The organism is Rhodococcus sp. BL-253-APC-6A1W (assembly GCF_012843405.1).
Taxonomy (GTDB): domain Bacteria; phylum Actinomycetota; class Actinomycetes; order Mycobacteriales; family Mycobacteriaceae; genus Rhodococcus.
In genome coordinates this window covers 511960-558473 of record NZ_JABAFB010000001.1, presented here as the reverse complement: position 1 = coordinate 558473, position 46514 = coordinate 511960, and the positions used below count along the sequence as shown (strand labels likewise).

At 66.9% G+C, this 46514-nt stretch carries 36 protein-coding genes (1 of these 36 running past the window's edge); 8 read left to right on the top strand and 28 right to left on the bottom strand.

Translation table 11 applies throughout. The annotated features are described in order from the left end of the window. From HF877_RS02550 to HF877_RS02520, 7 genes are all read right to left on the bottom strand, one after another. The coding region (locus tag HF877_RS02550; protein ID WP_169619564.1) for a non-ribosomal peptide synthetase at nucleotides 1-8288 on the bottom strand (8288 nt) is incomplete at its 3' end. A gap of 287 nt (nucleotides 8289-8575) precedes the next feature. Further along, entirely contained in the window at nucleotides 8576-8926 is a 351-nt protein-coding gene (locus HF877_RS02545; RefSeq protein WP_169619563.1) for a hypothetical protein, read from the bottom strand. A gap of 64 nt (nucleotides 8927-8990) precedes the next feature. Next, nucleotides 8991-10946, bottom strand: coding sequence for an acetoacetate--CoA ligase (locus HF877_RS02540; protein ID WP_169619562.1), 1956 nt, complete (start codon nucleotides 10944-10946; stop codon nucleotides 8991-8993). Nucleotides 10947-11022: 76 nt separating this feature from the next. Beyond that, nucleotides 11023-11292, bottom strand: coding sequence for a GlsB/YeaQ/YmgE family stress response membrane protein (locus HF877_RS02535; RefSeq protein ID WP_169619561.1), 270 nt, complete (start codon nucleotides 11290-11292; stop codon nucleotides 11023-11025). A 146-nt stretch (nucleotides 11293-11438) separates the two neighbouring features. Then, on the bottom strand, nucleotides 11439-13106 hold the full coding sequence (locus tag HF877_RS02530) for an AMP-binding protein (protein ID WP_169619560.1): 1668 nt from the start codon (nucleotides 13104-13106) through the stop codon (nucleotides 11439-11441). Nucleotides 13107-13224: 118 nt separating this feature from the next. Continuing rightward, nucleotides 13225-13773: a hypothetical protein gene (locus HF877_RS02525; protein WP_169619559.1), complete on the bottom strand. Its 549-nt coding sequence runs from the start codon at nucleotides 13771-13773 to the stop codon at nucleotides 13225-13227. Between the two features lie 156 nt (nucleotides 13774-13929). Further along, on the bottom strand, nucleotides 13930-14514 hold the full coding sequence (locus HF877_RS02520) for a TetR family transcriptional regulator C-terminal domain-containing protein (protein ID WP_169619558.1): 585 nt from the start codon (nucleotides 14512-14514) through the stop codon (nucleotides 13930-13932). A gap of 82 nt (nucleotides 14515-14596) precedes the next feature. Between HF877_RS02520 and HF877_RS02515 the strand changes: the two genes are divergently transcribed. Then, nucleotides 14597-15799, top strand: coding sequence for a DUF418 domain-containing protein (locus tag HF877_RS02515; protein ID WP_169619631.1), 1203 nt, complete (start codon nucleotides 14597-14599; stop codon nucleotides 15797-15799). On the opposite strand, the gene HF877_RS02510 is transcribed toward HF877_RS02515, so the two are convergent. From HF877_RS02510 to HF877_RS02475, 8 genes are all read right to left on the bottom strand, one after another. Continuing rightward, nucleotides 15718-16311, bottom strand: coding sequence for a DUF779 domain-containing protein (locus tag HF877_RS02510; RefSeq protein ID WP_169619557.1), 594 nt, complete (start codon nucleotides 16309-16311; stop codon nucleotides 15718-15720). The two genes, HF877_RS02515 and HF877_RS02510, sit on opposite strands and share 82 nt — an antisense overlap. Before the next feature lie 76 nt (nucleotides 16312-16387). Then, nucleotides 16388-17911, bottom strand: coding sequence for an aldehyde dehydrogenase (gene adh, locus HF877_RS02505; protein ID WP_169619556.1), 1524 nt, complete (start codon nucleotides 17909-17911; stop codon nucleotides 16388-16390). A 74-nt stretch (nucleotides 17912-17985) separates the two neighbouring features. Beyond that, a complete protein-coding gene (locus HF877_RS02500) occupies nucleotides 17986-19305 on the bottom strand; it encodes a helix-turn-helix domain-containing protein (RefSeq protein ID WP_169619555.1) in 1320 nt (439 codons plus the stop codon). A 102-nt stretch (nucleotides 19306-19407) separates the two neighbouring features. Continuing rightward, a complete protein-coding gene (gene mftG / locus HF877_RS02495; RefSeq protein ID WP_169619554.1) occupies nucleotides 19408-20868 on the bottom strand; it encodes a mycofactocin system GMC family oxidoreductase MftG in 1461 nt (486 codons plus the stop codon). 1 nt (nucleotide 20869) lies between these two features. Continuing rightward, complete coding sequence (mftF, locus tag HF877_RS02490) at nucleotides 20870-22288, bottom strand: mycofactocin biosynthesis glycosyltransferase MftF (protein ID WP_296550402.1); 1419 nt, start codon at nucleotides 22286-22288, stop codon at nucleotides 20870-20872. After that, nucleotides 22285-22971, bottom strand: coding sequence for a mycofactocin biosynthesis peptidyl-dipeptidase MftE (mftE, locus tag HF877_RS02485; RefSeq protein ID WP_296550401.1), 687 nt, complete (start codon nucleotides 22969-22971; stop codon nucleotides 22285-22287). Before mftE ends, mftF begins: the two co-directional genes overlap by 4 nt. Nucleotides 22972-23019: 48 nt before the next feature. Next, a complete protein-coding gene (locus HF877_RS02480; RefSeq protein WP_169619552.1) occupies nucleotides 23020-25065 on the bottom strand; it encodes a CocE/NonD family hydrolase in 2046 nt (681 codons plus the stop codon). A gap of 47 nt (nucleotides 25066-25112) precedes the next feature. Further along, nucleotides 25113-26402, bottom strand: a complete 1290-nt coding sequence (locus tag HF877_RS02475; protein WP_169619551.1) for an ATP-grasp domain-containing protein — start codon at nucleotides 26400-26402, stop codon at nucleotides 25113-25115. Between the two features lie 177 nt (nucleotides 26403-26579). On the opposite strand from HF877_RS02475, the gene HF877_RS02470 reads away from it, so the two are divergent. After that, on the top strand, nucleotides 26580-27563 hold the full coding sequence (locus tag HF877_RS02470) for a GNAT family N-acetyltransferase (RefSeq protein ID WP_169619550.1): 984 nt from the start codon (nucleotides 26580-26582) through the stop codon (nucleotides 27561-27563). 23 nt (nucleotides 27564-27586) lie between these two features. Here HF877_RS02470 and HF877_RS02465 read toward each other — a convergent pair whose 3' ends face one another. From HF877_RS02465 to mftA, 7 genes are read right to left on the bottom strand one after another with little or no spacing between them, the layout of a single operon-like run. Continuing rightward, complete coding sequence (locus tag HF877_RS02465; protein ID WP_169619549.1) at nucleotides 27587-29548, bottom strand: mycofactocin system FadH/OYE family oxidoreductase 2; 1962 nt, start codon at nucleotides 29546-29548, stop codon at nucleotides 27587-27589. Nucleotides 29549-29551: 3 nt separating this feature from the next. After that, nucleotides 29552-30364: a mycofactocin-coupled SDR family oxidoreductase gene (locus HF877_RS02460; protein ID WP_169619548.1), complete on the bottom strand. Its 813-nt coding sequence runs from the start codon at nucleotides 30362-30364 to the stop codon at nucleotides 29552-29554. 32 nt (nucleotides 30365-30396) lie between these two features. Further along, on the bottom strand, nucleotides 30397-32301 hold the full coding sequence (locus HF877_RS02455) for a mycofactocin system FadH/OYE family oxidoreductase 1 (RefSeq protein WP_169619547.1): 1905 nt from the start codon (nucleotides 32299-32301) through the stop codon (nucleotides 30397-30399). Nucleotides 32302-32312: 11 nt separating this feature from the next. Further along, on the bottom strand, nucleotides 32313-33524 hold the full coding sequence (gene mftD / locus HF877_RS02450; RefSeq protein ID WP_169619546.1) for a pre-mycofactocin synthase MftD: 1212 nt from the start codon (nucleotides 33522-33524) through the stop codon (nucleotides 32313-32315). Nucleotides 33525-33546: 22 nt separating this feature from the next. After that, a complete protein-coding gene (gene mftC, locus HF877_RS02445; protein ID WP_169619545.1) occupies nucleotides 33547-34815 on the bottom strand; it encodes a mycofactocin radical SAM maturase in 1269 nt (422 codons plus the stop codon). A gap of 25 nt (nucleotides 34816-34840) precedes the next feature. After that, complete coding sequence (mftB, locus tag HF877_RS02440; protein ID WP_169619544.1) at nucleotides 34841-35140, bottom strand: mycofactocin biosynthesis chaperone MftB; 300 nt, start codon at nucleotides 35138-35140, stop codon at nucleotides 34841-34843. A gap of 2 nt (nucleotides 35141-35142) precedes the next feature. Continuing rightward, nucleotides 35143-35238, bottom strand: a complete 96-nt coding sequence (gene mftA, locus HF877_RS02435; protein ID WP_068159438.1) for a mycofactocin precursor MftA — start codon at nucleotides 35236-35238, stop codon at nucleotides 35143-35145. A 122-nt stretch (nucleotides 35239-35360) separates the two neighbouring features. Here mftA and mftR point away from each other — a divergent pair, with 122 nt between their 5' ends. Both mftR and mftM read left to right on the top strand, forming a co-directional pair. After that, nucleotides 35361-35984, top strand: a complete 624-nt coding sequence (mftR, locus tag HF877_RS02430; protein WP_169619543.1) for a mycofactocin system transcriptional regulator — start codon at nucleotides 35361-35363, stop codon at nucleotides 35982-35984. Between the two features lie 6 nt (nucleotides 35985-35990). Beyond that, a complete protein-coding gene (gene mftM, locus HF877_RS02425; RefSeq protein WP_169619542.1) occupies nucleotides 35991-36800 on the top strand; it encodes a mycofactocin oligosaccharide methyltransferase MftM in 810 nt (269 codons plus the stop codon). Between the two features lie 18 nt (nucleotides 36801-36818). Here mftM and HF877_RS02420 read toward each other — a convergent pair whose 3' ends face one another. From HF877_RS02420 to ggt, 5 genes are all read right to left on the bottom strand, one after another. Further along, a complete protein-coding gene (locus HF877_RS02420; RefSeq protein WP_169619541.1) occupies nucleotides 36819-37658 on the bottom strand; it encodes an alpha/beta hydrolase in 840 nt (279 codons plus the stop codon). A 155-nt stretch (nucleotides 37659-37813) separates the two neighbouring features. After that, on the bottom strand, nucleotides 37814-37960 hold the full coding sequence (locus HF877_RS21245; RefSeq protein WP_240951863.1) for a hypothetical protein: 147 nt from the start codon (nucleotides 37958-37960) through the stop codon (nucleotides 37814-37816). A 144-nt stretch (nucleotides 37961-38104) separates the two neighbouring features. Next, nucleotides 38105-38575, bottom strand: coding sequence for a hypothetical protein (locus tag HF877_RS21240; RefSeq protein WP_240951862.1), 471 nt, complete (start codon nucleotides 38573-38575; stop codon nucleotides 38105-38107). Continuing rightward, nucleotides 38572-39498, bottom strand: coding sequence for an ABC transporter ATP-binding protein (locus HF877_RS02410; protein ID WP_169619540.1), 927 nt, complete (start codon nucleotides 39496-39498; stop codon nucleotides 38572-38574). Before HF877_RS02410 ends, HF877_RS21240 begins: the two co-directional genes overlap by 4 nt. Before the next feature lie 111 nt (nucleotides 39499-39609). Further along, the gene (ggt, locus tag HF877_RS02405; RefSeq protein WP_169619539.1) at nucleotides 39610-41583 is read right to left on the bottom strand and encodes a gamma-glutamyltransferase; all 1974 of its coding nucleotides are present in this window, start codon (nucleotides 41581-41583) and stop codon (nucleotides 39610-39612) included. Nucleotides 41584-41781: 198 nt separating this feature from the next. Between ggt and HF877_RS02400 the strand changes: the two genes are divergently transcribed. From HF877_RS02400 to HF877_RS02390, 3 genes are all read left to right on the top strand, one after another. After that, the gene (locus HF877_RS02400; protein WP_169619629.1) at nucleotides 41782-42099 is read left to right on the top strand and encodes a metalloregulator ArsR/SmtB family transcription factor; all 318 of its coding nucleotides are present in this window, start codon (nucleotides 41782-41784) and stop codon (nucleotides 42097-42099) included. 26 nt (nucleotides 42100-42125) lie between these two features. Next, nucleotides 42126-42605 carry an SRPBCC family protein gene (locus tag HF877_RS02395; protein ID WP_169619538.1) on the top strand — a complete coding sequence of 160 codons (480 nt, stop codon included), beginning with the start codon at nucleotides 42126-42128 and terminating at the stop codon, nucleotides 42603-42605. 315 nt (nucleotides 42606-42920) lie between these two features. Beyond that, entirely contained in the window at nucleotides 42921-43976 is a 1056-nt protein-coding gene (locus HF877_RS02390; protein ID WP_169619537.1) for a ferredoxin--NADP reductase, read from the top strand. Nucleotides 43977-44025: 49 nt separating this feature from the next. On the opposite strand, the gene HF877_RS02385 is transcribed toward HF877_RS02390, so the two are convergent. Then, on the bottom strand, nucleotides 44026-44751 hold the full coding sequence (locus tag HF877_RS02385; protein ID WP_169651241.1) for a DNA alkylation repair protein: 726 nt from the start codon (nucleotides 44749-44751) through the stop codon (nucleotides 44026-44028). Between the two features lie 381 nt (nucleotides 44752-45132). Here HF877_RS02385 and HF877_RS02380 point away from each other — a divergent pair, with 381 nt between their 5' ends. Continuing rightward, nucleotides 45133-46514, top strand: partial view of an ABC transporter substrate-binding protein gene (locus tag HF877_RS02380; RefSeq protein WP_346765039.1) — the 5' portion only. It continues 232 nt past the right edge of the window; the window shows 1382 of its 1614 coding nt (coding positions 1-1382); its start codon is at nucleotides 45133-45135; its stop codon lies beyond the right edge, outside the window.

Below are 46514 nucleotides of genomic sequence, written 5' to 3'. Positions count from 1 at the left end.
TTGACCACCGAACAATGCGACACCGCCACACCCTTCGGCCGCCCCGTCGACCCCGACGTGAAAATCACATACGCCGTGTTGTCCGCCCGCAGCGGCGCGGTCCGCTCCGCATCCGACACCGGACCAGCCGCAACGCCCGAAAGATCAACGGTGTCGATCGACACCACCGGCACCGACACCGGAACGTCGAACCCGTCCCGCGACGTCGACACCACCAACACCGGCGCCGCCGACTCCACAATGAAACCATTACGCTCTACCGGCTGATCCGGATCGAGCGGCACATACCCGCCGCCCGCCCGCACGATCGCATACATCCCCACCAACAGATCCAACGACCGGCGCACCGCCAACCCCACCGTCGTCTCCGGACCCACACCCCGCGAGATCAGATACCGCGCAAGCTGATTGACCCGCGCATCGAACTGCGCATACGTCAACGACTCGCCCTCGAATACCACCGCGACCGCGTCCGGCGACGCAGCGACCTGCGCATCGAACCGATCCAGCAACGTCGACTCCGGCACCGGATGCGACGTATCGTTCCACCGCTCGAGCACCCTCACCCGCTCATCGGCGCCCAGCAGATCGATATCGCCCACCCGCCGCGCCGGATCAGCCACCACCGCCTCGAGGATCCGCACGAACCGCTCCGCAAAGCCCTCGACCGTCGAAGCATCGAAGAGCTCGGTCGCATAGGTGAACTCCGCACGGAGACCGTCCGGCGAACCGTCCTCCGCGAAGCCCTCCGACAACGTCAATTGCAGATCGAACTTGGCGACCGCGGTGTTGATCTCGAGCAGGTCGAGGGTCAGACCGCGAAGTTCGACGTGCGCTGCACCTAGATTCTCGAACGAGAGCATGACCTGGAACAGCGGGTGCCGAGCCGTGGACCGAGTGGGGTTGAGAACCTCGACCAGACGCTCGAAGGGGACATCCGCGTGCCCGAAGGCACCCAGTGCTGCTTCGCGTGCCCGTGCGAGATGGTCGGTGAACTGCGCGTCCGGATCGACGTCGGTGCGGAGCACCAGAGTGTTGACGAACATACCGATAAGGTCGTCGAGCGACTGCTCGCCACGTCCGGCCACCGGCGTACCGATCGTGATGTCGCGCTGACCGGACAATCGTGCCAGCAATATGCTCAAGGCCGCGTGCACGACCATGAACAGGGAAGCGTTGCGCGTGCGAGCGAACGCCACGAGGTCTCGATGCAAGCTCGGATCGATCGAGAAATCCACGGTCGCGCCGGCGAACGACTGCGTCGCCGGGCGGGGACGATCAGCCGGAAGATCCAACTGGTCGGGAACGTCGGCGAGCGCGCGACGCCAGTAGTCGAGCTGACCGGAGATCAGCGACTGCGCATCGTCCTCGGAACCGAGGACTTCCCGCTGCCACAGGGTGTAGTCGGCGTACTGAACGGGAAGCGGTGCCCACGAGGGCTCTTCCCACTCGGTGCGTGCGGCGTACGCGACCATGATGTCGCGTGCCATCGGTCCGGTGGACCATCCGTCTGCGGCAATGTGGTGGACCACGAGCGCGAGAATGTGCTCGTTGCGGTCGAGTTCGTAGAGTTCGGCGTGGATCGGCACCTCGGAGGTGACGTCGAACCCGGTGGACGCGAGTCGGCGCATCGCACCGGCCAACCCGTCCCGGTCGATCCGGAGCGGGGTCAGATTGGGCACGACTTCCGCGGCCGCCCGTACGACCTGGTGGGGTCCCTCCGGCGAATCGGGGAAGACGGTGCGCAGCGACTCGTGACGGTCGATCACATCCATGATCGACACCTGAAGTGCCGCTACGTCGAGGGCTCCGGTCAGCCGCAACGCCATCGGGAGGTTGTACGTCGCCGAGCGGGAATCGAAGCGGTTGAGGAACCACATGCGCTGTTGCGCCAAGGACAGCGGAACACGCTCGGGCCGCGGCATTTTCGCCAGTGCCGCTCGGGCACCGCGCCCGGCCTCCTGCTCGACGCGAACTGCCAGGGCGGCGACGGTGCTCGATTCGAACAGCGCACGCACGGGAACCTGTGCGTCGAGTGCCACACCCAGCCGGGACACCACCTGGGTGGCGAGGAGCGAGTTTCCGCCCAGTTCGAAGAAGTCGTCGTCGAGTCCGACACGTTGCACGCCGAGCACCTCGGCGAAGACGGCAGCGACGGTTCCCTCGATGGGCGTCGTCGGCGCGCGGAATTCGCGGTAGCTGATCCCGAGTTCGGGCTCCGGCAGTGCTCGGCGGTCGAGCTTGCCGACGGGCGTCAGAGGGATCTCGTCGAGGACGACGATCTGCGAGGGCACCATGTACGACGGCAACGACCGCGCCACGTGGTCCGCCAGCGCCGACGGGTCGATACCGGGTGCGCCGTGCACGTACGAGACGAGTGCGGTCTGTCCCGACGGCATCTCGTGGCCGACGGTGGTTGCGAAGTCGACGAGCGAATGCGTCTGCAGGGCAGCGTCGATCTCGCCCAGTTCGATCCGGAATCCGCGGACCTTGACCTGGAAATCGGATCGGCCGGCGAACACAAGGCGGCGCTGGTCGTCCCAGCGAACGACGTCGCCGGTGCGGTACATGCGGGTACCCGGCGCTCCGAACGGGTTCGCGACGAACCGATCCGAGGTGAGCGCAGCACGTCGGTGGTAGCCCCGAGCGAGCATGTCACCGGCGAGATACAACTCGCCCGACACTCCGGCTGGGACCGGACGAAGACGGCCGTCGAGCACGAGTGCCTGGACGCCCGCGGTCGGGCCGCCGATGGTGACCGGCCCCGAGGCATCGAGCAGAGCGCGGGTCGACACGATCGTGGTCTCGGTCGGTCCGTACGCGTTGAAGAATCGGCGGCCGGGCGCCCACCGGGCCACGAGTTCCGTCGTGGAGACGTCTCCACCGACGTTGAGGCTCTGGAGCGAGTCGAGGCCCGCGGGATCCACGGAGCCCAGCACCGCAGGCGTGATGGTCGCGTGGGTGACACCGGTCTGCTGGATCAGCGCCCGCAGTTCGGCACCGCCGTAGATCGTCGGCGGAGTGATCACCAGTTCGGCACCGGTGTAGCCGGCCATAGCCCAGTCGAGAACCGAGGGGTCGAAACTCGGCGAACAGATCTGCAGAATCCGCGACTCGGAAGTCACCCCGTAGAGGTCGACACAGTCGCGGACGAGGCCGGCGAGACCACGGTGGGTTACCGCGACGCCCTTCGGGCGCCCGGTGGACCCGGAGGTGTAGATGACGTATGCGAGGTGATCGACCCGGAGCGGAGCGCACCGCTCCTCGTCGGTGACCGGAGCTCCCGAGTGGGCCAAGCACGCGGCCACGAACGCCGGGTCGTCGAAGCGAACCCATTCGACGGCGGGCGACAGACCGGCGGCGTGTTCCTCCGTCGTCAGGCCCAGCAGAGCCGACGAGTCCTCGAGCATGTGGGTGACTCGGTCGACCGGGTATTCCGGGTCGACCGGGACGTAGGCTGCTCCCGTCTTCGCAACGGACCACACACCGAGCACCATCTCCCACGAGCGAGGGAAGGCAAGCGCGACAATGCCGCCGGGCCCTACGCCACGCTCGATCAGGTAACGCGCGATCCAGCTCGACCACGCGTCGAGATCGCGATACGTCAGCACGATGTCACCGTCGCGAACGGCGGGCCGCTCGGGGTGGGCGGCGACACCCGCGGTGAGCAGGTCCACGAGCGTGGCCGGTTCACCCGCATCGGGACCCGTCGTGGTGAGTAGCAGCTCGGCTTCGCCGGGAGAAAGGATGGACAGGTCGCCCACACATGCCGACGTGTCCGCGACGATGCCGTCGAGGATCCGCACGAAACGTTCTGCGAAGACGGCGACCGTACCGGCGTCGAAGAGATCCGTCGCGTACTCGAAGGTGGCACCCAGGCCGGCGGGTTCATCGTCGCTGCCGGTCTTTTCGGTCAGCCACAGCTGGATGTCGAACTTCGAGATCGGCATCTCCAGTTCGGTGCCCACGGCGCGGACTCCGGCGAAGGACACCTCACGTGCTGAACCGGGCTCGAGCGACAGCGCTGCCTGGAAGAGGGGATGACGCGCTGTCGATCGAGCCGGGTTGAGCACCTCGACGAGACGCTCGAAAGGCACGTCCGCGTTCGAGAATGCGGTCAGGTCGACTTCACGGACCACGTCGAGGAATTCACCGAACGAGAGGCCGGGATCGACCCGCGTGCGCAGCACCAGCGTGTTCACGAACATGCCGATGAGATCGTCGAGTTCCTTTTCGCCGCGTCCCGCGACGGCGGTGCCGACGGCGATATCGTTCGATCCGCTCAGTCGTGACAGGAGGACCGCGTAGGCGGCGTGGACGACCATGAACAGCGAGGCGCTGTGTCCGCGAGCAAGTTCGACGAGTCCACGGTGTGTCTCGGCGCCGATCTCGAATCGGTGCTTGGCACCGTGGTAGCTTGCGACGGCAGGGCGCATCCGGTCCGCCGGCAGGTCCAGCTGATCCGGGAGGCCGTCGAGCTCCCGAACCCAGAAAGAGATTTGTTGCGCAGCAGCCGAACCCGGATCGGACTCACTTCCGAGAGCCTGTCGTTGCCACAGGGCGTAGTCGGCGTACTGGATCGGCAGGGGCGACCAGCGCGGTTCGTGTCCCTCGGCGCGCGCCGTGTAGGCGGTGACGACATCCTGCGCGAACGGTCCGAACGAGGATCCGTCGGCTGCGATGTGGTGCAGCACCATCGCGAGCACATAGGTGTCGGGAGCGAGCCGGAACAGCGCGACTCGGAACGGAACCTCGATCGCGACGTCGAAACCGCGTCCTGCTAGTTCGACGACCGCTGCCCGCAGACCGACCTCGTCCACATCGATCGGTTCGAGCGGGGAGACGGCCTGCTCGAGCGGCAGGATCACCTGATGGGGGTCGCCGTCCACTTCGGGATAGACGGTGCGCAAGCTCTCGTGCCGAGCCACCACGTCCGAGAACGCATCGGACACGACACGCGGATCCACCGCGCCTGTCATCCGCACGGTGAAGGGCAGGTTGTACGCCGCAGTGGTGACGTCGAACCGATTGAGGAACCAGATCCGTTGTTGCGCAGTGGAAAGCGGCAGCACATCGGGTCGGACGGTTGCGGTGAGCGGAGCTCGGGCACCGGAACCGACCTGCTTCGCGATGCGTGTGGCGAGTCCCCCTACGGTGGATGCCTCGAACAGCGCGCGTACAGGAACCTGGGTATCGAGGGCCGCGCCGATGCGTGAGACGACCTGGGTCGCGACCAGCGAATTGCCGCCGAGCTCGAAAAAGTCGTCGTCGAGACCGACCCGCTCCGCGCCGAGTACGTCGCCGAAGGCTGCGGCCACCACGCGTTCGGCAGGGCTGCAGGGCTCGCGAAAGGTACGGGTGCTGCTGAAGACAGGTTCCGGCAGGGCTTTCCGATCGAGCTTTCCGCTGGTGTTGAGCGGGAGCGCGTCGAGCACCATGAGCGATGCGGGCACCATGTACGACGGAAGCGAGCGACCCGCGTGATCTGCAAGGTCGGTGACGTCGATCGTCTGCGCGGGCGCGGCCACCAGGTAACCGACGAGCTGGTCGCCCGTGGGGGTGGAGACCACTAGAACGACTGCCTGCGAGACGGCGGGATGAGCGAGCAGCACCGCTTCGATTTCACCGAGTTCGATGCGCTGTCCGCGGAACTTGATCTGGAAGTCGGTTCGGCCGATGTACTCGAGGATTCCGGTGCCGTCGGGCCCGGCTTCCCAGCGCACGAGGTCGCCCGTGCGGTACATCCGTTCGCCGGGTGCACCGAACGGGTCCGCGAGGAAGCGATCGGAGGTCAGGTCAGGACGATCGAGGTAGCCACGTGCGAGTTGAACGCCCGCCAAGTAGAGCTCGCCCGGTCGCCCGACCGGCACCGGGCGAAGCCGCCGGTCGAGAACGTACGCGCGGCTGTTCCATTGGGGGACACCGATCGGGACGCTGTGCACGTCGGCAGGGCCCGCGCGGTGGTAGGTGATGGACACCGCCGCCTCGGTGGGTCCGTACAGGTTGTGCAAGCCCGCCGGACACAGCCGGGCAAACTCGGCTGCCGTCTCGGACGGCAGTGCCTCGCCGATGACGAAGACGTGCCGCAGGGAGTCGCAGCTCCCGTCGGCGGCGTTGGCCACGAAGACGGTGAGCATCGACGGCACGAAATCGGTGATCGTCACGCGGTGCTCGGCGATCTTGTTCGCCACGTACACCGGGTCACGGTGGCCGTCGGGCGTCGCGATCACGAGGGTCGCGCCGACACGCAGCGGCATGAAGAATCCCCACAGCGACACGTCGAACGTCGTTGCGGTCTTCTGCAGGTACACATCCTCGGACGACATGCCGTATTGGTCGTTCATCCACTGGATCTGGTTGTCGATGGCGACATGGCTGACGGCCACGCCCTTGGGCCGGCCCGTCGACCCCGAGGTGAAGATGACGTACGCGGTGGTGTCGGGCAGGACCGGACCGTGCCGGTCCGCGTCGGTGATCGGGCGTGCGTCGCCGCGCGAGTAGTCGAAGGTGTCGATCTCGAACGCGGTGACGCCGTCCGGCAGTTCCACGTCGTCGCGCGCGGTGGTCAGTACTGCTGCGGGCTTGGCCGTGTCGAGGATGTATGCCGTCCGGTCGGCCGGATGGTCGGGGTCGATGGGCACCCAGGCCCCACCCGCTTCGACGATCGCGTACATGCCGACCACGAGGTCGAGCGAACGCCGGATGCACAGTCCGACAAGCGATTCGGGTCCGACACCGAGATCGATCAGTGCGCGCGCGAGAGTGTTGACCCGGGAGCCGAATTCACCGTAGGTCAGTGACTCGCCTTCGAAGACGAGCGCTGTGGCATCAGGTGTGGCTGCGGCCTGCTCGCGGAACTGCGCGAGCAGATCACGTTGCCGGACCGGATGGTCGGTGCGGTTCCACTCGGTGACCGCGTTGTCGAGTTCGGCGTCTCCCGCAAGGGGGATGTCCCACACGGGCCGTTCCGGATCCGATCCGACGAACCGGTCGAAGAACTCCATGAAGCGGGTGTGGTCGGCCCGGGACTGCTCCGGACCGTAGAGATTGGGATTGGACTCGAAGTCGATGTGCGTGTGGGCGCCACCGCTGCGGTAGACGTTGACACCGAGATCCTCGATCAGTCCGGTGGACAGAATATTGATTCCGCCCACCATGTCCCCGAGACGGACCTCGTTGTCGAACAGCATGATGTTGACCCACGGGCCGAAGAACGTCGCCTGTCCCGCCGATCCGGCGTCGCGGTCGCGCACGATGTCCTCGTGCCGGTAACGCTGATGGCGCAGCGCACCCGAGACGGCCGCGCCCGACGCGGCGATCAGATCGCGGACGGTCGTCTCGTCGGTGACGCTCAGGCGCAGCGGCACCACATTCGAGACCATGCTGCCCGAGCGTCGGAGCACCGCAGTGGTGCGCGCCGCGACGGGCAAGCTCAGCACGACGTCGGTTCGGCCGGTCATCTGTGCGAGATACGCGGCGAAGGCAGCGACGACGGCGGTGGCCAGACTCGCACCCTCGCGCTCGGCGAGTTCGTCGACTCGCCGTTCGGTCTCCTCGGACAGCGCGGCGGTGTCGATGCGGCTGACCGGCGCGGGCGCGGCGGTCCGGCCGGAGAGGCTGGTGGGTTCCTCGATCCCGTCGATCTGCCGGGCCCAGTATTCACGGTCGTCGAGGAATCGCTTCGAACCGCGGTACTCCATCTCGACGTCGTAGACCTTGTGCAGATCCGACGCGCGGTTCGGGGACGGCTCGACGCCCTCGACCGCTGCCGTGTACAACTCGGCGATGCGGGTCATGAACGTGGCGGCGGCGAAACCGTCGAGTGCCAGATGGTGCACGCGGTTGTACCAGAAGTAGCGGTGTTCGCCGATCCGGAGCACGGTTGCGGCGATGAGACGGTCGCGCAGTACATCGACGGGACGGCTGCGGTCGTCGCGCATCCAGTCGAGCGCGGCCTGGCGGGGGTCGTCGACACCGCTCAGATCGACGAAACCGAGCGGCGCTTCGAGCGAGGGATCGACGAGTTGGTAGGGCTGTGCCCCGACCTCGATGAACCGGAGGAACCCGGATCCCATTTCGAGCGCAGCGCGGGCACTGGATTCGCGGAGGAGATCGACGTCGAGGTCACCCTCGAGCTCGACGTATTGAGCGATGTTGGCGGGCACTGTCGGGTCGACGTGCTGGGCGAACCACATGCCCAACTGCGCAGGCGAGAGCGGGAACGCTCCGGGCGGTACCGCGCCCCCCGCGTTCTGCGCCTGCGATCCGCCTTTCCCGAGCGAGTCCAAATCCCCCAACCTTCCTCTCAGCACCGGGCAGTTGCCCGCGCTCCCGACACGAACATGCACGCAACCTCTAGGGGTATCTGCGCATCAGGGGGAGATCGTTACGGCGTGGCCGGGCGGTGAGACATTCCGCAGGACCGGACGCAGTAGCGGACCCCCGCCTGACGGGCCGAGGCGCCCGAAGCAGCTTACTTACCGGTCGGTACCGGAGCCCATGTCGTACACACCCGGAACAATCTACAGGGTTCCGATACAGGCCCCGGCTCACCGAGGGAACGAGCCGTCGAAGGTCACCAGGACACGGCGATGATCACGTTCACGATGGCGAGGATGCCGGCCGTGTGCGCCAGAACTGCGGTCGAACCCGGGTTCTTCTTCTCCTTCTTCAGGCCGATGATCGCGACGACGAGAATGACCAGGGCGATCAGCAGCTTGATGCCGATCTTCATGTGGTTCACCTCGACGACGTCCTGAGCTTCGCGGAGACCCACGAGCGCGATACCGGTCACCACCTGAAGGATCGCGCCGTGCAGCATGCCGACGACGACGCGCGGCTGCTTGAGCACCGTGAGCCACGAGCCGATGATGCCGGCGAGACCGATGAAGTGCAGAATGAGAAAAATCTTGATGGCGATGTCCATACCGGCAATCCGACCATTCCGGACCTGCAGAGTCCAGTTAGGCCACGCTTATAAGTGGTGTGCATCACCGCTGGTCGTGGTACCAGTCGATCAGTTCCGGTGCGTCGATTGCGGTGCGATCCACGGCACGTGACGGGTCGGCTCCCTGCAGAATTCGTTTGAGCGGCACCTCGAGTTTCTTCCCGGTGCGGGTGTGCGGGACCCCCGGCGCGGCGACGATCTCGTCGGGCACGTGCCGCGGGGACAGTTGCGCGCGGATCGCCGAACGGATCCGTTCCGCCACGCGGTCGTCGAGTTCCGTGCCGTCTGCAAGCACGACGAACAGCGGCATCCGGTACGAGCCGTCGGGCTGTTCGATTCCCAGGACGAGCGATTCGGTGACCTCGGGCAGACTCTCCACGACCTGATAGATATCGGCGCTGCCCATCCGGACTCCCTGACGGTTCAGGGTGGAGTCGGAGCGTCCGTGCATGACGAACGTGCCGCGGTCGGTCACCGTGATCCAGTCCCCGTGTCGCCACACCCCTGGATAGACGGAGAAGTACGAATCGAGATATCGGGTGCCGTCCGGGTCGTCCCAGAAGTAGACCGGCATCGACGGCATCGGTGCGGTCACGACGAGTTCACCGACGTCGCCGCGCACCGGCCGGCCGTGTTCGTCGTACGCGTCGACCGCCACGCCGAGACACGGGACGGAGATTTCGCCCGGCCACACGGGCACTGTCGGCGCGGCTCCGACGAACGCCGACACCACGTCGGTGCCACCCGAGATCGACATGACCTGCACATCGGAGCCCACGTTCTCCGACAGCCACAGCGACCCCGACGCGGACAGCGTCGAGCCCGTGACACCCACGCCGCGCAGGGCGGACAGATCGTGGTCGAGGCGCGGCACCACCCCCGCCTTGGCGCAGGCTGCTATGTAGGCGGGACTGGTCCCGAGAACTGTGACGTGTTCGTCGGCGGCGGTCCGCCAGAGGCGGTCGATCTCGGGATGCGACGGCGCACCGTCGTAACAGACGATGGTCGCGCCCACAAGAAGTCCGGAGACGAGGAAGTTCCACATCATCCAACTCGGACTCGTGTACCAGAAGTAGCGGTCGGCCGGACCGAGGTCGAGGTGGAGTGACAGTGCTTTGAGATGCTCGAGCAGTACCCCGCCGTGGCCGTGGACGATGCCCTTGGGCGGTCCTGTCGTACCGGAGGAGAACACGACCCACAGTGGGTGGTCGAAGGGAACCGCGACGGTGTCGAGGGCTGCGCCCTCCTCGAGCGCTGCCACTTCCCAGTTCAGCACCGACGGGGACGTGGCGGTGGGTGGGGAAATCTCGCGGGCCGGCGCGCGGGGGACGACGACTGTCAGGTCGAGACCGGGTAGTCGGTCGCGCAGCCACGTCAGTTCGTTCGTCCGGTCGTGCCACGTGCCTGCGTAGGCGTATCCGGTCGCGGTGACGAGGACTTTCGGCTCGAGTCGGCCGAGCCGGTCGAGCGCAGCCGGAGCGGCGTAGTCCTGCCCGCACGCGGCCCAGACTGCCCCGATACTCGCGGTCGCGAGCAGGGCGACGACGGCCTCCGGGATGTTGGGAAGGTAGCCGACGACCCGGTCCCCCGGTCCGACTCCGTACTCCCGGAGCGTGGCGGCGAACGCGGCTGTCCGGCCGCGGAGTTCCGACCATGTCATCTCGCTGCGGTGCCCGGCCTCGTCGAGGTGGACGACGGCCGGCGCGAGCGGCGGCCGATCCCGGAAGAGGTGCTCGACGAGGTTCAGCCGCGCACCGGGAAACCACACGGCACCGGGCATGGCCGTGTCGGCGAGAGGCGGCCCGGGGGCGGTGTGCGACACCACCTCGAACCGGTCCCACACCGCTTTCCAGAAGTCCCCCGGGGCCTCGACCGACCATCGCCACAGCGACCCGTAATCGGGCAGGTTCAGCCCGTGACGCCGTTCGGCGAACCGCGCAAACTCCGTGATGTTCGCTCGCGCAACGGCGGCCTCATGGGGAATCCACTGCGGCTGCACGGCAACTCACTTTCGGGCCGAGGCGGAGAGACGTCTGGCCCCGTCCGGTGTGGCCGGGCGGGGCACATAGCACGGGTTACCGCCGCTCGCGGGTAGCGCCGGTGTAGATCAGGGTGAGGACCACGGCCACGATGATGCTGATGATCCACCGGATCCAGTCGATGCCGCTGGTGTCCTCGTTGCCCTCGGAGGAGATCAGGCCCCACAGCCAGTAGCCGATCAGCGCGCCGATGATGCCGATGACGATCGTGATGATCATGCCCATGGCCTGCTTGCCCGGGATCACCAATCTGGCCAGGATCCCGATGACCGCACCGAAAATGATCGTGCCGATGATTTGTCCCATGGTGAGCCCCTCTGCTGCGGCGCCGCCCGGTGGCTGCGCATCGTCGACGACTCTTTACCCCTTCAGTGTCTGCCTTGAAACCGACGAAAGTGACCGGTTCGGGGCGGGTACGGCCGAATTACTCGCCCATGCGTGCCGAAGGGCCGTCAGTTGTGCTCGGTCACGGTGGCCTCGATGATCGCCCGAGCCTGTTCACGCATCTCGACCTTTCGCACTTTGCCGGTGACCGTCATCGGGAACTCGTCGACCACGTGCACATAGCGCGGGATCTTGTAGTGGGCGAGCTTCCCGTCGCAGAACGCCCTGAGGCTCGCCGCGTCGAGGGGCCGCTCCGAGCCGTCGCGCATCCGGACCCAGGCCATGAGTTCTTCCCCGTATTTCACGTCGGGCACCCCCACCACCTGAGCGTCGAGAATGTCCGGGTGGGTGTAGAGGAACTCTTCGATCTCGCGGGGGTAGATGTTCTCTCCCCCGCGGATCACCATGTCCTTGATGCGGCCGGTGATGGACACGTAGCCGTCCTCGTCCATGACTCCGATGTCCCCGGTGTGCATCCACCGGGCCACGTCGATCGCCTCGGCCGTCTTCTCCGGCTGGTCCCAGTACCCCAGCATCACCGAATATCCGCGGGTGCACAGTTCGCCCGGCACGCCGCGCGGGACCGTCAGACCTGTTCCGGGATCGACGATCTTCACCTCGAGGTGAGGACCCACCCGGCCGACCGTGGCCACACGCCGCTCGATGCTGTCGTCGCTGCGGGTCTGCGTCGACACCGGCGAAGTTTCGGTCATGCCGTAGCAGATCGACACCTCGTTCATCCCCATCCGATCGATGACCTGTTTCATCACCTCGACGGGACACGGCGAGCCCGCCATGATTCCGGTGCGCAGGCTCGCCAGGTCGTACCGTGCGAAATCGGGCTCCGCCAACGCGGCGATGAACATGGTCGGCACCCCGTAGAGCGAGGTGCATTGCTCCTCCGCCACTGCGGTGAGCGTGGCCGCGGGATCGAACGCCGGGGACGGCAGCACAATTGTCGCGCCGTGACTCGTGCACGCGAGATTGCCCATCGTCATACCGAAACAGTGGTAGAGCGGAACGGGGATACATACCCGATCCAGTTCCGTGTAGTGGCAGAGTTCGCCGACGAAGAACCCGTTGTTGAGCACATTGTGGTGACTGAGCGTGGCGCCTTTGGGGAACCCAGTGGTCCCCGAGGTGTACTGGATGTTGATGGCATCGTCGGGAGAGAGCAGAGACTGCGCCTCGGTGAGCACCCGGCGGTCGTCGGCGAGTGCGGCCCGTCCCACCTCGACGAGGTCTTCCCACCGCGGGGAGCCGAGCAGAACGACATCCTCGAGGTCGGGGCAGTTCGCCCGTACGGTCGCGATCATCTGCGCATAGTCGGATGTTTTGAATGCGGACGCGGACACCAGCATCCGGACGCCCGCCTGCTCGAGGACGTACTGCAATTCGTGCGAGCGGTACGCGGGATTGATATTGACGAGAATCGCGCCGATCTTCGCGGTTGCATACTGGACGAGAACCCATTCCCAGCAGTTCGGGGCCCAGATCCCCACCCGGTCACCCTTCGCGATGCCCGACCGGAGCATGCCGACAGCGACTGCGTCGACATCCGCTACGAATTCGGTGTAGTTCCAACGTTTCCCCGCGGCGCGGTCGACGAGCGCCTCACGGTCACCGAAACGCGCGGCGGTGCGGTCGAGGTTGTCGCCGACGGTGTCGCCGAGAAGTGGAACGTTCCAGGCGCCCTGGGAGTAGCTCGGCAGAGGATCGACGTTGGTGCCGGACATCATGGTCTCCTTCGTGGCAGTGGATACGAAGGAAACGGTAGTGACACCGGTCACTCACGACCACCCCCGAAAAGGGGGAAATGATGACTGCGGTCACACCCTCACAACGAGTGCCAGGTCAGCGACCCGCGGCGCCCCTGAGTTCCTCCCGCATCTCGCCCCACACCGCGGAGTAGGAATCGATGTTGCCCGCGGTGGCCCATGCCAGCGCGCCCCCCTTGACCTTCTCGAGAGCTTCCGCGAAAAGGTCCTGGTATCGCGACAGGCGGGGAACGAACGCGGACACGTCGTCGAACAGCGCCTGCGCACGCCGGTCGAAATCGAGCAGTGCGTCGATGAACCCGTCCGCCTCCGGCTCGGCGAGTAGCTCCGCGAGTTCATCGTCCAGCGGCAGGAATTGATCGTGCAGGTCCGCGATCGAATCCTCGTCGATCGATACGCGTTCCGCCTCGAGTTGGCCGGTCAGCTCGTGAACCCCCTCGTCGGTGAGCTCGATGCCCTCGCCGGCCGCTCGGGCCTTGCCCTGCCGGACGAGCGCATCCACTGCGGCCTGGCCGGCCGACACCGTCACTCCCAGGTGCGCAGCAACCACTTCCGCGGTGACCTGGTTCTTCAGGCGCACCGTCTGCAGCAGGGCCAGCTCATCCACGTTGCCCGCGAAGGCCATCGTCCACTCCTCACCGCCCGACGGGCGCCGAACATGCGGGGGCCGATGCCCCGCGTACCGCGGAATCCGGACGGATCCCGGTCCGATTCTGGCGTACCGGGGACGCGCGTGGGTGCGCGGGCATCGGCGGGAGCCGGCACCGGAGTGGCCGGGGCTTCAGGCGAGCGAATCGATATGCGCCGCGAGTGCCGTCTCGGCGGACCTCGGGGTGTCACCGGCACCGACGAGCAGGTGCATTGCAAGACCGTCGACGACGGCATGCAGACGCTCGGCTTCCAACCCGAGATCACGGTCCGGCGCGACGAGCCCCTCCGCGGCCAGACCTGCCAGTACGAGCTCACACCCTTCCCGCAGTGCGCGCTGCGCGCCGACCGCGATCTGCCGCAGTTCGTCATGTCCGGGAGATTCCGCGATCAGCGCGAGATTGACCAGCATTTCGCAACGTCGGACCTCGTCGAGCGGAAGGAGTTCACCGAGCACGGCCCGCGCGCGTTCCTTGACATCGGCAATGCCGAGTTGGGCGGACACGCGCTCTGCGGCGCGGTCGTGAACCAAACGCATCGAATAGCCGAGCAGTTCCGACTTGCTGCCGAAGACGTGCCGCACGGAACCCGTAGACAGGCCCGCCTCGGCCGCGACCTCCCGTATCGAGACAGCGCCGACCCCTTCGCGCAGGATCAGCCGCCAGACGGCCTCTGCTATTTCCTGCTGTCTCGCATCGTGATCGATCAGTTTCGGCACTGGACCATGCTAACACGGTCGTGCTAGCATCACTTTTTGTAAGCACGACCGTGCTACTTACGCTCTGCGTCCCCCGGAAGGGATCACCGTGAGCACCACACCTCGATACGCCGCACTCGACGTACTACGAGGGGTCGCGATTCTCGGCACCCTCGGTACCAACATCTGGATCTTCACCAACGTGGAAGGATTGGTCGGCTATATCAACGGCACCGGACGAGCGACCGGAAGCTGGTCTTTCGTCCAAGACGTGCTCCAACAGGTGACGCAGGGAAAGTCCCTCGGGCTCCTCACGATCATGTTCGGCATCGGACTCGCCATCCAGCAGCGTTCGGCGACCGGACGGGGACTTCCGTGGCCGGGTAAATACCCTTGGCGGGCAGGACTTCTCATGATCGACGGGATACTGCACTACTTCCTGTTCACCGAGTTCGACGTGCTCACCGGATACGCCGTCACCGGACTCGTCGTCGCGTTCGTCCTGGCTACCGGCATCCGCTCCCAGCGGATCTGGATCGCCTGCGCACTCGCTCTGCACGCCGCGATGCTCGCCGTCGTGGTAGCCGCACTCGCTGCGCTGCCTGCGAATCCGGGCAACCGGACGCTGTCCCCCAATCCTTATGCGGACGGCTCATTCTGGGATCTGGTGGTCTTCCGTGCCGAGAACATCGCGCTGTTCCGGCTGGAAACGATCTTCATCCTGCCGCTGTCGATAGCTCTTTTCCTCATCGGCGCACGGCTGTACCTCCGCGGCATCCTCGACCCGGAACAGGCCCGGCTCCGACGCATTCTCATGATCGTCGGGTTCGGTGCCGCGCTCCCGATCGACTTCGCGCTGGGCCTGTCCGGGACCGACGCGGGTCTCGTCCTGGGCCGCTACGGCACGGCCCCGATCGTGGCTTTCGCACTCCTCGCAGCCGTCGCACACCGCTATGCCGACGGTCGTGCACCCGGCGCGGTCGGCACCGCTCTCAGCCCTGTGGGACGAATGGCATTGAGCTGCTACATATTGCAGAACATCCTGTGTTCGACAGTGTGCTACGGCTGGGGATTCGGCATGGCCGCTCGCCTGGACGGCGACACGATCGTGCCGGCCACCGTGGCGCTGTTCGCCGCCGTCTGCGCGACGCTCATGATCGTCGCGCGCCTGTGGCTGGCCCGATTCGAGCGGGGTCCAGTCGAATGGCTGTGGAACGTGAGTTATCAGGCACTCGCGGGTGGACCGACCTCTCCGGCGACAGCATCCGGGCCGCCACCGGTCTCGTCGTCACGGTCCGGCCACTGAGGCACGGCGCATCCGGCCTCGGCGTCGGCCACCACGAGTGGCACCGGCGAGGCGCACGGCCGGACGCCGCTCTCCCACTCCTTCCCGAGCACGACCGGCGACGTCGCAAGCGCGGCGTTCTCCGGCTCGGTGAATACTCTTCCCCGAGCAAGGAATCGGACACCCTCGGGCGTTTCGAGACTGAAGCCCGCTCCCCTTCCCGGAACCACATCGAGCACCAGACAGGTGTGCTTCCAGACCTCGAACTGCGACCCCGAGATCCACACGGGAACAGAATCGGCCCCGGACGGCGGATCGGGAAGCGTGCGACCCACGCCGAGACGGAGGTCGAGCACGCCGAGGAGCACATCCCGATCACCCACCAGAAATTCGCCTTCCGGAAAGCACATCGGCGACGACCCGTCGCAACATCCTCCCGACTGGTGGATCATCAGCGATCCGTTGCGGTCGGCCAAGCGGCGCAGAAGATCCACGGCCGCGACCGTGGCCGTCACCCGGGCTGGGACTGACACGGCATACCCTCTCTTTCACAGAAAACCGGTCGGCGCCCGCACTTCCCTGTACGAAAGGTGCGGGCGCCGAGAGCGATCAGAAGAATCCCTGGGCCTTCGGAGCGTAGGAGACGAGCAGGTTCTTCGTCTGCTGGTAGTGGTCGAGCATCATGTGGTGGTTCTCGCGGCCGATGCCCGACTGCTTGTAGCCGCCGAACGCCGCGTGGGCGGGGTACTGGTGGTACGTGTTGGTCCACACCCGGCCGGCCTGGATCGCGCGGCCGGCGCGATATGCGACTCCACCGTCGCGCGACCAGACACCGGCGCCGAGACCGTACAGCGTGTCGTTGGCGGTCGCGATCGCATCGTCGAAGTCCCGGAACGACGTCACCGACACGACGGGCCCGAAGATCTCCTCCTGGAAGATCCGCATCTTGTTGTGGCCCTCGAAGATCGTCGGCTGCACGTAGTAGCCGCCCGACAGGTCACCGCCGAGGTCGGCGCGTTCACCGCCGGTGACGATCTTGGCGCCCTCGCCCTTCCCGATCTCGATGTAGGACAAGATCTTCTCGAGTTGGTCGTTGGATGCCTGCGCACCGATCATCGTGTCGGTGTCGAGCGGGTTTCCCTGCCGTACGGCCTTGGTACGCACCGCAGCGAGGGACAGGAAGTCGTCGAAGATGTCCTGCTGGATGAGTGCGCGGGACGGGCAGGTGCACACCTCGCCCTGGTTGAGGGCGAACATGGTGAATCCCTCGAGTGCCTTGCCCTGGAAGTCGTCGGGAGCGGACATCACGTCGGAGAAGAAGATGTTGGGGCTCTTGCCGCCGAGTTCGAGGGTGACAGGGATGAGGTTCTGCGAGGCGTACTGCATGATGAGCCGCCCGGTCGTGGTCTCACCGGTGAAGGCGATCTTGCGGATGCGCGGACTCGAGGCGAGCGGCTTGCCGGCCTCGGTTCCGAAACCGTTGACGATGTTGACCACACCGTCGGGAAGCAGGTCGCCGATCAGCTCGACGAGATACAGAATCGACGCGGGCGTCTGCTCGGCGGGCTTGAGCACCACGGCATTTCCGGCTGCGAGCGCCGGGGCAAGCTTCCACACCGCCATCAGGATCGGGAAGTTCCACGGGATGATCTGGCCCACGACGCCGAGAGGCTCCTGGAAGTGGTAGGCCACGGTATCGGCGTCTATCTCGGAGATCGAGCCTTCCTGCGCGCGGATCGCGCCCGCGAAGTACCGGAAGTGGTCGATCGCCAGCGGGATGTCCGCGTTGAGAGTTTCCCGGATGGGCTTGCCGTTGTCCCACGTTTCGGCGACCGCGACGGCCTCGAGGTTCTCTTCGATCCGGTCGGCGATCCGGTTCAGGATCAGCGCCCGTTCCGCCGGTGACGTCTTGCCCCACGCCGGGGCGGCGGCGTGCGCGGCGTCGAGAGCGAGTTCGATGTCCTTGTCGGTCGAACGCGCGACCTCGGTGAACGGTTGTCCGGTCACGGGAGTGATGTCCTCGAAGTACTCGCCCGAAACGGGAGCCACCCATCGACCGCCGATCCAGTTGTCGTAACGGGACCGGAAGGACATCAGGGCATCGGGCGAACCGGGGCGGGCGTACTCGGGCATCGTGTTCTCCTGCGCGTCGGGGTGATCACCCGTCGAGGGTGTGACCCCGGACACTACAAACGCCGGGGTTGCAACTAGGTTGCGAAGTTCCGGTCGAGTATCCGGATCTTCGCCTCGACCTGTGCGAACACGGTGGAGTCCGGGTCCAGGCATCCGAGATACGCACTCCACGCGGGCAGGTCTTCGCGGCCGTGAATCGATGCCGTCCAGCGGGCGAGCAGCGGCGCCGCACCCCGGCGCAGGAGCGCACCCCGGATTCCGGCATCCAACTCGTCGCCCACGTCGATCACTCCCGGCGCGCCCGAGCCGGGAAGCACCCTGCCGGTGTAGAGGCGCACCGCGGTGTCGAGGTCCCCGCGATCCAGCGCCGCACGTACGTTCGTAACATCGGTGCGCAGCGCGCTCTGCACTCGATACGGCCGGGACGCGATCGTGTCCGGCCCGAGTACCCTACGCAGACGGGATATCTCGGCGCGCACCGTCACGGCATCGAGTTCGTTCTCGTCGAGCAGGACCGCAAGCCTCCGAGCGCCGACCCCTTCCGGATGCTCGCTGAGAATGAGCAGAATCTCGGCATGCCGTTGCGACAGCGCGAGCCGGTCGCGTCCGCGAACGAGCGTCGCACGTCCCGGGCCGAACGTTTCGAGCATGCAGGCGGCAGAAGACTGGGCACTCGCACCCTCGAGCATGGACAGGCGCAGTTCGGCTTCGGCAGCGGCAGCCGTCGCCCGCACCAGTTGTAAAACCTCCGGCACCGCGACGCGCGGTCCGCCGGTGATGTCGAGTGCTCCGAGGATGCGGCCGCTGATGGGGTCGTGGACGGGGGCCGCCGAGCAACTCCACTCGTGCACGGCACGGTTGTAGTGCTCGGCACCGAAGATCTGCACGCACCGATCGAGTGTGAGAGCCGTGCCGGGAGCGTTGGTCCCGACGTGCTCCTCACTCCAATCCGCGCCCTCGGCGAAGTTCATCGCCAGCGCCCGGTCGCGGGCGTCGTGGTCTCCCTCGATCCACAGCAGTCGTCCCCGCTCGTCGCTGATCGCGATCAGCAGTCCGCTGTCGGCCGCATCTTCCACGAGAAGCTTGCGCACGACCGGACGGATCATCGCCATCGGGTGTCCCGCGCGGTAGTCCTCGAGATCCTTGCCGGTCAGCAACAGGGGTTGCTCGATGACGTCGGGATCGATCGCCCTGCCGAGGCTACGGAGCCACGAGTCGCGCACTACGGGGCGTACCGCCGCGGGGGACGCAAGCGCAGCAGACCGCTCTCTGCTCGACGCCGATCCCACCACAGCCGTATGGACTTCCGACAGTCGACGGGCGTGCGCTTCCGCGTCGTCCCCAGGATGCAGCGCCATCCACGAAAGGGCTTTCGCTCCCGCACGGTCGATCATCTACCGCTGTCCTCCTCGCGTTCCGCCGGGGGCCACTGTAGTGCAGATCACAGCGGGTCGGTGTCATCGCACTCGGGGCACCCTGGCGGACGCCTGCCGGATTCAGAGGGCGTCCGCGACACGCCTCGCCAGCATCACGACCGTGGCATGCGGGCCCCGGCTGGGCACCTGCGGGAACACGGAGGTGTCGGCGACGAAGAGACGCTCGGCGCCGTGCACCCGGCACCGGTCGTCGACGACCGCCGAATCGTCCGAACCCATCCTGCACGAGCCCGACAAGTGCTGGGACGTACCGAGATGCGCCGCGAGCCACTCGTCGTCCACGTCCGCTGCGCCCGTCGGAACACTGTGCGGGTCCACGACCTCGTCCATCGCCGCGAGCAGGTGGACCGCCGATGCGACCCCGTGCCGGAGCGCTGCACGATCGCGAGGGTCGTCCAGGTATCCGTAGTCCAGGAGAGCCGCGGCGTACGGGTCGCGTGCGTCGAAGATCAGGCGCCCGCGACTGCGCGGCCGGGTGAGGACGACCCCCAGCACAGGTACGGCAGCGCCACTGCCCGGTACGGAGTCGGCGAACGGAGCCGTGTAGGGACGCAGTTCGAGTTCGTCTGTGTGCAGGACAGTTTCGAGTACAGCCGCACCGAGAGGCAGATCGCTGCGGTACCGGTACGGAACGGCAACTTCCGGATGGTCGGTAAATCCCGTACCGACCCCGGGAAGGTCGACGACGGGCGCGACGCCGAGCGTGGCGAGTTCGTCCGCGGGCCCGATGCCGGAGAGCAGGAGAAGGCGGGGACTCTCGACCGCACCCGCGCACAGCACGACACTTCCCGCCTCGATGAACGCGACGCCGTCACCGCCGTCCACCTCCACCCCTACCGCCTCGGCACCGGACATCACCACCCTGCGCGCCCGCGTACCGGAGCACACGGTCAGATTCGGGGAGGCGAGCGCGGGCATCAACGACGAGAGTGCCGGTCCCATGCGTACCCCGTTCGCGATGTTGAGGGGAACGCGTCCCACCCCGACCGGACCGGGCGCGTTGAGGTCCTCCACCGGAAGATGGCCCGCCGCCACAGCGGCATCGTGGAACGCGCGCGCCACGGCGTGCAGACGGGACCACGGGGTTCGCGACACCGGTACCGGTCCGGCGGCGCCGTGCCACTCGTCGCCGAAGTCCGAGTCGTGCTCGATGAGCCGGAAGTACGGCAGCACGTGGTCGAACGACCACGACGGGGGCCAGGCGTCGAAATCCCCCGGGCGCCCGCGGACGAAGTAGCCGCCGTTGACCGCGCCGGATCCTCCGAGCACCCGGCCCCGGGCAATCGTGCCGGGCCTCCCGGCCAGGAGCACCGGATATTGCGCAGTCCAACGACTTTCAGGCCCAACGGGAAGCCTCGAGGCGTCCAGGAGTTCCGGTGGCGCGGTACCGGTGCTCGCGTAGCCGGGACCGCTCTCGAGCAGCACGACGGTGCGGCCCGGGCGTCCGGCGAGGGTGGCGGCAAGTGTGCATCCGGCGCTCCCACCCCCGACCACCACGATGTCGGCGCGCGCCGGAATCACGTCAGGACCGGATATCGGGCATCAGCGCCGCGGGATCGCGGGCGTCGACGACCCCTTTCCAGAGCCCGGCGCCGTAGGCGAGGTCGTCGAGGCGCTTGAAGAAGACGTACCGCACCGGGTCGAGGCCACCGCCCTCGCGGTGCGAATACCAGTCCCACATGCCTTCTGCCACAGCGAAAGCCACCACCGCGCGCCGCACTTTCGACGACAGCACCGCCGCAACGAATGTGAGCGGCCAGTAGTGCCGGCAGACGGCGGACGCGACCTGCCACATACCGCCCGCGAAGCTCTGACCGGTCAGCACCGCTGCGATGCGCGTCGGCCGGTCGAGTTCGGCGAACATGCGGCGCAACCGCACGAGCGTGACGAATTGGGTCAGTACCGCGACGACGACGCCGAACCGGGTCATCGTGGCGACGGCCGAGCACGCGAGAAGGGTCCAGACGGACATCGCCATCGGGGGCACGGTGCCGGGATGTCTCGCTTCCAGCGGCGCCGCCCCGGTTCCGTAGAAGACCTTGCGGGAGAACCATTCCGGGAAACTCACACGATGATCGTGGGCAACCCGCGCAACCGGTTCGTACCGGAGTCGCCATCCCTCGCTCCGGAGGCGGCGGCACACGTCGACATCCTCCGCGACGTGCATCGACTCGTCGAAACCCCCGCACCCGGCAAGTGCCTCGCGGCGGACCACCATGGCGGCGCTGGGGACGTAGGACACCGGGCTACCTGCCACAACGGGGGCTTCCCGGCGGCCGAGGTCCAACGACGAGCGGGCGTGCTCGTAGCGTGCCAGCGCTCCGTTGTCGGGATCGAGAGCCACGATGCGGGGCGCGACGAGCGCCACGGCCGGATCGCTGAAATGGCCGAGCGACGCCTCGAGCCACCCGATGCGCGGAACGACATCGGAGTCGAGGAATGCCACGAATTCTGTTTGTGCTTCCCGCAATCCGATGTTTCGTGCTGCGGAGGGTCCGCGCGATGCCTCGAATCGGACCACGCGGACCCGCGGGTTGTCCGGCCAGTCGATCGGCATGTCGGAGCCGTCGTCGACCACGATGACCTCGAGGCCGGGAAGCGCTTGCAGCAACCGCCGCACTCCCGCCGCATTGTTCCGGACGGGAACGACCACCGTGACGTCCGCGGTGGAGGGCAGTCGCGTGGGACGCGGATTACCGACACCGGAGTCGAGCAGCCGCCGGGCGACCACCGCGGTTCGGGAGTCGACGACCTCGAGGTGATCGCCGTCGATCATCGCCGCGGCGGCGGGCGCCAGTTTGAGCATCCGGGTGGGCGAGCCTCCGATGAGTACGCGCCCGCCGGCGAACCGCCGGACCCGCGGATCGATGCGCACCCCGAATCCGTCGGGTAGCCGTCCACCGGGAGTCTGCGCCAGTTCGGGTGTTGTCGCCTGACTCACCGAAGTCCCCCCTCCGTGCCCGGTTCCCACCGAGCGACCTGCGATGCTGCACGTTCCGTCAGGTGTGCGAACAAGCGGGCCCCCTGCGCTGCAGTTGCGGTGGTGGGATCGCCGAGAACCCCGTTCGCCGACACCGAAACCATACCGGCTTCACGCAGTTGTGGCATCAGAGTGGAGATCGGATCTGTGTTCCCGGCAACCGCGCTCGCCATATCCACCGCGTTCGGGAACAGGTGCAACATCAGACTCGTTTCGGTCACCCCCGCGTGGGCGTCGGCGCCCGGCACCGCGCACGGGAGCCAGGCCACGTCGCGCCCCTCGTAGCGCAGCAGCGACACGGCTTCGGCCAGGGCATATGCGTTTCCGCCGTGCCCGTTCACGAACAGCACCCGGGAAGCCCAGCGGCAGATAGAGCGCCCGTACTCCACGAACACGGTGCGCAGCGCCTCTGCTCCGATGGACACTGTTCCCGGAAAGTCCTCGTGCTCGCCGCTCGCGCCGTACGCGAGCGGCGGAGCCACGAGGACGTCGGGAAGTGCCTCGGCAACGGCCGTGGCGATCCGGGTATCGGTATCGAGGGGCAGATGCGGGCCGTGTTGTTCGAGCGATCCCACCGGTACCGCGACGGTCCACCGCTCCGGTTCGACGTGGGTCCAATAGGCGCCGGCAAGATCCCGTATCACCGGTCCGATGCTAGTGCGTCGGACAGCCCGCACCGCGAGCGCGTGGTGTCACACCAGCAAGCGAGGTATTTCCCGATTCCAGTTCTCGGAGTAGACGCGCCGCTTGCCGTGGATCTCGTCGGACTCGTACGCATCCAACTGTGCTGTGATCACGAACTCGTCCGGTGTCGATGTCAGCACCGTCCGGGTCCGCACCTCCGTCTGCCAGTCCCCTCGACCGAGATAGCGCACGGTCTGGGTCTCGCCGCGCGCCGACTCCACGTCGTTCCCCTGGAAGCTGAACCACTCGGTCGTTGCGCTCCGCATCGTGGTACCGGTGTCTTCGACGAAGAGTTCTCCCTGGTCGTCCTTGATCTCGAGTGTGGTCACGCCGGTTTCGAGATCGCGCGAGGTCCGCCAGTGGTGTTCGCCCGGCTCGACCCGTGTGACGGCGGAGGATTCCGCACCTTCGGGCTCACCGAACGCGGGCAGCGCCGAGTCCTCGGCGTCGCGTCGCGGACGCACGGGCAGGCTCAGACGGCTTTCGCCGGTGGTCACCGTGAGGGTCGCGAGTTCGGGCGCCGGCCACACCAGCGGAAAGTACGAGGTGGACAACGACAAGCGGATGCGATGGCCTGCCGGGAACTCCTGCGCCATCCCGTTGAGCTTGACGCGCACCCGATACTTGCGACCCGGCTCGAGCGGCTGCGGGTCCGCGCTGCCGTCACGATGCGTGAGGTTCAGCAGACCGTAGGTCACTCGCGTCGCCTGGCCGTCCGGAGCGACATCGCTGAGCCTGGCCGCGACCATCGCCACCGGCTTGTCGGCACTGATCTCGAGATCGAGCTTCGGCAGGCCGACCACGTCGAGCGGTTCGTCGAGGGCTTCGGTTTCGAAAACGAGTGCGCCGCCGTCCTCTTCCCGCTGATCGGAGGGCAGGTCGGGAGTGGCCGCGTACGAGGCCCACTTGCCACCCGCCATCCCCAGGCTCAGCGGTGAACACACCGCCAGGTCCCGGCGCTCCACGGCGTCCGGATCGGCGTCCTGGTCCAGTCCGAAGCGCGTGAGCGAGTACTCGCGGCTCTCGATGCCCGGCGCGGGCCACGACGGCTCGGAGATCCATGTACCCGGCCGCTCGGGGTAGCGCGGGTGCGGCGGGACGCTGCCCTGCTTCCACATGCGGAGCATGGGTTCGTCCATGATGCCGTTGTCGATCCCCTTGAGCCAGTAGTCCCACCACCGGACGACCTCCTGCAGGAACCCGATCTCCGGACCGGGCACTCCCTGGTGCGGGTACTTGTGACCCCACGGTCCGATGAGTCCCTTACGAGGGACGTCGAGGTTCTCCATCAGCCGGAAGATCGCGTTGGTGTAACCGTCGGCCCAGCCGCCCACCGCGAACACGGGACATTGCACGTCCGCGTAGTTCTCGTTGACGGAGGCACGCTTCCAGTAGTCGTCCCGATGTTGATGCTCGAGCCACTTCTCGACCCACAGTCCGCTGCCCTGCAATCGTTCGTGCCACATCTCGCGCCACCGGTCGCCGACGATCGTCGGGTCCGGCGCCATGCTGTTGAAGGCGAACATCACGGTGGCTTCGGACAGGTTGTCCGACAGCAGGCATCCACCCATGTAGTGCATGTTGTCGACGTACAGATCGTCGGTGGCGGACGCGCTGATGATCGCTTTGAGTGCCGGTGGCCGCTTCGCGGCAACATGAAGGCTGTTGAAGCCGCCCCACGAGATACCCATCATGCCGACGTTGCCGTCGCACCAGGGTTGCTGCGCAGCCCACTCGATCACGGCGCACGCGTCGTCCTGCTCGGTAGGGAGGTACTCGTCCTCGAGTACCCCGTCGGAGTTGCCGCTGCCGCGCAGGTCCACCCGGATACAGGCGTATCCGTGGCCGGCGATGTACGGGTGGTTGAGCTCGTCTCGCGCTCGGGTGGTATCCCGGTGCCGATACGGAATATATTCCAGCACAGCGGGAACCGGGTTGTTCTCGACTCCTTCCGGAAGCCAGATGCGAGCCGACAGCCGACAGCCGTCGGGCATCGTGATGAAGGTGTTCTCGATGACACGAACACTGTGGGGAAAGGACGTCACTGTCTGCACGAGTACCTTCCTGTCGATCGGTTGAACAAGTCGCAGGCAGGAAGGCCTTATTCGGAGATCTCGTCGATCCCGAACGGCAGCAACTCGGTCGCACGATCGAAGTACTTCTCGAGCCCGCCGACGTCGTCGGCACCGATGTACAGCGTCGCGAGGACCGTTCGGTAGCCGTCCTGGTTGGGCAGTTCGGAGAGCCGGTCGCCTACCCGAACCTTGATGTCCACCACCGTATCCGGGATCTCCTCACAGACTCGGGCGAGATCGTCGGCGCTGGGGACGCTGCGCACGATACCGTCGGAGTAGTAGCCGACGTGGCACTGCGCCGCGTGGCGGAACTTGCCCTTGCGCGGTTCGATGCGCGGTTCCACGCCGAGCGCGATATCGATCGCCACCTCGTGGTTCGACGTTCCGTCGACCTTGACGAACAGGTCACTGTGCGACTGCGAGATGCGGGTGTTGACCTCGATGAGCGACAGCTTTCCCGTCTTCTCGTCCCACATGAACTCCGTGTTGAAGCAGCCGTTGTCGAAACCGACGTGACGCAGGTACCGCTCCGTCAGATCGATCATGCGTTGCTGCACATCCTCGGGGACCGACTGTGCCGGGTAGTCGAGCCTGTCGAAGCTGTGCCCTGCCGCATCCTTACGCATGTCGAAGAAGCCGTGAATGCGGTACTCGCCGTTGAACATCGTGCCTTCGGGCGCGACCTGGATACCCGTGATGATGTCTTCGGCGAGGCACATGTTGCCGCCGACTCCTTCGAGTTCGGGCGGCAGTTCCACCAGGGACAGCACTTCGTCGAACGCGTCCCCGACCCGGCCGATCTCGGCACGGATCTGCTCGAGTGCAGCGGCGAACTCCTCGGCGCTGTTGATCTCGAATCCGAGTTGCGACGAGTGGGACTTGATCGGCTTGACCCAGAACGGGAAGGAAAGGTCGATCGAATCGAGCGCGTTGTCGTCGAAAGGATCGAAAACCGCGAAGCCCGGGACACATTCGGGAATGCTCTTCCGCTGCTCGATTCGGCTCCACGCCTTGTGCTCGCACTGGAGAATACTGCGGAGTGTCGGCGCGGGCAGGCCCCGTTCGGCGGCGAGAATCGGAGCGAGCACGCTCGTCGGGAAATCCCAGTGCGCGACGATCCCGTCCACGCTGCCGTCGAACTCGTCGAGTTCGCGGCGTGCCCGGTCGAGCAGGTCTCGGAACACATAGGTCTCGGGCTCGACCAGTGACTCGTAATCCAGAAGGCCGTGGAACCGGAGTTCGTCGGCGTTCGAAAGAGTGTCGAGCTTGTCACGCTGCTGATCGGTCAGGGCCGGGATGAATATGTTCTTGTGCATCACCAGTGGGTGCCCATGCAACGATTCGATAAACATCTCCCGCAAATGCCCAGCAATACCGCCGAGTGTGTTTATCCGGTTGTCCGCCGGGCGAGTCCCGTCGGAGGATCGTGGGCCCGAGGGACAGGCGGGAGGATCGGCGCCGGTCGCGCCACGGCCGGCACGTACTCTCGTCTGGTGCAGATCGAACCTCGTCCCTTGGACGACCCGGACGTGCAGGCCCTCATCGACGAGGTTCAGCTCGAGTACGTGCGTCGCTACGGCGGGCCCGACCACACCGAACTTCATCCGGAACAGTTCGCACCCCCACGCGGGCTGTTCCTGCTCGCACATTCCGGAACTGCGCCGCTGGGCATCGGGGGCTGGCGCGCGTACGACGCGGGGCATCCCGGTCTGCGCGACGGCGACGCGGAGATCAAGAGGATGTACGTGCGTGCGGATTCGCGGCGACGCGGAATCGCGCGGCGCCTGCTCGACGCGCTGGAGCGAACCGCAGCGGACGCGGGACGTCGCCGGATGGTGCTCGAAACCGGCACTGCGCAACCGGAAGCCATCGCGATGTACACCGCAGCCGGGTACGCCCCGATGCACGAGCGGTTCGGCGTCTGGGCCGACTCGGAGTCTTCGCTGTACTTCGCCAAGGGATTGCCTCGCATCCGGCTCGCGGCGGAGGCAGAACTACCGTTGCTCCAGGACATCGAACGGGCGGCGGGCGAACAGTTCGCCGAACTGGGCATGACCTTCGTCGCGGACGACGCCCCGCCGACGGTCGCGGAATTGCACCGTCATCTCGCCGCGGGCCGGAACTGGGTGGCGTTCGACGAAGGCGGTGCGCCGGTGGCGTACCTGATCGCCGAACCGGTCGACGACGCGCTCCACATCGAGCAGGTCTCGGTGCATCCCGGTCACGCTCGGCGCGGCGTCGGTCGCGACCTGCTCGCCCACGCCGCCGGGTGGGCTCGCGATCACGGGTACAACGCCGTGACGCTCACGACCTACCGCGACGTTCCCTGGAACGCGCCCTATTACGAACGCCTCGGCTTCCGCATTCTCGGCGACGGAGAACTCACCCCGGGGCTGCGCCGGATTCGCGCACACGAAACGGAGCTGGGACTCGACTACCGTCCACGCGTTGCGATGCGACGCGAACTCGGTTCGTAGGCACCGCACACTCGGACGCGGTGTCACACCGCGATCGCTGCGGCATCCCCCTCGAGGATCGCGTTGTGCGCACGGCGCGGGGTCACCGCGTCGCCGACGCGGAACACAGGAATGCTGCTGTCGCACAGTTGTTTCCAGAGTTCGTCCACGGGTTCCTGATGGGCGACGACCACCACGGCGTCGGCCACGAAGGGCCGGGCCGTGCCGGTCCGGTGATCGACGAGCGACACGACCGTCGCGTCGTCGGCGTCCACGACTCCCGTGACCATCACGTCGGTGATCTGCATGATCCCCGCAGCATGGGCGCGACGCGTCCATCCGTCCATATCGAGGGTGAGGCCGAGATCCTGTCCGACGATCATGCCGCCGGTGCACACCGTCACGGTGCAGCCACGTCCGGCGAGAAGTTCGGCCACCGACGTCGCCTGATGAAAACCCAGATCGTCGACCACGAGCACCCTCCCCTCCGGATCGCCGCGACCCTCGAGCACGTCGCGGACGTCCACGACCTTCGCGGAGTCTCCGGCCCAGACCGGCCGCTGAGGCCGGGCACCTGTCGCCACGATCACGGCGTCGGGCCGGTAGGCGCGGACGAAGTCGGCATCGACCTCGAATCCGGTCCTGATCTCGACACCGGCCCGAGCGCATTCCGCCTCGAGGCTCGTCACCATCCCTGCCAGTTCGCCGCGGTGCGGTGCGGTCGCCGCGGCGCGAATCTGCCCACCCGTCCACGGCTCTCGCTCACACAGCGTCACGGAGTGCCCGCGACGAGCGGACGTAGCGGCAGCCTGTAGTCCGGCCGGTCCACCACCGACCACGAGCACCCGGCGGCCCGGCATCCGCGGCGCAGGCAGGGGCGTGGATTCGCGGCCCGCGCGCGGGTTCACCGTGCACCCGATCCACCGGCCCAGACCGACCCGCCCGATGCATTCCTGGTTGCAACCGATACACGGCCGCACCTCCGCGTCGCGTCCACCGAGAGTCTTCCCCGCGAAGTCGGGGTCGGCGATCTGTGCCCGCACCGCACCGACGAGGTCGCAGACCCCCTCTGCCAGCGCGGAGCGGACCTGGCCGGGTGTCGTGAACCGTCCGACGCCCACAACGGGTAGCGACACAACCGCGCGGAACGCAGCGGGCACGAACAAGGAGTATCCGTGCGGCGTGGACATCGGCGCTTCGACGAGATGGAGCGTTTCGGTGGCCACACCGACCGACGTGCTGAGGTAGTCGACGGCATCCGTCGCATCCAGCATGCGCGCGACCTGCACCGCATCGTCGATGCCGATCCCGCCGGCGGTGCCGTCGTGGCCGCTCAGACGCACCCCCACGATGTACTCGTGCCCCAGCACGGACCTGACCGCGGCCACGACCTCGAGGAGCAACCGGGCACGACCGGTCGGATCGCCACCGTAGCGGTCGGTGCGGCGGTTGGTCCCCGGTGCGAGGAAGGCGCGCAGGATCGACGCCTGCGAGCACTGGATCTCGACACCGTCGAATCCGCCGTCGGCACACCGCCGCGCGACCGCCGCGTAGCCGGCGATCAGTTCGGCGATCTCGTCGCCACCGATCGCCGCCGGCACTTCCCGGAACAACGCGTCGGGTTCCGGTCCCGGTGCCCACAACGGCCGGCCCGTGTACATCGAGCTTCCTTGTGCACCGTTGTGGTTGAGCTGAGCCAGGATTCGTGTGCCGTGCGCGTGCACCGCGTCGGTGAGGCGGCGGTACCCGGGTAGCACGGCGGGATCCCAGCCCCGTATCAGCTTCTCGTACGGCCGATCCGAGCGATGCACCGTGTGTTCCTCGGTGACGATCATCGCTGCCCCGCCGCGTGCTCGCGCCGTGTAATACGCGATGTGCTGGTCGGTGATCTCCCCGTCGACCGCGAAGTTCGTCAGGTGGGCCGGGAAAATGATCCGGTTGCGCAACGTGGCCGGACCGATCCTGAGGCTGTTCCCGGGATCGGGACCGGCCGTGTTGCGCGACACCGGCTAGACCTTGGAGTTGCCCTGGTCGAGCGCCATCTGGCTGCCCGTGATCGTCTTCGCACGATCGCTCGCGAGGAACAGCACCGCGTCGGACGTGTCGTCGGGATCGGCGATCGGCTTCTCGGTGAGGATGGGTGCGAAGTTGGGGAGCCAGCCCGGGAAGCGCTCGAACATCTTCAGCGACCCCTGATCGGTGCCCATCGGGGTCTTCACGCCGTACGGGTGGATCGAATTGACGCGGATGTTGAACTCACCCAGTTCTTTCGCAGCAGCCTGGGTGATGCCGACGAGACCGAACTTGGCAGCGCCGTAATGTGCCTGTCCGGGCATCGCCTTCAGTCCGGCGACGGAACTGACGACGATGATCGAACCGCCGTTCCCGGCTTCGATCATGGCGGGCGCCGCCGCCTTCAACGTCTTGAACACGCCCGTGAGGTTGATGTCGACGAGTTCTTCGAACTGCTCGTCGGGCATTTCCCAGAATCGGTTCCAACTGCAGATGCCGGCGTTCGCGACAACGACATCGAGCCGTCCGAACTGCGCGACACCCTCGTCCACCGCAGCCCGCAGGGCGGCACTGTCGCGGACGTCGGCGATGCGAGCGACGATCTTGCCCCCGGCCTCCTCGACGAGTCGGACGGTCTCACGGAAATCGTCTTCGGTCGCCTGCTCGTAGGTGATGTACTCCGATACCGGCTTCGCGACGTCGATACCGATGATCGACGCTCCCTCCCGGGCGAACCTCAAGGCGTGGTTACGGCCTTGACCTCGCGCGATACCGGTGATGAAGACAACTTTGCCGTCGAACTCGCCCATGGAGATCCTTCCAGATCGGTCTATGCAACAGGTTACAGTTCCGAGGCGAGACGGTGCCCCTCCCGGATCGCGTCCCGCACCGTCCGAGGAGCGATGCAGTCACCGATCTCATCCAGCCCCGGACGGCGCAATCTGTCATCCGGCAGTCCCACTGAGCAGTCCACGAGTGCGGCCGCACGCACGGTGACCTCCGATTCCGTCACTCGATGGACGAGACGCACCCCCGACGAGTCGACCGCACGCACCCCGACGCCGAGGTGCCGCCGCACGCCCGCACGCTGCAACCGGACGTTCGCCGCGACCAGATCGCCGGTAGGCGCCAGCCTCGATCCCGGAATGGGGTCCGGCGTGGCGTAGTGGACCGCACGCCCCGGCGCAACGAGGTGCTCCGCAACCGCGACACCGAGCCGGCCACCTGCCGGATCCCAGACGACGACATGATCGGGGACCGTGTCCGGGTGGTCGAGGGCATACGCGGCCGTGACGTAGCGGCCACCCCGGCCGACCGGGAATCCGGGTGGGCGGGGACGGCCGCCGGTGGCCAGCACCACCGTGGTGCCGGCCTCCATCGCGGCGTCGCGTTCGTCCGCAGTGACGGCGACGCCGGTGCGGACGACGACACCGAGGTCCTGGCAGCGCTCCTCGAGCCACTGTGCAAGCAGTCCGAAGTCAGGAGCACCCGTGCCGCGTGCCGCGGTGTGCAGCATCCCTCCGACGCGATCGGCGCGCTCGGCGACGGTCACGCGGTGGCCGCGTCCCGCGAGACCGCGCGCCGCTTCCAGCCCGGCAGGTCCCCCGCCGACGACGAGCACGTCACGCGCCGCGGTCGCCGCACGGGTGACCGGACGGTCTTCCTGCCCCGCCTCCGGGTTGGCGATACATCCGACTTCCGGATTGCGGAAGTCGCGCACGAGACATGCCTGGTTGCAGCGCACACACGGCCGCGGATCGCGGTGGTCGCGGATCGAGTCGACGAGGTCGGGGTCGGCGATCTGCGCACGGGTCATCTCCACCGCATCGCACACCCCCAGATCGAGAGCTTCCTGGGGGGATGAAGGATGGACGACGCTGCCCTGCAACACCACCGGCACGGTGCCCGCGACGGCCGCGCGGACCTGATTGCACAGGTCTCGGTTGAAGTCCGCCGGCGTGTGCGCGTCGGGCCGGTAGGTTTCCGGCGTGAACAAGCCGCCACGTACGACGGTGAGCAAGTCGAGCGACGGTGCGAATTCCCGCGCGTAGCCGGCGGCGACCTCCGGTGTGAGGCCGGCCCACGGGGCGTTCTCGTCGCAGCTCAGGCGCAGCGCCACGACCCGGCCGGGTCCGAGTTCGGCGCGCACGGCGGCGATCACCTCCCGGAGGAGGCGTGGCCGATCGGAGCCGTATCGGTCGGTGCGATGGTTCGTCAGGCCGGACAGGAACTGCCGGAGCAGGGCGGTCGGTCCGGCATCGAGTTCGACGCCGTCGGCGTCGGCATCGACCGCGACGGCCGCCGCAGCACGGAATCCGGCGATCACGGATTCGATGTCGCCGGGAGTCATCTCTGCCGGGAGTTCACGCGTCGCGGGGTCGGGTACGCGCGACGGGGCCCACAGCGGCGCTCGAGTCCAGGCGCTGGAGCCCTGGAGTCCGCAGTGCCCGAGTCCGGCCAGGACGAGTGCGCCGTGCGGCCGGCACGCCGAGACGATATCCGCCCAGCCTTCCCCTGATTCGGCCGCGAGAGGAGCGCGTTCGTAGGGACGGTCGCCGGCGAGAACCGACGCCACTTCGGTGATCACGACGCCCGCACCGCCCCGGGCCCGACGCTCGTAGTACGCGCGGTGGCGACCCGAGAACCTCCGTCCCGCAGCGAGATTGGTCTCGTGCGGACCGAAGATCACCCTCGACGGCGCAGTGCGGCCGGCGAGGGTGATCGGATCGGTGAGGGCAAAGCTCATACCGGCAGGAGCTACTCGACTCCCAGATCGCGACGGAATCCGGGCGGGACGACGACGTCACCGGGCGTGAGGTCGTGGATCGAATCACGGCCGAGGCCCAAGAGGGCGGAACCTATTCCGCCGCCGAGGATGTCGAGGACGTTCTCGACACCCGCCTGGCCGTTGGCCGCGAGACCCCACAGGTAGGCGCGGCCGATCATGACGGCGTCGGCACCGAGCGCAACGGCCTTGACGACGTCGCTCCCGCGCCGGATGCCACCGTCGAGCAGCACCTCGATGTCGTTGCCGACCGCCTCCGCGATAGCCGGGAGCGCCCGGATGGGGGCCGGGGTGCCGTCGAGGTTGTTGCCGCCGTGGTTCGACACCGAGATCGCCGTGACGCCGGCGTCGACGGCGCGCTTGGCGTCGTCGACCCGCATGACACCCTTGAGCATGAACGGAGCGTCGCCCCACTGTTCACGCAGCCACGCCACGTCTTCCCAGGTGGGCAGCGTGGTGCTCATCCACTCGCCGTACGCGCCGAAGAACGTCGGCGTGTCACCACCGGGCGGGGTGAGATTGGGGGTGGTGAGGTCCGGGACGCCGCCGGTCCGGGCCCAGTCCAGAAGCCACTTGGGCCGGATGATGCCCTCGGGCGCGAACTTCACCATCGCATCGAAGCTCATCCGCTCGGGGATCGCGGGACTCCCCCAGTCCCGGCCGTTGGAGAAGGACCAGTCCAGGGTCATGATCAGACCCTTGGCACCGGCCGCGCGGGCGCGTTCCATGCGCTGGACGAGCACGTCGCGGCTGCCCACCCAGTACATCTGGAAGAACGTCTTGTCGTTGGCCGCAGCCACGTCCTCGATGGATTTGCTCGCGAACGAGCTGAGACCCATCGCGATCCCCCGTGCGGCGGCCGCGCGGGCGACGGCTACCTCTCCGTCCGGGTGGACGGCCTGGACACCGGTCGGCGAGATGAGGACGGGCATCGCCACGTCCTGCCCCATGACCCTGGTGCCCATGTCGCGCTTCTCCGACAGACCCGCGACGTGCGGGGCGAAACCGAGTTCGCGGAACGCCGCGAGATTGTCGTCGACGGTGATGCCGGCTTCGGACCCCGCCACGAGCGCCCCGTACACCGACTTCGGCAGCCGCTTGCGGGCACGCTCCTGCGCCACGGCGACCGTTTCGAACCAGTCGCTCTGCTTCCAGGGATTCTTCAGCCACGAGAACTTGGCCATCGTGAACTTCTCTCCTCGAGATCTACAGGCCTGCGAGAGGGTTCTCGTCGCAGAATTTGGCGGGCGGCTTGGCGAGCAGCGTGAGTGGCACCGGTGCTGCCGGGGTACGACGCTCGGCGCGCTTGCCGGTACGCGAGTGGTCCACGCTCGACTGCGGCACCGTCCGTTCGGCCTCGAGGGCCGACTGACCGTATCCCTGAACACATTCCGGGTCGGGACCGTCCATCGGAAGGCCGGTGAAGAACTTCGCCGCCATGCAGCCACCGCGGCACGAGTCGTAGAAGTTGCAGGAGGCGCACGCGCCGGCGGACTGCGGTTCGCGCAGTTCCCGGAACAGCTCGGAGTTCTTCCACACCTCGGCGAAACCGCCGTCGGTGAGGATGTTCCCGGCGTGGAAGTTCTCGTGGATCGCGAACGGGCACGCGTACACGTCACCGACCGGATCGATCAGGCACACGACACGGCCGGCACCACAGAGGTTGAGGCCGGGCAGAGCACCGCCGCCGCTGTCACCGCCGAAGGCGGACAGATGGAAGAACGAGTCGCCGGTCAGGACGCCTTCGCCGTGAGCGACGAGCCAGTCGTAGAGCTGACGCTGCTGGTCGTGAGTGGGGTGCAGGTCGTCCCAGACATCGACGGCGCGGCCCGACGGACGCAGCCGGGTGATGCGCAGTGTCGCGTCGTAACGGTCGGCGAGCGCCTTGAAGTCGTCGAGCTGATCGACGTTGTGGCGCGTGACCACGACGGAGATCTTCGCGTCGCGGAAGCCCGCCTCGGACAGGTTCTCGAGCGCGCGCACAGCCATCGCGAAGGAACCGGGACCGCGTACGGCATCGTTGACCTCGGCGGTCGCGCCGTCGAGGGAGATCTGCACGTCCACGTAGTCGGACGCTGCCAGCCGCGCCGCGACCTTCTTGTCGATGCGCACGCCGTTGGTGGAGAACTTCACGCCGACCTGGTGCTCGGTGGCGTAGTCGACGAGCTCCCAGAAGTCCGAGCGCACGGTGGGCTCGCCGCCACCGATGTTGACGTAGAACACCTGCATGCGTTGCAGTTCGTCGATGATGGCCTTGCACTGTTCCGTGGACAGCTCACGCGGGTCGCGCTTGCCCGACGAGGACAGGCAGTGCACACACGAGAGGTTGCAGGCGTAGGTCAGTTCCCACGTCAGGCAGATCGGAGCGTCGAGGCCCTTCTCGAACTGGTCGACGAGTCGACCGACCGCGGGCGGGAGGGAGGGAGCCGGTGCAGCCGGCGTGCTGGTGACGGGGGGTTCGAGCAGAGACGTCATAGCGGGTCCTTGCTGGGTCGGGGCGTCAGGCGGGCACGATCATGTGCGAGTCGGCCAGCGTGCCGAGGGCACGCACATAGGGCCGCTCGGCGCTCTCGTCGATTCCATGGGCGCGCAAGGCCTCCCGCACCGACGCGTGGTGGTCGAGGGACCGGACGACGTCGACGATGACGGTGTTCTTCAGGAACGACAGTTTGCGGGTGCCGAAGTGGTAGAGCAACGCCCCGAAAGGCTCGGGGCGAAGCGCTACCTGCGGGTGGAGCCGCCACGTGGCGCCCGGGTCGAACTGTGTGGTCGCCACGGCGGTGGCTCCGGGGGCGGACATGATCAGTAGACGCCGCACATGCCGTCGATCGAGACCTCTTCCACGAGGGACTCCTCGATCAGCTCGGACTCGATCACCGCGTTGTCGCGATCGGACATGATTCCTCCTCGAATTTTCACTCCACATGTGGAGTCCACGTCACAACAGGGCTAGCGTTGTGACTCGGTTCACCACTGTAATGGCATCGAGTGCAGAATGTCATCCATGGATCGAGGGAAATATGCCTGACCGCCGAGAGCCGTCCACCCGGACCGGCCGGCGCCCCTCCACCACGAGAGAATCGCTGGCGGCGGTCGGCATCGAACTCTTCCGCACCCGCGGCTTCGACGAGACCAGCGTCGACGACATCGCCGAGGCGGCGGGCATCGCGCGGCGCACCTTCTTCCGGTACTTCCCCTCGAAGAATGCGGTCGCGTGGGGTGACTTCGACGGCCAGCTCGAACAGATGCGCCGACGACTCGCAGAGGTCCCGCCGGACGATTCGCTCGCGGACGCGCTCACCGCCGCACTACTCGACTTCAACACCTTTCCGGCATCCGAGAACGAGCGGCATCGCGCCCGCATGGAACTGATCCTGCGCACTCCCGCCCTCCAGGGGTACTCGTCGGTGATGTACCAGGGGTGGCGCGCGGCAATCGCCGAGTTCGTCGCGCGCCACACCGGTGCCCGCGCCGACGACCACATCCCGAGGACCGTCGCCTACCTCGTGCTGGGCGTCGCGGTCGCGTCCTACGAGCAGTGGCTCACCGACGCCGACTCGGACCTGCGTGACCTGCTCGGAACAGGAATGCTCACACTCTCCGAAGGACTCGGCCCGAGCACTCCCCCACTCGAAAGAGGTTGACAGACAATGGCTGTGCTGGATTCTCTCGCGCCATGTCCACCGGGCCGGTGGACACACGACCACGTGACCGTCGAGCGGGTGCCCTCCGGCCCGATCAGGTTGCGCCGCACCATCGACGGACTGCACGTGACGCACGCGCTCACTCCCGACCTGCTCAGTGAACGCCTCGTCGCCGACGTGACCGCATCTGTCCAGGACGCCGAGTTCGGGCAGAACGAGTTCGAGTTGACGATGGTCGGCCTCGTCCGCTCGACGGTCCCCGGAGCTCTCGAGTCGTGGGTCACCTATTACCGCAACTCGTTGAACGAACTGCTCGACGGCACAGCAGCGTTCGCCCCGATCCACGACAAGGCCGCCACGTTGGCACGAGGCCGCGTGCTCGATCTCGGGTCGTGTTTCGGGTTCCTGCCGTTGCGGCTCGCAGGAGCGGGCTTCGACGTGGTCGCCACCGACATCCTCCCCGGCACGATGCGACTGCTCGACGCGGTCGCACCCCGTTTGGGCCTGGCTGTGGACACCCTCGTCTGCAACGCGGCCGGAGTGCCCGTTCCCGACGACAGCGCGGACACCGTCACGGCGATCCACCTGCTCGAGCACGTCGACCACGAGACGGGAGCCGCCGTTCTCGCCGAAGCGCTGCGCATCGCGCGTGCACGCGTGGTGGTCGCGGTGCCGTTCGAGGACGAGGCAACCGCGTGTCACGGGCACATCCGGACATTCGATCTCGCGTCGCTCGACGCGCTCGGACGCACGACAGGTTTTCGGTACGAGGTATTCGAACACCACGGCGGGTGGCTGATCGTCGATCTCGTGTGACTGTCGATCTCGTGTGACTTACGAGCGCTCCGCGACGAGAAACGTCGTCATCGCCTGTGCGATCGTCTCGGGCCGGTCGAGCATCGACAGCACATAGGCGTCGTCGACCTCGACGAGTGTCCCGTTCGGCAGCAGATTTGCGAGCCGTCGCCCGTGGCCGCGCGGCATGACCTTGCCGGCCGACGACCACAGCACCAGCGCCGGACCGGCGAAATGCTGCAGCGCTTCGGTATCGGCGACGAGTTCGGTTGCGGTGAAGCGGGTCGCGACGTACTTGCGCAGATCACGGCGTATGTCCTTGCTGCGGAGTCCGGGTTCGGTCCAGGTACGGACGAGGTCGTCGGGCAGGGGCGTGCGGGCCATCCAGCCGAGCAACGGCGGCGTGTTGCGCAGCCACGAAACCCTGAGTTGCCGCAGCGCGAGTGCCAGGCCACCCGGGATACGCGTGGCGAGGACCGCCATCTTGCCCGGCAGGCCCGGCGGGAAGTTGTCGAAGGCCTCGCACGGCAGCAGGATCAGACGGCCGAGGCGGTCGTCCAGTCCGTACGCGGTGAGGAACAGAGCCCCGCCCCAATCACAGTGCACCAGCGTGACGTCGTTCAGGTCGAGCGCGTCGAGAAAGTCCGCCACGATCCGGTTCAGACCGCGCAAGCTCAGATCCGCGTCGGGACGCATCGGTTCGGGGTGCGCACCGAGCGGTAGATCCGGTCGCACATAACGGAACCCGGCGGGTAACCGGTCGATCACCTCGTCCCACACCGTGTGGTTCATGAGCAGGCCGTGCAAGAAGACCACGGCCGGTCCGTCACCGTGTTCGACGTAGTGAATCGGCCCTGCAGCGAGATCGACGGTGGGCATGGACGCACCTTTCGGTGGGTGAACACTCCGGAGCGTTGGCTCCAGCGTGGCGGCGAGGACCGAAGGGTGTCAACCGTGGCGCGGGTCCGGGTGGCGCCCGACGGCCGGTTTCGCGCCGGTCTGCCGTACTCGGCGTACCGCCTCGACGTATTCCGTCACTGCCGGCCACGTCCGCGCTGCACCAGCCAGGTCGCGAGCGCTACGAAGATCACCGCCCACACCGACAGGTTCAGGATCGGAACCCACAGCGGCTCGGACGGCAGCGGGTTTCCGCTGCGGTCGATCAGCACACCTTCGGTCACGGGGTAGCGCGCCAGCGACACATAGCCGTAGAGCGGAGTGAACTTGGCGATGGTGAGCAGCGTGCCCGACAGCGGAATGAAGATGTTGCCGAGGAACGCGAGGATTACCAGGCTGCCGCCGGCAGCGCCGACGGCGGCTTCCGATCAGAAAGCCAGACCGAAGACCAAACCGTAGACGGAAAACACTGCGGCACCCACGAGCACGGCCACCGCGCTGAGGATCCACGCACTCGAGTCGCCGGACGCACCGGTGAAGACTCCGAGGACGAAGATCAGCCCGATCGGAATGGCCGCGACCACGAGGGCCACCGTTGCTTTCATCGCCACATACGAGGCGTCGGTGAGCGGGGTCAGCCCCAACTGTCTGCCCCAGCCCTGCATCCGCTCGACCGCTGCCGTGCCGCCCACGCCGGTGGTAGCGGTCACCGCGCCGTACGCAGCCATCGAAATCATGATGTACATCGCCACGTTGCCGTTGCCGGCCGACTCGGTCGCGAACGACTGGGACGCACCGAAGATCAGGTAGAAGAACGCGGGCAGCACCGCGATGAAGAAGACGTTGACGTAGTCGCGGAAGGTCCTCCGCAACTCCAGACCGACGAAGGTGGCGTTCATGCCGTTGCTTTCTGTGTCAGCGCGAGGAAGGCGGTTTCGAGCGAGCCACTGACGATGTCGAGGTCGTGGGCACCGAGGCGTAGGAGGAGAATGCGGGCCACCGAATCGGAATCCGTTGTCCGGACCTCGATTCTCGTTCCGGCCCATGAGATGTCGGCGACACCGGGAGTCGACGCGAGGACCGCCTGCGCTTCGTCTCGGAACTGCGCTGGTACCTCTGCGGAGACCAGCCTGCCTGAGGCCCGAGCCCGTATCTCGGCAGTAGGCCCGTCGGCCACCACCCGCCCTCCGGCCATCATCACGATCCGACCGGCGAAGGCGTCCGCTTCTTCGAGGTAGTGGGTTGCGAACACGATCGTGCGGCCCCGGTCGGCCTCGGCGTGCATGGTGGCCCAGAACTCGCGGCGGGCGGCCACGTCCATTCCCGCGGTCGGTTCGTCGAGGACGAGCAGGTCGGGGTCCGGGAGCAGCGCGAGAGCGAAACGAAGCCGCTGTTGTTCTCCGCCCGAGCATTTCGACACCATTCGGCGGGAGAGTGCCGAGAGTCCGGCGCTGTCGAGAACCTCGTCGATGTCGCGGTGGGTGTCGAAAGTCGAGGCGATGATGCGCACGGTTTCACGCACCGTGAGATCGCGTAGCAGTCCGCCGGTCTGGAGGACGGCGGAGACCCGGCCTTCGCGGACGGCGTGCCGGGGAGGCGCGCCGAACACGGAAATCGATCCCGAGGTCGGAGTCGTCAGCCCGAGAACCATGTCGAGCGTCGTCGTCTTCCCTGCGCCGTTGGGTCCGAGCAGAGCCATGACCTCACCGCGCCGGACGGTGAGGTCGAGGCCCGACACCGCATGCGCCTCCTCGCCGCCCTGCGCACGGAAAGTCTTGACGACGTCGCGCAGTTCGAGGGCCGGGGCACCTGTGTGTTCCATGGTCGAAAGTGTGCACGAACCGGGCCCCGAGCGACATACCCGGCTCTCTCTCACGAATCCGAGACAGCGGATGTCATGTTCTCGGCGCTCGCTCCTGGTGGACGAGCGCGGTCACGGTGCCGGATCGCCCATCACCGCTCCCTCGCGCCGAGGATCGGCACCCCCGATCCAGCCGGCCTCTTGGCGCTGCAGTGCGCTCAACCCGCTCGACTGCGGCGCGACGGAGACCTCGTGTCCCTTGTCCCGAAGCTGTTGCACGAGCGGGTCCTGTGCGCCGTCGTCGGACGCGTCGACGGCGGGATGTTCGCCCCCGACGCCGGTGGCCGGGGTGTTCGCCGCGCCGAACGACACGGCCGAGATCGCTTGCTGCGGGTCGAGCCCCCAGTCCAGCATCCCGACGAGCGTTTTGACGACGAACTGGATGATCACCGATCCGCCGGGCGATCCCACGACCATCTGCAGGTCGCCTCGCTCGCCGTCGGGTGTCCTGTCGAACACCAGCGTCGGCGCCATCGAACTGCGCGGACGCTTTCCCGGCTCGACCCGATTGGCAGCCGGCAGCCCGTCCTTGCCGTTGGGTTCCGCCGAGAAGTCGGTGAGCTGGTTGTTGAGGAGAAAGCCGTCGACCATGTGGAACGACCCGAATGCCGATTCGATGGTCGTCGTCATGGCGGCCACGTTGCCGTAACTGTCGGCGACCGAGATGTGGCTGGTGCCGTGCTCGGGACTCTGCGGCGGCACCCCGAGCGGTACCGGTCCGAAATCGCCCGGCTGTGCGGTGCCCATGCTCTTGCCCGGGTCGATCAGTGCCGCCCGCTGAGAGAGGTACTCGGGGTCGACCAAGGTGTCGAGCGACCCCCCGGGCAGCGGAACGAAGTCCGAATCGGCGACGTACTTGTCGCGGTCGGCGTATGCGAGACGCTCGGCCTCGGAAATCAGGTGCACCGCTTCGGCATTCGGCACTCCCCCGTTCGCGTCGACCTCGGACGGTCCCAATGCCGCAAGGTCGAAGTTCTCCAGGATGCCCAGAGTGGCCGCGACGGCGGTGCCGCCGGAAGACGGGTTCGGCATCCCACAGATCTCGTGGTCACGGTAGGGCGTGCACAGCGGCGTGCGCTCCTTCGCCTCGTACGCGGCGAGGTCGTCGAGCGTGAGCATTCCCGGTGTTCGCCCACCGGATGTGTTTCCGGTCGCCTCGACGATCGACTGTGCGATGTCACCGGTGTAGAACGCGTCGGCGCCGTCGGTGGCAATTGCGCCGAGGGTCTTCGCCATCGCCGGATTGGTCAGCGTCGAGCCTACGGCCTTGGGGCTGCCGTCCGGCTCGAGGAAGTACGCGCGAGCCTCGTCGTCGACCGCGAGTTGCTCGGCGGAATCGGCAATGGACTGCGCCATCCGGTCGCTGACGCTCACGCCTCTGTCGGCCAGATCGATGGCGGGCGCGAACAGACTCCGCCATTCCCGGTCGCCGTACTCGGCATGCACCGACTCGAGCATGCGCAGGACACCGGGCACGCCGATCGACCGTCCGCTCGCGCGAGCATCGGGCTTGGGCTCGGTGCGGTCGGTCTCGCTGATCCAGCGAAGATAGTTCTCGTCGGCCGCACTCGGGGCGGTTTCCCGTCCGTCGAATGCCTGGACCGCACCGGATTCGGCGTCGTAGTACATCAGGAACGCTCCGCCGCCGATACCGGACGACTGCGGTTCGACGAGTCCGAGCACCATCTGTGCCGCGACGAGCGCATCGGCCGCCGTCCCGCCGTCGCGGAGGACCTCGCACGCCACCTCGGTGGAGACCGGGTTGGCGGTGGAGACCGCGAACGATTCGGTACTCACAGCGGTCATGTCGCTGCGGTAGCCGGTGGCGATTTCCGGGTTGGTGGAAATGTCGCCACCCCCGGTCTCCGGCGGCGCTCCACCGGTCAACGGCGTGCCGTTGGGCGTCGCTCCACACACCGCCCCGGGCGCGGCGGTGTTCTCCGAATCACCGTCCGTGCTCGACGCACATCCGCCCACGAGTACGAGTGCCGCCGTCGCAGCCACAGCGGCACGTATTCCCGACCGATTTCTCCCCACCGAGATCATCTTGACGACGGTAGCCGGGGGTCGCGGGATTCACCGGGCAAACGCGACATCCATCTTGTCGGCACCGGGAGTCTGCCCGGAAGGGTCTTGACAGGGCTGTTCCCTGCGGAGGATGGTGTATTCAACCGAAAGGTTGAATAAGGATGGTGGCAGGTGAACGTTGCCGACGCGGACGACGAACTACTCGACCGGGCATTCATGGCCCTTTCCGATCCGATCCGCCGACGCATCGTCGCCCGGCTCAGCCGGGGTCCCGCCACTGTCAACGAACTCGCGGAACCCTTCGCGATCACCACCCAGGCGATCTCGAAGCACATTCAGGTACTCGAGCAAGCCGGGCTCGTCACGCGCACCCGCGATGCCCAGCGCCGCCCCGTTCACCTGAATCCCGCACAGTTGGAGGCGCTGACTTCCTGGATCGACCGGTATCGGTTGACCAAGGAACAGCAGTTCCGCAGCCTCGACTCTGTGCTGGCCGGGGACACGGCCGACACCACAGACCCCCCACCGGGGTGATCCCGCTCCCTGCGAGAGGCATCGTCATGAGCAACCCACTGCACATCAACGTTCCGGACGGCGTTCCGTTCATCGACTACGAGCGCGAGTTCGACTATCCCGTCTCCGAAATCTTCCGGGCGCATCAGGATCCGGCTCTCGTCGCCCAGTGGCTGGGGCCGCGCGGGGTGTCCATGGACATCGACCACTACGATTTCCGTAGCGGTGGCTCGTATCGGTACACCCACAGCGACGACAGCGGTTCGTACACCTTCTCGGGCGTGTTCCACACCGTGCGGGAGAACGAATTCGCCATCCAGACCTTCGAATTCGATCAATTCCGCGACATCGTGAGCATCGAGTTCATGACCTTCGAGGATCTCGGCAACGGCCGCAGCAAGCTCAGCGGCCACAGCGTGTATCCGAGCCTCGAAGCACGCGACGGGATGGCGTCCTCCGGATGGGAGGAGGGCACGCGCGACTGTTACGACCGGATCGAAGAGCTTCTCGCGAAGGCCAGCGCCTGATCATCCGCCCGATGCGGCCGCACTCGCCGCCGGGTGCGGCCGCATCGGGCCGGATCGAGAGCCGTGCACGACGCGCAGGACCAACGCGGCAGCGGAAGGCCTCGGGACACCCGGTCGAGGCAGAAGTGCCCACTGTGCGGGACAGGCGGGGGTGCCCTCGGGCGCACCCGGTACCGTTTCTGGGGCTACAACAGGCTGCTACCCTTAACTAGAACGGGTTCTAGATTTCGGGGTGTTCCAGAACATCCCGGAACGGGAACACCCGGGGTGGCGCCACTGCTCCCGCACGGTATGCACGAGAGGACGACACACGCCATGACGACTGTCGAGGTGCCCCACGGCTCGCGATCGGTGGTACTCACCGTCTCCGCCGTCGTCGAGGAAACCGCCGACGCGAAGTCGATCGTCTTCGCCGTCCCCGACGAACTCCGCGACAAGTTCGCGTACAAGCCGGGCCAGTTCCTCACCCTGCGGATTCCCAGCGAGCGCACCGGCTCGGTGGCGCGCTGCTACTCCCTCGCGAGTTCACCGCACACCGACGATGCCCCCAAGGTCACCGTCAAGCGCACGTCCGACGGCTACGGGTCGAACTGGCTCTGCGACACCGTCGCGGTGGGCGACACCCTCGAGGTTCTGCCGCCCGCCGGGGTGTTCACCCCCAAGTCCTTCGACCACGACTTCGTGCTGTTCGGGGCAGGCAGCGGTATCACCCCCGTCATCGCGATCCTCAAGTCCGCGCTGACGCAGGGATCGGGCAAGGTCGCGCTGATCTACGCCAACCGTGACGAAGCATCGGTCATCTTCGCCGAGGAACTGCGGATGCTCGCCGAGAAGTACCCGACCCGATTGACCGTCGTCCACTGGCTCGAATCCGTGCAGGGTCTTCCCAGCGCCGACCAGCTCGCAACACTCGCAGCGCCGTACTCCGATCGTGAGGCGTTCATGTGCGGGCCGGGACCGTTCATGGACACCGTGCATCAGGCGCTCTCGAGCATCGGGATGGCGCGGACTCAGGTCCACGCCGAAGTGTTCAACTCGTTGTCCGGCGATCCCTTCGCCGACCACGCGCCCGTCGAGGTCAGCGACGAAGAAGCCGCGGACGCGGCGACCGTCGAGGTCGAACTCGACGGTGAGGTCCACAACCTGACCTGGCCCCGCAAGCAGACGCTCGTCGACATCATGCTCGCCAAGGGCATCGACGTTCCCTACTCCTGCCAGGAGGGCGAGTGCGGATCGTGCGCGTGCACCGTCCTCGAAGGCAAGGTCGAGATGGAGAACTGCGACGTGCTCGACCCGGAGGACATCGAGGCGGGCTACATCCTGGGATGCCAGGCACGTCCGGTCACCGACCACCTCAAGATCGAGTTCTGAGCCGCACGTCGAGGCGTGGCCGGCATCGCCGGGTGCCGCTCACGTCTCGTCAGCGCAACCCGCGGAGCCGGGCGCGTTCCTCCGCGTCGAGATGCTCGGTGGCGTAACTCAGTGCCGTCCGGCCCATCGCGGCCGCGTGACGCTCGAGAAAGTCGAGCAGGGCGTCGCGGTCCACGCGTTTGCCGACCTCACGCAGCATCCAGCCTGCCGCCTTCTGGATCAGATCCCGGCGGTCGTCGAGGACACGCTCGGCCATCATGAGCGTCGGGCCGGCCTCTCCCCTCTTGACGAAGGCGAACGTGGCGAGCAGCCCGGCACGTCGCCGCCACAGGTCGGGGTCGTCGACCAGCGTCGTGAGCAACCCGGCATCGGCCGGATTCGCGTGGATCCATTCACCCACGATGTGATCGGACGAGGCGTCGACGAGATCCCAGTTGTTCACCCGTCCGCAGCGGAGAGCGTCGAGGTATACCTCGACCACCCGGCGACGTGAGACCGGGTCGCGCGTATACCTGTCCACGAGGATCAGCAGGCCGGCGAGACGGTGTTCGTGGACAGCGCTGTCCAGAAGAAGACGCGACTCCTCGATCGGCAGGTCGCGGAACTTCCGGACCACGGCACGGGTCTGCGGCACCCGCAGTCCCAGAAAGACGTCGCCCTCGCCGTACTCGCCGGGCCCGGTCTTGAAGAAGCGTCCCATCCCGGCGGCTCCGTCAGGATCGCCGAGGGCGTCGAGCGCCGCGCGAACGTCCTTTGCGGACAGGTCGTCGGTCACGTGGACGAGCCTACGTCCTCGCCGCCTGCACGAGTGTCCGGACAGACCGAGTTGTCCGAACCCGTTGCCGCTGAACCGGTAGGACGAAATGCGTCGTGGATATCGAACACGAAGGATCCCGCGGAAACAGCGTCCGCCCTTCAGCATTCCTGTTAACTTTGCGGCATTCGACAATGCGTTCCCCGGAGTGGGTGCTTCGCCTCCCTCCAGGTGTCCCCTGGGAAGCAGCTGCGCCCGGGACTGTCAGGCGTCACATTCGAGAGAAAGGAAGCGACGGCTCCGACCCTCACAGCTGCGGATCTGCACAGATGAGCAGATGAGCAGATGAGCAGATGAGCAGGGCTACCGGCTCGATCCAGCAAGTCTGGCGAAGGGACACAAGTGATTTCGAGATATCGCTTCCTGCTTTCGGTTGCCGTCGTCATGACCACCGCAGCGACGGCATGCGGGGCCTCCTCACCGGCCGGGAGCGGGCCGACCACCGCGAACGGCCTGATCCTCGGGGACGCTTATGAACTCGGGGCCTACAACCCGGTCGCGGGTCACGGCGAAGCGGGAGATTCCAAGATCTACGATGGCCTTCTGAGCCTCGCGGGCGGTGACGGGATCCCTACCTTCGAACCCGCCCTTGCGGCCCGGATGCCCACCGTCGGCGACAACGGTACGACTTGGACAGTGCACCTGCGCGACGATGTCACCTTCACCGACGGAACGACCTTCGACGCAGCCGATGTTGCTGCCACATACCGCGCGATCCTCGACCCGGCATCCGCGTCGCCACTCGCCACATCCTTCGACATGATCCGATCGATCGATATCGTCGAACCCCTGCAGGTGCGATTCGAATTGCATTACCCGTTCGCGGCGATGCCCACGAAGCTGCTCCTCGGTATCGCTCCCTCGGAACGGCTGACAGGTGGTCCCGCCACCGAGTCGACACTCAACATCGATCCGGTCGGCACGGGCCCGTACAGGTTGGTCTCCCTGCGTCCGGACCAGGCAGTTTTCGAGGCCAACGACACGTACTGGGGCGGCGTGCCCGAGATTTCCCCGTTGACGGTGGTATACATCCCGGACGACAACGCCCGCGCACAGCGGATGGCCGCCGGGGAGATCGCGGGCACAAACCTGCCGCCGCGACTCGCGGCGACATTCGAGGGACGCGAGGGCACCACAGTCACGGCGAATACGTCGGCGGACTGGCGCGCGGTGAGTCTTCCCTCCGGTAATCCGGTCACGGGCGACCCCGCAATCCGCGCTGCACTCAACCGCGCGGTCGACCGCGAGGACCTCGTCGAGCACGTCCTGGCAGGATACGGTCGCCCCGCATCGACACCATTGCCCGAGGTGTACGGCGACGCATACGAGCCCACAGCGACGTTCGAATTCGACCCGGCAGAAGCCGAACGGATCCTGAACGAAGGGGGCTGGCGCGAGACACCCTCGGGTGTTCGCGAAAAGGGCGGGCAACAAGCAACATTCACGGTCATGTATTTTCCCGAAGACACGTTGCGTCGAGATCTGGCTCAAGCTTTCGCCACCGAGGTCGATCGAATCGGCGTGCGGGTGGACGTTGCGGCGGTGGACCGCTCGAACGTGCCGGACCGGCTCTCCGAGAACGCGGTGCTGCTCGGAGGAGGCGATATGCCGTACGACCCCGATCCGCAGCTCTACAACACTTTGCACTCGACGTTCGCACGGGACGATGCCGGCTCTCCGTACGACAACGCCTCCGACTACAGCAATCCCCTCGTCGACGATGC

What these genes read in the sequence shown, in the direction of transcription:
- HF877_RS02545 (WP_169619563.1), bottom strand. Translation starts at nt 8,926, where the DNA reads ATGGACATCGCCATCAAGATTTTTCTCATTCTGCACTTCATCGGTCTC.
- HF877_RS02535 (WP_169619561.1), bottom strand. Translation starts at nt 11,292, where the DNA reads ATGGGACAAATCATCGGCACGATCATTTTCGGTGCGGTCATCGGGATC.
- HF877_RS02530 (WP_169619560.1), bottom strand. Translation starts at nt 13,106, where the DNA reads ATGTCCGGCACCAACGTCGATCCTCTGCCGAGCTACTCCCAGGGCGCC.
- HF877_RS02525 (WP_169619559.1), bottom strand. Translation starts at nt 13,773, where the DNA reads ATGGCCTTCGCGGGCAACGTGGATGAGCTGGCCCTGCTGCAGACGGTG.
- adh (WP_169619556.1), bottom strand. Translation starts at nt 17,911, where the DNA reads ATGCCCGAGTACGCCCGCCCCGGTTCGCCCGATGCCCTGATGTCCTTC.
- HF877_RS02500 (WP_169619555.1), bottom strand. Translation starts at nt 19,305, where the DNA reads ATGATCGACCGTGCGGGAGCGAAAGCCCTTTCGTGGATGGCGCTGCAT.
- HF877_RS02475 (WP_169619551.1), bottom strand. Translation starts at nt 26,402, where the DNA reads ATGCACAAGAACATATTCATCCCGGCCCTGACCGATCAGCAGCGTGAC.
- HF877_RS02460 (WP_169619548.1), bottom strand. Translation starts at nt 30,364, where the DNA reads ATGGGCGAGTTCGACGGCAAAGTTGTCTTCATCACCGGTATCGCGCGA.
- HF877_RS02455 (WP_169619547.1), bottom strand. Translation starts at nt 32,301, where the DNA reads ATGAGCTTTGCCCTCACCGATCCGATCACCCTCGCCGGCCGCACTGCG.
- mftD (WP_169619546.1), bottom strand. Translation starts at nt 33,524, where the DNA reads ATGGCCAAGTTCTCGTGGCTGAAGAATCCCTGGAAGCAGAGCGACTGG.
- mftC (WP_169619545.1), bottom strand. Translation starts at nt 34,815, where the DNA reads ATGACGTCTCTGCTCGAACCCCCCGTCACCAGCACGCCGGCTGCACCG.
- mftB (WP_169619544.1), bottom strand. Translation starts at nt 35,140, where the DNA reads ATGTCCGCCCCCGGAGCCACCGCCGTGGCGACCACACAGTTCGACCCG.
- mftA (WP_068159438.1), bottom strand. Translation starts at nt 35,238, where the DNA reads ATGTCCGATCGCGACAACGCGGTGATCGAGTCCGAGCTGATCGAGGAG.
- mftR (WP_169619543.1), top strand. Translation starts at nt 35,361, where the DNA reads ATGCCTGACCGCCGAGAGCCGTCCACCCGGACCGGCCGGCGCCCCTCC.
- mftM (WP_169619542.1), top strand. Translation starts at nt 35,991, where the DNA reads ATGGCTGTGCTGGATTCTCTCGCGCCATGTCCACCGGGCCGGTGGACA.
- HF877_RS02420 (WP_169619541.1), bottom strand. Translation starts at nt 37,658, where the DNA reads ATGCCCACCGTCGATCTCGCTGCAGGGCCGATTCACTACGTCGAACAC.
- HF877_RS21240 (WP_240951862.1), bottom strand. Translation starts at nt 38,575, where the DNA reads ATGAACGCCACCTTCGTCGGTCTGGAGTTGCGGAGGACCTTCCGCGAC.
- HF877_RS02410 (WP_169619540.1), bottom strand. Translation starts at nt 39,498, where the DNA reads ATGGAACACACAGGTGCCCCGGCCCTCGAACTGCGCGACGTCGTCAAG.
- ggt (WP_169619539.1), bottom strand. Translation starts at nt 41,583, where the DNA reads ATGATCTCGGTGGGGAGAAATCGGTCGGGAATACGTGCCGCTGTGGCT.
- HF877_RS02400 (WP_169619629.1), top strand. Translation starts at nt 41,782, where the DNA reads ATGGCCCTTTCCGATCCGATCCGCCGACGCATCGTCGCCCGGCTCAGC.
- HF877_RS02395 (WP_169619538.1), top strand. Translation starts at nt 42,126, where the DNA reads ATGAGCAACCCACTGCACATCAACGTTCCGGACGGCGTTCCGTTCATC.
- HF877_RS02390 (WP_169619537.1), top strand. Translation starts at nt 42,921, where the DNA reads ATGACGACTGTCGAGGTGCCCCACGGCTCGCGATCGGTGGTACTCACC.